We start from the raw sequence: 57671 nt of genomic DNA, 5'->3' as shown, positions 1-57671 counted from the left end.
AAAACGGCGGATGCCGACCCGGTGCTGACCCAAGAGACAGCATTCCACTCCCGCACCAGCGCCTTGACCGGCAGCTTTACCAATTACCGCAACTGTTGGCTGCCGCTGCGCTTCGATGGTTTTGGGGCAATCGACGAGTACTACGGCTGCCGTGAGCGCGTTGCCGTCATGGACCTGACTGCACTGCGCAAATTCGAGATCCTGGGCCCCGACGCCGAGGCGTTGCTGCAGTACTGCCTGACCCGCGACATCAGGCGCCTGGCGGTGGGCCAAGTGGTCTACTCGGCCATGTGCCATGAGCATGGCGGCATGCTCGACGACGGCACACTGCTGCGCCTTGGCCCGGACAATTTCCGCTGGATCTGCGGCGAAGAGTACGCCGGGGTATGGCTACGTGAACAGGCGCAAAAGCTCGGCATGAAAGTCTGGGTCAAGTCCGCCAGCGAGAAGATCCATAACCTGTCGGTGCAAGGCCCGCTGAGCCGTGAGCTGCTTAAACAGATGATCTGGACACCCGCCACTCAACCCGGGCTGGACGCTTTGGGCTGGTTCCGCTTTCTGGTCGGACGCCTGGACGGTTTCGACGGCTGCCCGGTCATGGTTTCCCGTACCGGCTACACCGGCGAACTGGGCTACGAAGTATGGTGCGCACCGCAGGATGCGGAACAAATCTGGGACCGTATCTGGGCCCTGGGCCAACCCCTGGGGATCGTGCCCCTGGGGCTGGAGGCCCTGGACATGCTGCGCATCGAGGCCGGGCTGATTTTTGCGGGCTACGAGTTCACCGATCAAACCGATCCGTTCGAGGCCGGTATCGGTTTCAGTGTGCCACTCAAGAGCAAGACCGATGACTTTATTGGCCGTGAGGCCTTGCTGCGGCGCAGTGCGCATCCCACGCACAAACTGGTCGGGCTGACACTGCAAGGCAATGAAGTGGCTCATCATGGTGATGGCGTGTACCACGGGCGCGCGCAGGTCGGTGTTATCACAAGCGCCTGTCGCTCGCCATTGCTGGCCAGCAATATTGCCCTGTGTCGGGTGGATGTGGCCTACGCGGAGCCTGGCCAAGCGCTGCAGGTGGGTAAAGTCGATGGTTTGCAAAAACGCATCGACGCTACGGTCTGTGCGCCGATCTTCTATGACCCGGACAAGAGCCGCGTGCGTGCCTGACCCGGCACGCTCACCGGAACACCTAGCGACGCCACAAGGTCCATCGCCGCTGGCTAGCCAGCGGCGACTGGCCGCACCTCAAAGATCGCGCCTTCGATACCCAGCACCTCGCCGCCATCGGTGAAAATGCCCGTGCCCTCTTCCTGCACCCACTTGACCGTGCCATTGGCGCAACGGATCTGATACGTCAGCGAATACGGTTCGCGCCGGAGCAATGCGGTTTGTACGCCATACCAGATGTAATCAGCGTACTCCGGCAAGATCAGCCGACCATAGCCGCCGGCGTCCCGGTCCTCGATAGCTTGCGCGCTGAAACCGGTCAGTTGCTCACACCCTCGACTGACGAACTCCATGCTCCACTCACGATTGATCCGGCCGCGATAAATCATGAACGGCAAGTTGTGCAACAGGTCGCTGGCACTGCGATGACTGGCCAGCAATTGAACTTCCTGCTGACGCCGAGAGGTGCGGTCTTGAAACGACAACAGGGCACAGCCGGCCTTGAACCGGCAAGACACCTCACACCAGAGCACCCCGTTGCCCTGATCGATCAGCCGCAGCTCAAGGGATTGCGCTACGGGTTCTGGCGTTTGCCAACGGGCGATGAAGGCCTGCCACAGCGCTTGGTCTTCATGGTGAACCGCATCGCTGAGCAGGCTGCCGACCGTCGGCGTCATACGCTGTGACCAGTGGGCGTTGTGCCCGATGATCCGTGCCTCGCCATCGAGCACCACCAGCGCGACAGGAAAGTCATCCAGCAGGTTGGCCACGCTCGCGAACTCAGTGAACGGCATTCGTCCTCCCTCCGACAAACTGGGTGGCACAGTTCTGGTGAACCCAGGCCGCCAATTCAAGGCGCGAGCGCATCTGCAATTTGCGCATCAGGTTCTTCACGTACACCTTCACCGTCCCCTCGCTGATCCGCAGGTCACGGGCAATGAGTTTGTTGCTCAACCCATGGGCAAGCAGGTTGAGGGTTTGCTTCTCCCGCTCGGTGAGGCCCGCGAACTGGCCATGGGCCGCGCTTGCGGCATCGCTGACGGCTGTGCCGGAAGCATCCGCGAGCAAGGCCACCAGGCTCTCGTTGAGCACCGCCGAGCCTCGGCCACAACAGCGGACATAGTCGAGCAACACCTCAGGATCGGTGTCTTTAAGCAAGAAGCCCTGAGCCCCGAGGCGCAACGCGGTGACCAGTTCCACCCGGTCAAGCGAGGCCGTCAGCACGATCACCTGACATTCACACTTGAGCCGGTTCAACTCCTCAAGCACCTGCAGCCCCGTCATGCCAGGCATGTGCAGGTCGAGCAAGACGCAATCGGGCTTGAGCCCCAGCACCAGGTCGATCCCCAGCAGCCCTTCCGCCGCCTGCCCGACCACTTCATGGTCGCCGCTGTCGGCGAACATTTCCGATAGGCCACGGCGGAACAAGGGATGGTCATCAATCAAGACGATCGATGTGTGATTCATGGGTGACTCCTCATGGAAAATGCGTCTGCTGGGAGCACCAGCGCCAGGCGAGTGCCTCCACCCTGGCGTGCCCCGACCTCAAACCCGGCGCCGATCAGCGCCGCCCGTTCCTGCATGATGGACATGCCAAAATGCCCAACCTCATGTGAAGCCGGTTGCAGCCCGATGCCGTCGTCCTCGACATGCATCAACACCCCGGCGGCATTGTCACGGACAAGGCTGATCCAGACATTGCGCGCCCGCGCATGGCGCAGCGCGTTGACCAGTGCCTCGCGAACAATTTGCAGCAGCTGCAGTTCGACGTCGCCCGACAACAGCCCATCGGGCAATCGGTTGTCCAGATGAAACACCATGTTGCTGCGCCGTGAGAGCTCCTCGACGGCTTCGCCGAGAGACTCACGCAGGGTTTTGCCGTTCATGGTCAGCCGCGCTTCACTGATCAGTTCGCGGACTTGCCGCTGTAACCTCGACAGCCCGCCCTTGAGCACCTCGACGATGGCCAAGGCCTTGTCTGGCTGCTGTATACGACGCTGCAGCCGAGCGGTCTGCAGTGACAGATAGGCCAGCTCCTGAGCGACCCCATCGTGCAATTCCCGGGCAATCATCGACTGCGGTACTGCACGTTGGCCGGGTGATAGCAGGGAGCCTTTGAATGCATGCAGCAACACGCGTTCAATAAAGCGGGCAAGCTCCAGCAGCAGCGTCCGCGCACCCTCGGGAGCGGCCTCCACGACACTCATCGTCAACCGTCCATGCCCCTCTTGGCCGGGCACGTGAACATTGACCGCACGTTCGTCTTCGGGCGCGGCCGGCATGTGCAGGTCCAGGTGCAGGCTCGCGCCCACAAGCAGGCTGGAGGCTTGGGCAACAAAGCCCTCGAGCAGCAGATTGACGTCCTCTTCACCCAGCAGGGCAAACAGCAATTCGGTTTGCAGTAACGCCAACGCCTTCTGGTCGATAGCCGCGTACTCGCTCATTGGACAATCCGTCAAAGACCCTCCTCCTGCATGCCGACAGCGGTGTCATTGCAGGATGAATCAATGAGCAAGTTCCGTACCCCTTTGCATTACCCCTTAAGAGGTACTCCCAATGAGCGAATTGCCAGGTAATTCCCTGTAGGAAACTATATCTACCAACAGGAAAGAGCGCCCTGAGCCATCCGTGCAAGGCGCAGGCGCTGCCCGAGGCGAAACAGCGCGCACCAACAGAAGGCCTGAAGGCCTCGATTGCATCAAAGCGTTGCACGCGACCTTACGACTTGACCCTGCCACTGATGAGCCTATCCCGCCTGGCCAGTCCTTCAGGCTTGCCAGGGTGATCCACCCAGCAGAGAGCGCACATGGCCAACTCAACGGCAAGCCCCCATGCTCCATTCATAAGCGTCCCTTACTACCCGCCCATGGCAATCAATCCCGATGCCCAGTGCCACCTTGTGATCAGCGACGGCAGTGACTTGCCGCGCACACAGGCACTGGTCAGCCGCCTGGCGCAAACCCGACAGGTCGACTGCCTGGTTCTGGGAGCCGCGGACAGCCCTTCGCTGCAGAGCCTGCAGCAGGTCCTGGAGCAGCGCTTTGCACGCCTGCGTGTGGGTGTGCAACTGCATGTGCTCGGCAGCGAAGCCTTCATCTGGGCGATCCATGCACAGGCCATCACGCACGGTTTTTCGAACGACGAAATCAGCCTCTGCGCCCCAACCGAAACCGTGCAACGCCTTGTTTACTGTGTGCACTGCTCCAGCGTGCACAGCCACCCGCTGGCCGACGCGGTGAAATGCCCGGCCTGCGCTGTTGCCTTGGAGGTGCGTGGGCATTTCTCACGACGCTTGGGTGCTTACCTGGGCGTTTGCCTGAATGCAGACGCACCCTACTCGGAGCTGCCAGCATGAATGACGTTATCCAGGTACGCGTGCAGGCTGCCATCAACATCACCCCGGTGATTCGCGAGATCACCTTTGAAGCCGTCGACACCGCCCTGCCCCCTTACTCGGCGGGCAGCCATATCCAGGTACATGTTCCGCTGGCACAACGCACCCTGCGCAATGCCTACTCACTGCTGAACGCACCTGCAGGCCGCACGGCCTATCGCATTGCCGTGCGCTTGCAGGAACACTCACGCGGCGGTTCAAGGTACCTGCACGAAACCCTGAAGGTGGGCGACGTGCTGAACGTCTCTCGCCCCGCCAACCTGTTCCCCATTCATACCCTGGGTCGCCATCACATCCTGATCGCCGGGGGAATCGGCATCACACCGTTTCTGGCCTACAGCGAGCACCTGTTACGCGAAGGCGCCTCATTTGAGCTGCACTACGCCTATCGCAGCGGCCTCACCGATGCCTATGTACAGCCGCTGGCCGCGCGCCTGGGCGACAGGCTGCATGCCTACGACAGCCTTGAGCGGCCACTGAACCTGGCACCGATCCTGAGCAACCAACCGCTGGGCAGCCACCTGTACATCTGCGGGCCGCAGCGACTGCTGGCCAGCGTCCGGGAACAGGCCAGTGCCTTGGGCTGGCCGGACGGACGTATTCACTGGGAAGCCTTCAGCAGCGCCGAACCCGGCGTACCGTTCAGCGTTGAATTGGCACAGAGCGGACGGCGTATCGAGGTCGGCGCTGACGAAAGCCTGCTCGAAGCCCTCGAGGCCAATGCTGTCGAAATTCCCAACCTCTGCCGTGGCGGGGTTTGCGGGCAATGCGTGACCCGCTACGTGAAGGGCGATGTAACCCACCGCGACCACTTCCTTGCCGCTACCGAGCACGCTGACCGCCTGATGCCGTGTGTGTCCCGCGGCTGTGGCAGCTCGCTGGTGCTCGACCTCTGACTTTTGCCTGGAGCCTGGCCATGACACCGACCCTCAAACCCATCGAGACGTACCGCGACGACTTCACCTTTAGCAACAGTGCCCAAGCGATCGCACGTTTTCCATTCCCATTCCCGGAAGACCAGTACATGTACTCGGTCAACATCGAACCGGCCACGCCCCGCGAGCCGGGCTCGGTGTTCGAGCACTGGTTCGACATTGACGAGCACTACCGCTCCGAGATGGCCGAGCGGGCGCGGGTAGTGCAGCAAGACCCGCGCCGCTATCTGGTCATGCCACATATGCAGACGGCTTCCTGGGACGCGCTGCAGATGTTCATGGAACACCTGAGCAATGACTACCCGACGCTGTTCAGCCTCACCCGCACCGGTGACCAATGGCATTGGCAGAACCACGTTCTGGGTATCGATCAGCACTTTACCTTTGGTGATCCCGACACACTGCCCTGCGAACCACTGGAGTTCATTACCCGCCAGGTCCAGGGGGATATCGCCCTGCTCGACCAGCGCGACAACGACCTGTTCATGGATGCGGGCATGGTCACAAGCCCGGCGGACTGGTCACTGGCCTTCGACGCCGGCATGAGTTTCAAGCAATGGCACACCCCAGTGCCCATGGCGCATGAACTGGGCGTGTTTGACCGTGCCTTGAAATACCTGCTGAACATTCAAGTGGACAAGCCGGTACGCCGCTTGAACTGGACGCTGACGATCAATCCGCGCTTGGACACCTCGCCGGAAACCTTCCATGAATGGGGCCACGACCGCAGCACCGTCACCGCAGAAAACGCCGGGGCCTTGGTGCACCTGCGGGTCGAGCTGCAATTCATGGCGCGCCTGCCGCGCAGCAACGGGCTGATGTTCAGTATTCGTACCTACCTGATCAGCCTCAACGAACTCGTCACCAACCCCGCCTGGGCCAAACGCCTGCATCGCGTGCTACGCGACTTGCCCGCCCCCATCGCCGACTACAAGGGCATGACCCGCTACCGCCAGCCATTGCTGGAGTGGCTCAGCCAGTTCGACCCACACGCCTGACTCTCTCAACGACCCGTTAGAAGGAAACGATCAATGGCTCATTCATGGCGCATCAGCGCACTGCGCGACCGACACCTGGCCCTGGGCTCCGCGCTCGAAGACTGGAACGGCATGGGCACCGCCTGGACCTACGCCTCGGACCTGGCCGACCATCACGAGGCGATCCGTACCAAGGCTGGCCTGATGGATGTCTCGGGACTGAAGAAAGTCCACTACGTCGGGCCTCACGCCGAAAGCCTGCTCAGCTACGCCACCACTCGGGATATCAGCAAGGTCTACCCGGGCAAGTCGGTGTATGCCTGCATGCTCAACGAAGACGGGAAGTTCGCCGATGACTGCGTGATCTATCGCACGGGCCCTAACGCCTTCATGGTCGTGCACGGGGCAGGCAACGGCCATGAGATGCTGGTTCGCCAGGCGGCGGGGCGCCAGGTCGCCGTGCTGTTCGATGACGACCTCCACGACCTCTCGCTGCAAGGCCCCTTGGCGGTGGACTTCCTTGCCGAACACGTGCCGGGCATTCGCGACCTGCCCTACTTCCACCATGTCCAGACCACACTCTTCGGTCGCCCGGTGATGATCTCGCGCACCGGCTACACCGGCGAACGCGGCTATGAGATCTTCTGCAAGGCCGCCGATGCCCCCTTGATCTGGGACACCATTCTGGAGAAAGGCCATCCTCTGGGCATCATCCCCTGTGCGTTCCTCGCCCTGGATTGGCTGCGCACCGAAAGCTACCTGCTGTTCTTCCCCTATGACAATTCCGAGATGTACCCGTTTGCGCAGGAAAAAGCCGGGGACACGCTCTGGGAGCTGGGCCTGGACTTCACCGTCTCGCCAGGCAAGCAGGACTTTCGCGGCGCCCACGAGCACTACCGCCTGCAAGGTCAAGAGCGTTTCAAGATCTTCGGCGTACTGATAGACGCCCCACTCGCCGCCGAACCAGGCGATACCTTATGGCAGGACGGCAAGCAGGTCGGCGTTATCACCTGCCCTATGTACTCACGCCTGACACAACGTTCCCTGGCCATCGCCCGAATGGACACCGCCATCGCCGTGCATGGCACGCCACTGGTGGTCAAAGGCAGCCTGGAAGCCAGCGCCATCGCCCATGAAATGCCGTTCGACGACCCCGAGAAGAAAAAACGTACCGCCAAAGGCTAACCCGACACACGGGGCCGCACCCGCGCGCCCCGTGTGCTGTCACCCATTCCCTCCATCGGATCACCCCGCCATGAACCAGTTCGTCTTGAAAATCAGTTGCCCGGCACGCTCGGGTATCGTCGCCGCCGTCACCACCTTCCTTGCGAACCAACAGTGCTACATCAGCGAGCTCTCGCAGTTTGACGACGAAGTCACCTCGCGCTTTTTCATGCGCGCGGTGTTCCGCTTCAACGACGGTTGCGAGCCCGACATCGACCGTGTGCGCAGCGGTTTCGTTGACGTTGCCACGCCACTGGAGATGCAGTGGGAACTGTTTTCCTCCAGCCAGCCGCCCAAAGTGCTGATCATGGTCAGCAAGTTCGACCATTGCCTGGTGGACCTGCTGTACCGCCATCACAAAGGCGAGCTCCACATGGAGATCACCGCTGTTGTCTCCAACCACCTCGACCTGCGGCACATGGCCGAACGCGAGGGTATCCGCTTCATCTACCTGCCGGTGAACAAAGACAACAAGGCCCAGCAGGAAGCCGAACTGATGAAAATCGTCGAGGAGACCGGAACCGACCTGGTGGTGCTTGCGCGCTACATGCAAATTCTGTCCGACGACCTCTGCCGCAAGCTGTCTGGCCGCGCAATCAACATCCACCACTCCTTCCTGCCCGGCTTCAAGGGTGCCAAACCCTACCACCAGGCCTACGCACGTGGCGTTAAACTGATCGGCGCCACCGCCCACTACGTGACCAGCGACCTCGACGAGGGCCCGATCATCGAGCAGGAAGTACAGCGTGTTGACCACGCCCACCAGGCCGATCAGTTGGTGGCAATCGGCCGGGATACCGAGACCATTGCACTCTCCAAAGCACTGAAGTACCACTTGCAGCACCGGGTGTTCATTAACGGCGACAAGACCGTTATCTTCAGCTGAGCCCCACTCGCCAGCCGTTGCCAGAGACGCGGGCCACCGGCAGAGATGTCGGTGGCTCTTGCGCAGCAGGCGCCCTCACCTGCCCCTTCACGGATAGCGCCCTCAGCCCAGCGACGGCAAACTCAGCTCAACCGCTGTCAGCGGTGCGTTTACGACAAAGCCGTTCCACAACTCGCTGAACGTCTGCCCATTGCGCGGATGCCGGCAGGTTGGCGCCAGCTGGGCCAGAGGTTTAAGCACAAAGGCCTGCTCCAGAATCTCTGGCCGTGGCAACTCAAGGTCACCGAACTGTCCAACCTGCTCGCCATACATCAGCAGATCAATGTCCAGGCTGACCTGTTCCGGCGTCTGCCGGCAGCGGCCGAAATACGCCTCCAGCGCCTTGAGCTCAGCAACCAGGGAGGCCAGGGAACGGGTGGTCTGCGCCTGCACGACCATATTGAAAAAGGCCGGTGCTTCTAGCCCGACCGCGCTGCTCTCAAAGACCGGAGAACAACGCAATGGCCCCAGTGACGCCCGCAACGCGATGCACGCCTGACTCAAATGCCATTGCCGGCGCAGGTTGCTACCCAGGCCCAGGTAGATGTCATGGACCTGGATGTCCGTGACCTCGACGGTGCGAATCTGTAGAGCGGTCATAACAACACCCTGAAAAACACCGACCATCAACCGTGATGCAAAGGGGCGACCTGCATCCACAGGTCGCCCCTTTCGCCCACCCTCGAGGCTCAGACCGCGTCGGCGCCAACCTCTGCGGTACGAATCCGGACAACCTGTGACGCCTCGGTGACGAACAGCTTGCCATCGCCGATCTTGCCCGTGCGTGCAGCGTTGATGATGGCTTCCAGCGCTGCCTCGCACAGCGCATCGGTGACAATCGCTTCAAGCTTGATCTTGGGAATCAGGTCGACAACGTATTCAGAGCCCCGATAGATTTCGGAGTGCCCCTTCTGCCGACCGAAGCCCTTGACCTCGGTCACCGTCAACCCTGTCACTCCCACTTCAGCCAAGGCCTCACGTACATCGTCGAGCTTGAAAGGCCTGATGATCGCAGTGATCACTTTCATGAGTGCGCTCCTTAATTCGAGTACTTGTAGCCCACTTCACCGTGAGACGACAGATCCAGACCGTCCACTTCATGTTCTTCGTCGACACGAAGGCCACGGCATAGCACGGCGGCCACCTTGAAGGCGATAAAGCTCGACACCGCCGAGAACAGGATGCTGAACGCCAAGACGCCACCATTGACCAACAACTGATCCAGCACGCCGCGCTCCCCGCTGAAACCCAGCCCGCCCAGAGAGGTCATGGCAAATACCGGGGTCAGCAAACCGCCGACGATACCGCCAACGCCATGCACGCCAAACACATCGAATGCGTCGTCCAGCCCCAGGATCGGCTTGAGTTTTTCCACGGCCCACAAGCAGATCGGCGCAACGATCAAACCCAGCAGGATAGACCCCATTGGGCCTACGAAACCGCAGGCCGGGGTGATCGCGACAAGGCCGGCAATAGCCCCGGACAACGCCCCCAGCATGCTCGGCTTGCCACGATGCTTCCACTCGACGAACAACCACGCCAACGCCCCTGCCGCGCTGGCGAGCATGGTGTTGACCATCACCAGCATGGCAAAACCATTGGCCACCAATGCACAACCGCCACAGAAACCCAGCCAGCCCACCCACAGCATCGAGCCACCGGTCATGGTCATGGTCATGTTATGCGGCGCCAGCGCCGAGGTTCCGTAGCCGCGACGGCGCCCCAGCAGGAAGGCGCCGATCAGCGACGCAATGCCGACATTGACGTGCACCACATTACCGCCCGCGAAGTCCTGAACACCCCGGTCGAACACCCAGCCGCCTCCCCAAGCCATATGCGCCATGGGGAGGTAATTGATCGTCAACCAGATAGCCATGAACACCATGACCGCCGAAAATTTCATCCGCTCAGCGAAACCGCCGCAGATGATGGCCGGGGTAATGGCCGCGAACAGCAGCATGAACAAGAAGTACAGCAACTCAGGAATGGTGCCTTGAAGTGAGTCAGGGCCTACGCCCTTGAGAAACAGTTTATCGAGCCCACCAATAACCGCTTGCCATGAGCCACCTGACGTGAACGTCAGGGAATAGCCGTAAATGGCAAATAGCACCGACATCAACGATGCAACGGAAAACACCTGCATCAGAATCGAGAGCACATTCTTGCTACGTGCCAGGCCACCATAGAACAACGCCAAGCCAGGCAAGGTCATCAACAACACCACCAACGCGCACGTCGTCACAAAGGCGGTGTCACCGCTGTTAAGCGCAAGCGGCTGATCCGCCGCCCACGTAGGGAGCGTCACTGACGTGAGCGCAGCGACCGCCGCCAATCGGCCACCTCTGAAAGAACCGTTCATGTGTATTCCTCAACAGTGATGCAGCATTGCTCTCATAAGTGGCGTGCGATCAATCGCCCGCCCCTAGCCCCAGGTTCGTCAACAAAATTTCCCAAAAAGAAAATTTCATTCCCAAAGGTAAAAGCAATCTATCTGCCAAACTGCCTGCCGTTACCTCCAAGGAGGTAACAAAAACCCGCATGGATCGACAGGAACACCGGAGGAATCGAGGTACAGGGATAAGAATGCGCGTAGCGGTAGGTACGCGCCGCTACGCGCTGGTGCATCACGGCTGTGAACAGAACAAAATCGGGCGTTTTGCCCGACCGCGTCAGGGCTTCACCGCCAGCGCGGTCAACAATGCGCCATCACGCCCGTAAATATCCGGAGCGTAGGACACCTTGCCCTGGCGGTCGGCCTGGGCCGTCCAGTAACTGAGCACAATCGGTACTGGCGTTGCCAGGCGAAATTCATGGGTAAGCCCGGTGCTCAACAGTTGGTCCGTGCGGGCACGCTCGGGCGGGCTCAACAACAGATCGCGCAACTGCAACGCGTGCTCGACCCGCACACAACCCGAGCTGAACGCGCGAGGCCCTTTGTTGAACAGCGCCTGGCTGGGCGTGTCGTGCAGGTACACCGAAAACGGGTTGGGGAAACGAATCGCCATCTGCCCGAGCGGGTTCCTCGGCCCCGCACCCTGACGCAAGAGGATGTTGCCAGGATTCTCCCAATCGATATCCTCCGGCGCCAATAGCTGCCCATCGCTGTCCAGCACCTGCAGGTTCTGACGGCTCAGGAAGGCCTGATCCCGACGGATTTCCGGGAGCTTGTCTTCACGCAGAATGGTTGGCGGCACCGTCCAGGTCGGGTTCAGGGTGAGGCGCGTTACCTGGGACTTCAGCAGCGGGGTCTGGCGCTCGGCACGGCCCACCTGCGTGCGCGTCTGCCATACCGGTACCCCGTTCTGATAGACGATCAACTGGGCCGCCGCGACATTGACCAACAGGCTGGTAGGCTCCATTTCCTGGGCCAGCCAGCGAAAGCGTTCAAGGTTGATGCGCAACTGCTCGCGCCGCGCCGCCGGGCTGACGTTCAACTCGTTCAAGGTTCCCGGCCCGATCACCCCGTCCGCTTGCAGCGAATGGCTGAGCTGGAAATTTTTCACCGCATTGACCAGCGTGGCACTGTAGTGCGAATCGACGGTAACCGGGAGGCTGCTCAAATAGCCCTCGTTCAACAACCGCTGTGCAAGCTGCGGCACCCGCTCATCCTGCATGTCCGGGCGCAGCAACGGGCCGCTGGCAAGCGACTGCCAGTGGGGCAACGGCTGCTGGCGCTGCTGGGCATACACATGACGCAGGTATTGATACTGCTCCAGGCTCGGGCGGGCCTGGGCAAAGGCCCCGGCAATGTTCTGCAGCCCCGGACCGGCGAGCGCCAGCACCTCGGCCTGTCGGTCGCGTTGTACCTCGTTGGCATGCCACAGGGGTTCGAAACGCGCCTGCTGCAAACGGCCATAGTGCAGATCCTGTAGAGCCTGCAGGTACTGTTGGCTGATCTGGATATCAGCACACAGCGCGTCGCCCGCCCCATTGCCAGCCGGCAACGCGTAGTTGGCCGGGTCCAGGCCATCGTCGGCCAAGCGCTGCAACTCAGCCTGCAAGGCCGCCACACGCCCGTTGACCGACCAGACCTGCTGGCCCTGTTGCTGCTGATAGAAGGCCTGCAGCAGCGCCTGCGTCGGCGTGTCCACGTGCTTGGCCAGGCCCGGGCACGCGACCGCCAATTGGGTGAGCGCTAATTGCAGCGGGCTTTGATTCTCGGCAGGCGCCACTTCGGCAAACGCGACCAATGGCGCAGCGAGCAAGCAAATGCTCAAGTAACATGCGGACTTTTTGAACAACTGCTTTACTCCAATCCATGGCCGTCACGGTTGACGGTCAACCTTTGCAGCAGATACGACAAACAATCGGGCCAGTGTACAAGCTAGGCTGCCGAGGGGGACGACACGATGTCAGGAGTCAAAGTGGCAAGGGAGACTCTTCACACATGCTGACCTTTTTGTGCCGACTTTTTCTGGCAACAGCAACCTTGGGCGTGATCTGCACGCCAACGTTCGCCGCCAACACAAACAACCCTGCTTTGTATGACAGCCTCTCGCAGGCTGCTCCAGAACTCAATCCCCAAGCGCTAAAAGGCGCCCTGAGCGCCATGCAATGTGCCGTCAACAATGGCGCCCGGCAAGCACGGCACCTGGCCGTGATCGACTACTCGCAACCCTCCACGGCACGCCGGCTCTGGATCTTCGACCTGAACAAGAAGACCGTAGTGCTGCGCGACCTGGTCGCCCATGGACAAAAGTCCGGGGAAAATTTCGCCACCCAGTTTTCCAATCGCCTAGGCAGCTACCAGTCCAGCCTAGGGCTGTTCCGCACCCAGGAAAGCTATGAGGGCAGCCACGGTTACTCGCTACGCATGGACGGCCTGGAGCCGGGCTTCAACGACCAGGCGCGGGACCGTGCCATCGTGATTCATGCCGCCGACTATGTGAACCCCTTGTGGAGCAAGCGCCAGGGCCGTATCGGCCGCAGCCAGGGTTGCCCGGCTGTTCGACCACAGGTAGCGCGCCAGGTTATCGACAAACTCAAGGGCGGCCAGTTCATGTTTTCCTGGTACCCCGACCAACGCTGGCTGAAATCCTCGGCCTACCTCAACTGCCAACCACGGCAGGTGGCAAGCATCCTGACCGCCAGCGGGGGCTGAAACGCAGCGGCACACTAGCCAGGAATATCGGCGTCCGTCGGCCCATCGACCAGATTGCCGCGCACCTCGATGGCATGGCCGAAGAACAACTCACCGTCCTCATGCCAAAAGGTGAAATCCCCGGCGTCGTCGATCTCGATGGTCAGCAGCTTCATGCGTGACAGGAAGTCCGCAGCAGTACATTGCGCTTCATCCTCGCCAAGCCAGTGTTCATTCTTCAGCGGCAACAGTTGGCTCACCGCAAAATCGCTGATACGACGTTGCCACTGCTGCTGTGCCTGAAACAGGCCCGCAGCCAGCGAGATGACAGCCTGAGGGCTCTCAGGGTCGGCACAACGCAACAGCAGGTTGATCTCTGAACCGTTCCAGAGCGCCGTCCCCTCAAACTGATCGGAGCACTTTTCCCGCTCAAGCACGCCAAATTCCGGGGTATCCAACCGCACAGGGATTTGCAGATCGTCCGCAATGCGCTTCAGCTCGGCATCGGCAACCTGACAAGGCGTGATACTGCGCACCAGGACTGCGCCGCTCGCCGTCCCCCCCTGCACATGGAGGGTATGCTGACTGTAGGCACGAACCTGACGCATCCAATGTTCGACTGCACTCTTCTCTACCGGCATCTCACACCGCTGCCGCTGCCGCTTCAGGGTGCCGTCCTGGCTTTTCCAGGCGGCCAGGTAGAACACCAGCGTCCATTGCTCAGCGTTGCCGATACAACCCGCCCCCGAACCAAAGGCATCGACCAGCCCGATAACCGGTTCATCCGTGTTCAACATGCGCGCGTTTCCTTTGTCTGTAGTTGGGGCGCCTTATTGTCCACGTATCCGCTACTGTGCGCACGCCTCACGCGAGAGCGCCTATTTCTCGTGTGATGGCGGTTGCGCGAGGGGGGCCTTCGGGTGCGCTGGGCTCCTTGAGCCCTGTTCCGAGCCAGAGATGTCTGGGCCATCCGCGCAAGACTTCAGCCTGCTGAGAAGACACGTGATTTGGCGCTATTCAACTTGGCCATCGACAGCAAACTGCGTGCCTGTGACTTAACCAAGCTGCGAGCCCGAGACATAGCCCATGGGGAACATGTGTCGTCACGGGCCATCGTGATGCAGCAGAAAACCCACCCAGTGCAATTTGAAATTACTGAGCAAACCCGCATGGTTCTGGAAGCTTGGAAGCTTCAGGCGAACCTACGCAGCGAGGACTTCTTGTTTCCGAGCCGGCCGCACTCCTCAGATCATCTTTCCACCAGACAATATGCTCGAATAGTTAAAGCATGGGTGACAGCCATTGGCCTTGACCCAACCCTGTACGGTACTCACACGCCACGAAGAACCAAGGCATCATTGATCTATCGCAGGACGAAGAACCTGAGAGCAGCCCAACGTCTGCATGGTCATACGAAGCTTGAAAGCACCGTCAGGTACTTGGGAGTCGAGGTAGATGATGACCTGGAAATGGCGGAACAGACAGAAGTCTGATCATCCATAGTGACGTTCGATGCTAGACCGTCGCTATCCGATCCTTAACTGCCCTTCGTGGAGGGCAGATCACGGCCCATTGCGGACGCTATCGGTGTTCAAGTGGCAATGGCATGAGTGTCCAAGTCAGCGTGGAATCGCTGTTCAAGTGTTCGCGGCTTGGGTGTCCAAATGCTCGTGAATCCCGCATCCCACCCTCAGTAATGGCTCCCTACCACTGAATTACCCTTCCGACCCGCTTTCTCCCGTGATAAAAGCCAATCACACCCACAGAGTGCACGGACTGCCTTGCGCCATCCGGGACAGGCTTTCCAACAGGACGGAGAAGCAAGATGCATTTGAAGCGGATCAGGGCGTCAAATTTTCGGGCGTTTGGCGACGGTTCGGTTGCCCCCTCACTTGATTGGGAGCTTGCCCCCGGACTGAACATCCTTGTTGGGGAAAACGACTCCGGCAAAACCTCTGTAATCGACGCGATTCGCTACGTGCTGTGGACAACCAGCTACGAGTTCATTCGCCTCTTCGAAACTGACTTTCACATCACGGGCACAACACGAGCCCGCTCCCTGTTCATCGAAGCCACTCTTGTGGACCTAGACCCCGCGCAAGAGGCCTCAGTTCTCGAATGGATGACCCACGAAGCAGACGGATCCCATAGCTTAATCGTCTATCTGCAGGCGCGTTGGATACCACCAAAGGCCAACAAGCGTGGACGGGTCGAGGCGATCACCTGCTCGGGCCCGAACGGCACGGGGCCAGAGATTGGCACGGCGGTTCGCGAGCTCATCCGAGCCACCTACTTGCGCCCCCTTCGAGATGCCGAAGCCGAGCTACGTCCCGGTCGCCAGTCTCGGCTGTCCCAAATTTTGAGCGCTCATAAACGCATTGATGGGCAGGAGCAAAATGACTTCGACCTAGCGGCTCCAGCTACCGTCCCCAGCAACCTTGTCGGGCTGATGGCGTTTGCTCAGCACCACCTGGGCGAGCATCAGGTCATCAGGGATGTCCAGGACGACATCAACGATAACTACCTGAACAAGTTCGCGTTTGCCGGCGATGCCCTGTCCTCACGTATCCAGATCGCTCCGGAGCTGGGCCTGCAGCCCATTCTGGAGCGCTTCGAATTGGCGCTGCTGCCATCCTCCACCATCGACCCAAGTGAGCGATGCATTCGCGGACTCGGCTATAACAACGCTCTGTTTATGGCGACCGAACTGGTTCTGCTTCGGGACGGTGATGAACTCGGATTGCTGCTGATCGAGGAACCCGAGGCCCATCTCCATCCGCAACTGCAGGAACGAGTTCAGCAGCTCCTCGAACGCACCTCGAAGGCGGCCGAGCCAGATAGCCGCCCTGTTCAGATCGTCATGACTACCCACAGCCCATCTCTGGCGGCAGGTGCGGACATCGCAAGCCTGACTTTGGTAAACCGTGCTCAGCTATTCAGCTTGGCCCACGGGAAAACCAAGCTGCTGAAAAGCGACTACGAGTTCTTGAGACGCTTTATAGATGCCACCAAAGCGAATCTGTTCTTCGCTCGCGGCGTTGCGATTGTGGAAGGTCCAGCAGAAGCGCTGCTGCTGCCCGCCCTGGCTGCAGCTTCAGGATACTCGTTCAACGAACACGGCATTTCTTGCGTAAATGTCGGCGGAGTTGGGCTCTATCACTACGCCCGAATCTTGCAGCCGATTGATGGCTCGGCGATTCCCATTCCTGTCGCCTGCATCACGGATCGTGACATCGTTCCCAATGAGGCCACCTACATATCTCCTCCCAAGAACAACCGTAAACGATTCGAAAAAGACTACACGCCAGAGGAAGTCGAGGCACTGGTCAAAACGAAGGTCGACCGCGCCCAAGGTGGTAGCACAATTGTCTTCGTCTCCAACAACTGGACGCTGGAATTCGATCTCGCCCTTCATGGATGTGCCCAGTTGATGCATGACGCGATTCACCTAGCGAAGAAAGCAGATTCGAGGGGTGAACGGCTGACGGAGGACGATGAGAAGAAGGCGATCGTCGAGGCAGGCGAGCGTTGGAAAGAACTCTCGAACGCCGGACATTCGCCAGTAGAGCTGGCGTCACTCATCTACCAGCCGCTCGTTGAAAAAGATGCATCAAAAGCGATCACCGCCCAATACGCTGCTCACCTGATTTCAACAGGCGACTATGGGAAAGGCGATGAGCTGTTCAACAAGCTGCCGCCTTACCTACAGCAGGCGTTACGGCATCTGACTGGCAGGGCTGAGCCATGATAGTCCCTGTGATCGATGCTGCCGATCTTGCGGCTCTACTCGAACTGACGCCCGACTTGAACTTCGATGATCAAGAGCGGCGTGCCGTATTACTGGAGAACCAGTCTCGTGACATCAACGCCGCGCCAGGCAGTGGCAAGACCACGGTACTAGCTGCGAAGCTCTTGATGCTGAGTCGCAGATGGACCTCAAGCCGCGCAGGCGTTTGTGTACTCAGTCATACCAATGTCGCCCGGGATGAGATTCAACGCCGGTTAGGTGCAAGCCATGACGGGAGTCGCCTGCTCACGCATCCCCACTTCATCGGGACGATTCACGCCATGGTGAATCAGTTTCTGGCTCTGCCCTACCTGCGAAGTAATGGGATGACTGTCGATGTGATTGACAACGATATCTTTGCTCGCCGGGCATTGGCCTTAGCCCAAGCTAACTTTGGCTTGAAGCTTTACATGCAAAAAAACGCGAGCGTCGCGCCTATGCTAGAGGGTCTGGTCTACAAAGGTGCCTCTCTGGATCTCGCCAGCGAGTTTGGCTCACTTCCTAAACCGGGCGCGAAAACCCTTCCGACAATCGTCAGCATAAAAGAAAAACTTGCCTCTGAAGGGGTTTTCCGGCACGCGGATATGTTCGCGTACGCAGAACGTTTGCTGACCCTTTTCCCTAAGGTTCGCACCCAGCTATCCCGAAGGTTCCCTATCGTCTTCATCGACGAAATGCAGGACACGTCCTGGGAGCAAGAGCGCTTGTTGCAGCTGATGTTCGATGAAACCGTCACCGTTCAGCGCTTCGGCGACATCAACCAACGAATCCTTGGAAGCTCGGAAGGCGCGGAAAACCTGACTTTCCCCCGAGGCGACGTACTTCCGATCTCCTCCAGCAAGCGCTTCGGTCCTCACATCGCTAGATCCGTGTCTAGAACACAGCTGGCAGGTAACGCTGTTACCGGAGAGGGCGAAGACCGTCACGCGTCAATGCTGATCGTATACAGAACCGGGCGAGTACAGGATGTGATCTCGACGTTTGGAGAGCATGTACTAGAACGGTTCAGCGATACCGATCTGACCACAGGGAAAGTCAAAGCCCTTTGCGCTCGCAAACAGGGCGATGCTCCAACACAGGTAGCAGGCCGTACCCTCCTGGACTACTGGCCCGCTTCGGGTGGAGATCAATCACCCGGACTCAAGCTTATGCGATTCTGGGCGCTTCTCGGGGGGGCCAAGCCTGCCATAAACGCATCGTTTTCATCACGATTTGAGGAGATCCGCAGAGCGCTCTTTCTGGTACTGCGCGCGGCCAAGGCAGAGATTGTTGAAGGCTTGAAAACCGATCATCAGTTAATTCGAAAACTGCGTGATGCTGATGTGGATGTTTCAGCCTTCCGGCTACTGATTCGTGATCTGTGCATGAAAAACGTGGGCGATGCGGATGAAGCTAGGCGTATCCGTATCGTGAATTTTTTATACGTGAAGCTGCGCCAGTTGCTCCCAAATCACATGACGCCACAGATATTCGCCGCGCTCCCGGTTTTTGAGCGACCAGAGGCCATGGCTATTCACGGAGCCCACCGGTCCATGTGCTCTATCCAAAAAAATGGTCGCAGCTTAGATATTCATATCGGTACCCTCGCCTCGATGAAAGGCGAAACGCATCTGGCAACCCTCGTCATGGAGTCTCTAGGCCATCCAAGTCGTCGCTTCGACCTGCAGCTGGCATTACCCATCATCGCTGGGATTGCCACTCGCTCCGGGAAAATGCCTGAGACTCAGCTTTCTCAATTTCGAAACCTGTATGTCGGTATGTCGCGACCTACCAACTTTCTATGCTTGGCAGTCAATGCAGAACGGGTTTCGGACGAATGTAAAACGGCATTGGCCGATCAAGGGTGGACCATCAGCCATTTGCTGTAGTCCAAGGGGTGCAGCCTTCGAGAACGCGGGCTTGCTGACAGATTTTGAGTCGTTAGCACTTCACCGTCCAGAGCTGTTCGGACCGTGTGGTGTACGACTGGCTCATCATCGCCCTGCGTAAACCCCAGTCGGGGGCAAGCGGCACGCTGGCAGAGCGCATCGTGCCTCTGCTCCAGCACCCGTTGATCGTGTCCATCACCTGCATGAACCGATCACAGGAAACCGCCTGCCTGGGCGCGAACAGGTCCTCGGAAAAACTCGCCCGGTTGGCGGAGGTCCATCAACTGAAGCTCCGCCTTGACGCCATTCCCTAGCAGCAGGCCATGCATGGAACTCTCGCTTTTGGTGAGTACGCTGCCGATGACAGCCGGTGCCTATGGATGAGGTAGAACGCAGCAGAGCGATAGCATATAGCCGGTTTATGCCCTGTGAATCGTCGCTAGCTTGATAGACATCACTGATGGGAGCGGCTTCTGCCCGGAGGTAATCCATTTGTGAAGGTCGGCAATGGGTCGAACGCGATCAAATGACCGGCTGCTTCCGGCCAAAAGCAGTCATTCGGTTTGTCTACAAAACCCAGGGCAATTCAAATATTCGCGGACAGACTGACAATCCCCTACGGAAATTGCCGGATCCGCCTACTCGTATCCTGAATCTCTGAGCAAAACTCAACGCTGCCAGTAGCTCAAGCCCCGTCCGCCGATGAAATTGGCACTGGCGGCACATGCAGATTTAGTAACAGATGATAGAAAATGACATCCCTACGATCCCGGCGTCGAGTCTCTGTTCCCAACCATATGTGGTCAGTGTCGTGCAGTGATTCAACTTCGTCTGGCGAGCTCACAGCGACGTTGTAGCCTGCGTAATCTTGCTTTGAGACGAGCTGTCTGTACTTGCTCACCAGTCCAGAGAAATCGCTGACATCACAGTACGCAGCAATAAACACGGGACTTAGTGACTCATGGTCATAGCCGGCGACTTTATTCAGATGGTCGAAGATCACCGTAGTGTCCAGCGAAAATAACCGGAACGCTTCAAAAATGGCGATCCGAGTGTTGTCGCCGGCTGTAATGAAACCGTCTATCTCCCCGGGGCCAGCACCAGACGCCGACTGTCCACCGCGTTTCTGATCTCTAAATCCTATTCGCGCCTCGGCCATTCGCTTGTCAAACAACGAGGTGAACCAATCGTTGATCAGATCTTCTTTGGTAATCCGAGAGTTCACCGTCACCTTTTTCGAAATTGACTGCACCTGCAGGTTTTTCTTGCGCAAGACAATCTCCCCCGCCACCTCGAGTACCGCATCCTTAAGATATACATGGGATGGCTGGTCGGGTCTCACAATGCCCACGTAGTCTTCAAAGTCTTTGGACATGATCTGACAGTAGTGCTTTCTCAATTGCACATTTGAACGCTGCGAGCATTCATTCATCAGCTGAATAAGGTCGCTCATTGGCGGGCAGTCCGGTTCGGCTCTGGCGAGCTCGTCCAGCAAACTATCGACTCCGAGCTCCTCAGGTGTCAGCGGGTTAAGGTCACGATAGCGTCCGATGATTTTCCGAGCTGCTGAAGTCTCACCTCGGGCAATCAGAGCCCTACAGTACGGATTTAAAATTTTCGTTCTTGATTGCTGCTCAGGCGTAAGCCTCGACCAGAACGTGTCAATCTCAGGTGCACTGGTAAGCCTATAGGACTCGAGTATCGTTGCGATCCAGTACTCGCGCATCTGCTGAGGCTCGGTTTCTACCAAACTCCCAAGGAAATAGGTCAGCGCGTGCTTGAGACGGGTCGAGTCCTTATCAGTGGCGTGGAGCTTGTAATGTCCATAGAAAAGCAGGTAACCATGATGAACATGCTTGGTTTCCCTATACAGCGCTTCCATGATCCGAATGCACTTGTGAGGCTCAATTTCGCTATACGCGCTTGCAACTATCTGTCGCCTGAAACGCTCGCACTCCTGGTAATGCGTTCGATCGTCGGATTGAGGATTAGCGCCTCGCCACTCATGGGGGATAGGAACCTCATGCGCGGCTTTTTGGAAGCTGTCAGCATCGGATTTGTGGACTAGGCCAAGCTCAAGAAGCTGCCATTTGTACTCGTAGCTTCGCCATACCTTACGAGCTCGCACGATGAGCGGGTTACTGGTATTGGCAAAACGGTCTTGCGCGAGGAAGGCTTTTGCCGAATCCAGCAGTCGGGAAGCGGCCTCACTAAGGCCTGCATCGCAAGCCGATATGAAGGCCTGCTCTAATCCGGTTAACCCAAGGTCTTCTTTCGCAGCAGACTGGCGAATCTCGATCGCCTCCTGAAGCTGTTGAGCTCGAGCAATTACCGCGCAGTTCTCAAGCAGGACAAAGAGATGGTCTAGCGGGATAGAAGGTATGCAACGCTGGACAAATTCTGCATACAGCTCATCCCTAAAAATATTCAAATAGGTGCAAAACTGCTCCCAGAGATCGTATTTGTCTGAAACGATCGAGTCGCCGAAAAGCAATACGAATTTCTCGCGCGGACCAAACCCATACAGACGCACGATCTCTAGCACGCGCGCGGCCACGGCATGTAAGCCCTGTGAAGATGCAGTTGGCCGGCCGAGGTTCATCAAAACTTGAAGATAGTGACGGATTGCAGAGGCGACTACGAAGGGGGCCTGGCTCGTGTAGACAAGCTCTTGCTGCCAGCTGGAACAAGTGTTGGACAAGCTGAGAAGTGGGTTCGGACCGGTTTCTGCAATGAGCTTGTACCACGGTAACGTGGCAAAAAATGAGCTGGCCTCAAGGCTTCGCTGGCCTTTGAGGTTTGCCGAGAACTCCACCTTGTAGTATTCCAGTATGGATGTGCGCAGCGCTCGGCATACCGCGCCAGAAGGGTCGATTCCGGTACTCTCCAGGCGATTGATCAACCAGAAGCCCAGTAAATACCGATGATGTTGCGCAGTTGGGCTATGAGCTGGCTCTACCATTTCCACCGAAAGCTCAGCGAATGCCTGTCCCACCTGTATAACTTGCTGGTGGTTGAGGGCACCTAAAAGGTTGATCAAGAAGCGGTATTCAAAGGATTTGGAGAAGTCAGAGGACTGCATATTGCAGTGATCACCCAAAAAACCAATAACATCGAGTAAGCGAGCGTTGAAATCCGGCTCTTTTTCGATCGAACGAATGTATTCATGGCATACAAGCTGCTGGTACCCGTTCTCCAAACTCTGAATATACGCAGCATGGCCGCCGCGTGAAAACGCGAAGGTGTGCTTTGCGAGATAGTAGAAAGCTACCTCGCATGTTGCAGGCCGAGCCAGCAGCAGCAACAGGTAATTGGAGACTTCGTACTCGGGCAGCAAAATGAACAAAACATATTTAAGGATGGGGCGGCTGTTTGACAGCTCTACCAGCGCTTCGGCTAATCCTGTAGACATGAGTTGCTGACCGTCAACGCGGATACTGGCGTCTATCGCACTATTGATCAGCCAGGAGTAGAACAGGTTGGCCTGACGTCGCACCCTCAGTCCAGTGCGATCAATAACGAATTCAAGGTTACTTGAAGCATGCGCTTTGAGATGGGGGTAAGCGGTCTCCAGCGAGCTCAGTGTGAGCTTTGGAAGCTCCTCATTGTGATGGGAGGATGATCTGTTTCCATCAGCATCAACACTGCTGCTCAGATGAAGCTTCATTGGCCGGATGACGCTTGAAAAGCCGTCTTGATTGATTGACTGTCTCACAAATGCTTTGAAGTCTGAGCCGAGCGCTGCGTCTTTGGCCAGGAAGTTGACCAACTGCTCATTGAAGGCCTTGCGCTCTGGGTATTCCATGCTCTCGAAATGAACCGGCATCGCCCAATCGCAGTTAACGCGAAATCGCATGATCCATTCTGAAAATGTTTCTTCAGGGCTCAAGGTTCTGCGCAGGGCTTGCCACAGATAGGTACTGATCAACGAGCTGAAACGTTCATTGCCTGGCGGCAATCTGAACACACCTGCTTCAAAAGACAGTTCTGGCAGGAGCTGTCCCACCGTCAAATACTCACCGAACTCTGCTGTCAACAGCCCTTTCAACTCGTCCGCTGGACAAGCGTAATACGGCTGTATACATCCATTGCGACCGAAGCGGATATCTTTCAGGTACTCAACAGCTTGAACCAACGGCATCAGGCTTGGATCCACCGCAGCAGGGTCTTCCACTTTGTCGCAGTGTGTAGTGCACCATCCAGCATAAAACGCGACCAGCCCATACTCTTCGAGCAGCGAGAGAGGTATGTCCGAGCCTGCGAAAGGTGCTCCTGACGTCTGCGGCCAAGATTGCTTGCCAGCAAGAACAGCTTCAACCGTCTCCCTATCCAGCTTCGGGGTCGCAAGTTTCGCGTGTGCGAGGAAAATGGAGAGCGCCTTCGCGTGAGTATGGTCTTCATAGGAAAACAACTCCGTCAGGCCCCGATCTCTCGTCGCGTATCCGGCCAGTATTGATCTCAGGTGTCGCCAGTTTTCCGAATAATCGCGCATAGTGTTTGCCGGTCCGTCATAAGGAGGCGGTCATGAAGACTCAATGGCCAGCATTATGTTGGCCCCCCGGCGTGCCGGGCAAGATCATAGAGCGTCGTATTCATTCTACTGGCGCGCCTGGCTTAATCTGGCAGGATGACCGTTTGCGCCCAGCGCCTGGTCCGCGAACCAATCAGAAGCAACCGTTTGATCTAACCACTCTCATTTGCAAAGTTTGGTAGAGGAAGATTAGCAACGGACATAACGGAGGAAGGGCGGAATGCATACAGATCAATTGAGCTTTGCCCCATAAACAATATTGACTGATTGCTGCATGATTTCCTCAAGCACCAGGATTCCATGAAGCGTGGACACATTACTGCTGCTTTAAAATTTCTATCCCTGTCGGGCAACCCAATGAATCGCCCCAGGTTTTGTAATCTATGCGACTGGCTGATTTTGGCCGACTCCAGTCGGTTGGTGGCAGGCGGAAACTGGCCGAAAAGCGCCTCTCGCGAGCTTCAGCTATGGATCGGCTTCTGCCGCTCGCGAATAACTGCTTTGGATTATGCAACCCCTGCCCAAGCGTCAAACCATTACCTCGAACCAGCGACGCATGCCCTTTCAGTTTCCTGTCGCAGTGCAAGCCCGACGCGCAGGCATTGCTCGAAAAAGAAGTGCCAGGCGATGGCATCATCGGCGTGGATGGTGACAGTGGTCGCCTACGCGGGTTAATCCACCAGCAGATCACCTTGCTGATCCGCGAATTTCTGGTGCAGTCATCTGGCTACAAAACGGTCGGCCCAAGCGCAGCTCCTGCACGGCAAGCCTGAAAAACCATTACCTGTCAGTGCCCATCATCATGCCGGCACGCGAACCACATCGTCTGTATGGATGAATAACCGAGGCGGTCGCACTTGTACCATGGTGCCTGGGCACACTCTGGCTCAAGGAGATGGCATGACCTCAATTGATCAATTGGAAACCCGCCTGCGCACGCTTGAAGATGTCGAAGCGATTCGCCAGCTCAAAGCGCGCTATCTGGCGTGTTGCGATCTGAAGGATCCGCAGGGCATGCGCGACTGCTTCGCACCGGGCCCGGTGCTTATCGACTACGGCCGGATCGGTGTGTTCGAAGACCGCGACCAACTCGTGGCGATTTTCCAACAGCTCGGCTGCCATCCGCATGTTGTCGAGATGCACCATGGCGTCAATCCGCAGATCGATGTGCTTGATGACACGCACGCCCGTGGCACCTGGGGTTTGCATTACCAGATGATCGACACGCAATCGCGGGTTATCACCCAGCTTGGCGCGCACTATGACGACGAGTACCGCAAGATCAACGGTCATTGGAAGATCAGCGCCACGCGCTGCGTGGTGACATCCACGCTGATCGCCAGCTATGAGCAGACCGAGCCCGGTGTGCGCTTCGCCGGTGTTCAGGCGAGTGCCACAGAGATGGGAGCACCTGTAGATGAGTAACGATCACAGCCAGTTGGTGGCGGTTGTAACAGGCGCGTCGCGTGGTGCCGGCAAAGGCATTGCTCTGGCACTCGGCGCGGCGGGCGCGACGGTGTATGTGACGGGCCGCTCGCAGAACGAGGGCGATGCGCCGTTGCCAGGCACGATCCACGAGACGGCGCGCCAAATCGATGCGTTAGGCGGCAAGGGCATCGCCGTCGCGTGCGATCACGCCGATGATGAGCAGGTGCGCAGCCTCTTCGAGCAGGTCGAGCGCGAGAGCGGGCGGCTCGACATCCTTGTCAATAACGCGACGTTTCTACACGATCAACTGATAAACCCCGGACCGTTCTGGGAGAAGCCACTCGATCTCGTCAAGATCCTCGACGTCGGTTTACGCTCCGCCTATGTGGTGAGTTGGTACGCGGCTCCGCTGATGGCCAAACGTCGTGGCGGGCTGATCGTGTTCACCTCGTCATTTGGCTCGAACTGCTACATGCACGGCGCGGCCTATGGCGCGCAGAAGGCCGGTGTCGACAAGTTCGCCAAAGACATGGCCGTGGACTTTCGCCCCTACGATGTCGCGGTGGTGTCCATCTGGATGGGTCCGCTGCGCACGGAGCGCACGACACGTGCATTGCAAGACCACCCGCATCGCTACGAGGAATTTTCGTTCGTCATGGAAAGCCCGGAGTTCACCGGCAAGGTCATTCACGCGCTGTATTGCGACCCTGACCGAATGACGCACTCCGGGCAGGTCCTCATCGGGGCAGAAGTCGCGGTGAAGTACGGCATTGTCGACCTGGATGGCCAACAGCCTCCGTCCTATCGCGACATGCTGGGCAGTCCAGTGCAGGCTCATCCGGCGATTGTCGAGTAGCGAGGCAGTCGATAGCAGCTTGAGACAGTAAACGTCGGCTCGACGGGATGCGGAAGAGATAGCCGTCGGTGTAGATCTTTAGCGAGATCGCGGGACCTTCAACCGACTCAGGGTTCGCCATGCATATTTGCAAGGCAAGCTCCAGGGTGCTGGGGTTACGCTGAATGGCCTCGTTCGGAGGCTATGGCGTCGAGGCATGCTCAGGGGCAGCCAGATGAGGAATAGTCTGTCCGTTGGCAATGGCACTGGCTTCAAGCTTCGCACGCTCCGCTTCCAAAAAAACATACGCGGTTTGCAGGGTGGTGATCTTCGCTTGAATTTCGGCCATCTTGCTGGCGACCAAGGCCGCGCCTTGAGCACAATCGATCGTATTGCCCCGCCTGGCAGCGAGGATGTCGCCGATCTCAGCGAGTGAAAACCCTCCGCTCTGAGCACTCTGAATGAATGCCAAATCAACAACGGTCTGATCGCTGTAGCTGCGGTAGTTGTTGGCCTGTCGATGGGCCACGATCAGCCCGAGCTGCTCGTAATAGCGCAATGCATGGCGCCCGAGGCCACTGCGGCGCTCCAACTCCCCAATGTTCACATTAAAAATTCCTTGACTGTAGAGCAGGCTCTACACCTTAGCCTGCGCCAATCGTCCAAACAAGGAGTCAGGCATGAGCGTTGAATGCTTCGTCACAGGCGGCAGTGGGTTTGTGGGTCAACATTTACTGGCCCGTCTTACTGCCACAGGGCACAAGACTTGGGTGCTTATGCGCAGCCCTGAAAACACTGAGCGTCTCAGAGAGCAGGTAGGCCGACTGGGCGGTAACCCTGCGTATATCCATGCCGTTGAGGGCGATATCAGCAGTGAGGGGCTTGGGCTCAGCGAGGCAGACAGGCAGCGCGTGTCTTCGGCCGCTGTGGTTTTCCACCTCGCGGCGCAATTTACCTGGGGGCTTACAATTGAGCGCGCCCGCGCAATCAATGTGCAAGGGGCGCTGAGCGTCGCCAGGCTTGCGGCGAGCCAGCGTATCCGATTGTTGATGGTGGGCGGCTTTATGCTGCAGAACCTTACCCACCTTGCCAGTATCGGGGTTGATAATGAGCACCCTGAAAACACACATTGGCCCGCAGTCTACAGCCGTGTAGGTGGCTACGAAGGCAGCAAGCTCGAGTCCCATTTCGCAGTCATTCGTTACATGCAGGAAGCGGGCGCGGATTACACGATCGTTCATCCTGCTACGGTGTGTGGCCACAGCGAGAGTGGGCACATCCTGGAAGGGCAACCGCTGGCCGAACTCATTCGAAATCTGGCACAAGGCCGGTTCAAAGCTGTCCCCGGTTCCGCCGGGCACTGGTTGCCATTGGTCAGCGTCGATTACCTGGTGACGATGATAACCTGCGCGGCGTTCGACCCTTCGATGGCCAACCGGCAGGTCCTGGCGCTCGATGAGCGCACACCGAACTTACAGGGGATGCTTCAGCAGGTCGCAATAACGCTGAAGGTCAAGGCACCCCGCCGCCATGTAGCGATAGGCGTGCTCAGGTGGCTTTTGACGATTCCCGGACTGGCAGCCCGACTCGCGATCAGCGCCGAGTCACTGAACTTTATTCAGACGCAGCGCTTCGACATGAGCCATAGCAAGCAACTGGAAAGCAAGTATCAGTTAACACATCCCGACCTGGCGCGAACGTTGGAAAAGACAGTGCGCTACGTCGAGGGTTACCTGCCCAATTGAACCAACCACGTCAGGCAATCTTCGATGAGGTAGCAAATTCCTTATGCTGTACTGCGCGCTCCGGCAAGGCGCTGTGGTGCCAGTACCTTCGCAGTGTTTGTATCGCAGGCAAGCCTGCTTGTATGAATCACCCACCGGACTGCAGTCCATCTTGTGGGAGCGGGCTTGCCCGCGATGGTATCGGCGTGGTCTCAGTAAATTCGCGGTGCTTGTATCGCATCCACCGGTTGAATCCGCACACCAAAGCGGCCCTTCGCGGAGGTCAGCTCTCGGCCAGAAATGGCCTTCCTGTCTTGTTCATATCAAGCCCAGCATGAGCAGCCATCGCTCAATGGTGCATACAGTGCCCCCCTTAGCTCAGCAGATGCTTTAATTCATGCCTGTTGCTTCGTGCTATGGCGGTTGTGCGTGGGGCACCTTCGGGTGCGCCGGGACCTGGAGCCCGGTCTGTCAACCCGCGTACAGCTGCCACCCTTATCGGGTATCAAGGACATTCGCATAAGTTCGTACAATTATGCGTTTGAATACACACTTCAGCCCAATTACCCTCTTGCGCATTGCGCCCAATACAGCGGCCGATTTCAGCAGCCCAGCCCTCGTTCAACAGGTGCTTTAATTCTTGCCTGTTGCTTCGTGCTATGGCGGTTGTGCGTGGGGCACCTTCGGGTGCGCCGGGCTCCTTGATCCCTGGTCTGCTAACCCGCGTACAACTGCCACCCTTGATGGGCATCAAGGACATTCGTGTCAGTTCATCCCCACCTGCGCTTGAATCCACACGTCAACCCCGTTAATCTGCTGCGCGTCGCTGACAATCCAGCGATCGGGTTTGGTAGCCCGGTTGGTAATCAAGGCGCACAAGCGGCCTATCCGAATCAGTTGGCACTTTATCTGCGCCAGCTGGTTCGCGTTATGGCGGCTGTGCGCGGGGCGCCTTCGTGCGCGCTGGGTTCCTTGATTCCCGGTCTACCAACCTGCGTACAGCCGCCACCCATTCGTTTGGTAGCGATACGTGGCGGCTCCAACAATCAAGGAGCGTCACCATGACCAAGATAGTCCCCGATCCCCCACCCACCAACATCCTGAAAACCACCGCCTGCGCCACCTTCGGTTCCTGCGAAGACAGCCACGATCCGCTGTTCAGTGTTCGCGCCGGGCTTAACGTCGAAGACGTGCTGATCCACCTCACCATCCTGCTACGTTCCGCCTACGCCACCAATGAACAAGCCTGTCTGGTGGTCGACAGCGAAACCCGGCATCTGCTCTGGTCCACCCGCACGGCCGTTGATATGGCTCAAGGGCTGGCGCAGGCGTTGCTCGGTGGTATGGAGGTTGACCGCTCAAGGCCGGAAACGCGCTAACGGTAAAACGGGCAGTGGCGCTCGCCCTGCCCGCTTTTCAGGCCACGACAGGTTCTGCGTCCAGGCCTTTCTGCACGTACCAGGACAACGGCAGCGTCAGCAACAAGGTGGTGGCCACGATGATCACGGCGAAGGGCACCCCCGTGATATCGCCCAGATGACCAAACACCACTGGCGCCAGCGCACCGCCACCAATCGTGCCGGTGTAGAACACGGCGAAGGCCTGTTCGCGCTTGCCTGGGCCGGCCAGGTCCGGCACGGTGCCATAGAGCACCGACGACGTACCGTTCAGCACCAGCCCCAGCAGCGGCAGGGTCGCCATCAGGCCGTAAAACGGCAGGTACACCGCCAAGATGATCAGCGCAGCGGTAGAGAACTCGGTCAGCCATACGGTCTTCATCATGCCAATGCGTACGCCCAGGTAGCCGCACAGCAACTTGCCGAACGCCCCACCGACGAACAACATCATCAGCGCCAACCCTATGCCTGCCGTCCCGGCCCCTTTGGCTTGCAGCAGGAACGGCAAGAAGGTGAGGAACCCCATCCGCACCGCGCTGTCCAGCGTGCCGGTCAGGACCAGGGCACGCAACCCGCCGACAGAACCCCGCCCGGCGTTTGCCGCGAAGGCTTTACCCTGAGCCGACGCGGGCTGCGCCTGCGCCGGAATCAGCCACCACAGCAGGCCCGCAGCCATCAGGCCGAGCAGGCCCATCAGGGTGACGCTGGCGCGCCAACTGATCAGCATCAGCAGCAGGCCGACAACGCCCGGCAGCAGCGTTTTACCGATGTCCCCAGCGAAGTTGTACTGCGACAACGCTTGCTTGACGCCCCCGCCCGCCTCGTGAGTGTCCGTAATCAACGAAGACGCCAGTGGGTGTTGAGTGCTCGCACCCAATCCCCCCAGCAACAGCGCCATCAACAGCAGGCTCAACCCACCAGCCTGCCCTGCCAACACATAGGCCAGCCCCGCAAGTGCGGTACCGGCCACCAACAGGCGTGCTCTCCCCCAGCGCCTCGCGGCACGGCTTGCCAATAACTGGAAACCGGCCATCATCCCCGAGTAGGCACCACGCAACAGGCCGATCTGGGCATAGCTCAAGGAAAACTGCGCCTGCCAGATCGGCAACAGCACATAGATAACGTCGGTCAGGCCATCATGGACAGCGTGGGCGCCACAACCCGCAATCAACGAGCGGCGACGCACCGTGGCATTAGTAGATTGCACTACAGGCAAAGACGGTCCTTCGTCGTTGAGCGCATTCATCGTGTAGAAATCCCCGCGGGTTGCACGCTGATCACCTCATACAGTCCTGGATGAAGGATACATCGCGACCAAGGGGTTTACAGCCCGTCGAGATCAACCTGCGTCACACACTCAGTACGCCCCTCTCAGGGTCAGCGTAAAACTGCGCGGCTCACCATAGAAGTTGTAGATGTTGGGGGTACCGACTGAGGCGTAGTAGGTGCGGTCCAACAGGTTGTTGATGTGCAGATCGACGCTGTGTTGTTTGTCCAATTGGTAACCGATACGGCCGTTGACCACGGCATAACCACTGTTCACCAGTTCGTCGCGCCAGCCCCGTGAACTCTGTGTGGCACCATTGGCCAGTACCCCAAGGCCGACACTGAACCCCGCCAGGGCGCTCTGCTCATCAAAGCGGTAGTTGCTCCACAGCTTGAGCTGGTCCTTGGGCGTCTGGATCGAGTAGGTTCGCCCCTGGTTCTCCCGGGCTTGCAGGTAGCGCGTCTCCAGGCGGGTATAGCCTGCCGACAGGTCGAGCCCAGCGGCGGGCTTGCCACTGACTTCCAGCTCCCAGCCCTCGCTCTCTACTTCGCCGGCGTTCAGGTAGTAGTTGTCGTTTGGATAAACCGGATCGGCGTAGGCACGGTTCTCGTCGCGCAAATTGAACCAGGCCAGCGTCAGCCCCAGGCGCCCTTCAAGCCATTCGGTTTTGCTGCCGACTTCATACTGGCGCCCTTCACGCGGCTTGAGCACGCTGCCATCCGCCTTCAGTTGGGTCTGCGGTACGAAAATGTCGGTATAGCTGGCGTACAAGGTGATGTTCGGGTTCAACTCATACAGCACACCGCCGTAAGGGCTGATCTGCTGATCGGCTTCAGCGCCGTCTCGCCAGTCCGTGGCATTGGATGGCGCAACGTCGCGGGTACGGCTGCTGAAGGTCGTGGTGCGAGCCCCCAGCACCAGCGTCAACGGATCGGCAAGGCTAATGTTCAGCCGCGAATAGAGACCGTACTGTTCGGTTTCACTCTCTCTGCCCGAGGTGTATGCAATCGTCGGTTCGGGCAGATCATCGAGCCCGTCAAAGGTTGTGCTCCCCCCTACACCACGCCCCGAGCGGCCACGGCTGTTGTACACCTCAGCGTTGGCTCCCAGCAGCAGGTTGTGGGTACGCCCCAGCAACGCGAACGGCCCGTTCAAGAACACGTCCATGCCTTCGCGGGTGTAGTTGTAGGCACCTTGCATGCTGCTGTAACGAAGGGTATCGGTCAGCGGCGCCAGGCCCGATGAGGCATAGGCGTACTTGTAGTTCTGGTACTGTTCCCGCCGGTTGAACGCGCCCTTGAGTACCCATTCGTTGTCGAAGCGATGTTCAAGGCTGGCCGACCACTCATGGGTGTCGTAGCTCAGCCGTCCCCAGTCAGGGGCATGGAAGGTTGAGCGCGACACATCCAGCAACCTGTAGTGCCCCTTGGCGTCCACCAGGTCATACGCCGGTAACCCGGACCAGGGCGCCTGCACCTGCTGCTCTTGAGTGCTGTAGGAAACGTCCAGTGTGGTCTGCGGATTCAGGTCGTAAGCGAGGGCGGCCATCCCCAACCATTTGTCACTGCTGGTTCGATCGTAGAAGTACTGGCGATCCTCGCTCGACAGCACCAGGCGACCGCGCAGGCTGCCGCTGTCATTCAACGGCCCGCTGATATCGCCCTCACGGCGGTAGGTATCCCAGGAACCTGCAGAAAGGGCCCAGTTGGCGGCGAAATGATCCAGGGGCCGCTTCTTGACCAGATTGACCACACCACCCGGCTCACCCGCGCCCTGCAGTAGGCCGGAAGGCCCCCGGAGCACTTCGATGCGCTCGTACAGCGGCAGGTCGAACTGGTTGGACGGGGTCATGCCGTTGTACGAAGGCACACCGTCGTACATCACGCCCAACGCATAACCACGGGACAAATACTGGTAGCTCAAGGTGTCATTGGCGATGAGGGTGACGCCGGTCACTTGCTGCATGGCGTCGGGGACACTGACCATGCCCTGGTCGTCCATCTGCTGACGCGTCACCACACTGACCGACTGAGGAACCTCTCGTGGGCTGAGCGGAGTTTTATTGAATCCACTGACGGTTTCGGCTTTATAGCCGGGCTCCCGTTGGCCGACGACAGTGGTTTCCGGTAAGGCCAGTGGTTGCTCGGCAGCGTTGCTGAACATGCTGACCAATACCAGGGACCAGCCCAGTGGCGCAGGGCCAGGACGTTGTTTTAAAACCATGAGGGTGCTCGCTCGATAATCTGGCGGCAGCCGTCCGGCATGCTCCACAAAGCCCTGATAAAACGCTCTGGATGGCGCCAGCGACTACCCTGTCAACGGACGGCGCGACTCTAGTGCCTCAGGACCTGCGGCTAAAACTGCGACATCCCGCCACGGCCAGGTCATGCCAGGGCCTCCCAGGCAAGCCGCTTTATGGGCGGCTGCCAGGGATGCGGCAGCCTGTCGCACAAAGCTGACAGGCTGGCTCGCCACCGACGTGCCCGGCAAGCGCTACTCAGGGTACCGGCAACCACCTGCGAAACCCCGTGCCGCCCTTGCCCGTCAGTGGGCACCAGGCAAAGTCCCACGGCACCGGTGGAAGTTCTTCCTGCTCCAAATCGGGCGCGAGCATCGGACGAGGCGCCACCTTCCAATCGAAGAGCATCTGCGGTGAACCTTGCCAGGCCAAGACCAACCCGCGCGCCAGGCTGTCATCGGTATTGATCCAACGCGCCGCCGCAGCACTCATGAACGACTCGATGTGCGCGTCGTTGATCCGTGCCCGGTAGCTGGAGCCGAGCAGCCAGCGACACACGCTCAGGTAATACGTCCAGTTCAGTGGCGGATGATTGCGGTACGCCCAGGTCATGAAACCACGAAAGATATTCAGACCATCCGGAGGGTCGAGCTTAAGCAGCGCCGGGCACACATCGAACAACGTGTGCCAGTACGGCAGCAGACGGGCATCCAGGTGCACGAAGCTGCGTGCGTTGCTGGGGTAGTCGGGAAACGGCAGCAGAAAATCCCCTTTTTTCCCCAGTCGGGAAGCCTTGCTGACCAATCGCGAGGCGCCTGACGGAACCGCTAGCGCTCGCATGTCAGCCTCCCCAATGGGCGATTCAAACCTTCAATACCACGCGCCATGTTGCGCTCCTTACCCTGTCACCATTAACCATGGGCACACCCGATTCGGGTGTGCGGAAAAAGCCGGTCATGCGTGACGAGCAGGAGACGCTCGGGGGTTGATCGACGGCCAGCGGGCACGGGGCGACACCCAGAACAATGGCGGTGTGAACGGCCGCGGTGACGCCGCGATAGCACCGATCAGCGCCACCGACGCTGGCGGAATGAATACGGCTTCAAGCGTCTGAGAACAGCAACAATGGACTTGGTCAGCCTTGCCCGCAGAGGATGGCCGCTGTTTGTCGAGCGCAAGCGTGACCTGCTGCACGCTGCCCGCAGAGCAAAAGCTGCCCGTCAGCAACTGCTCAATGCTCAACGCGCCAAAAGCACCGGCCATCGGCAGCGCCATGACCTTGAGCACAATCGCCAGAAACGCCGCGACCCAGACGTTCTGCTGACTGGCGTTACTCATTCCACCCTGCATGCAACACCCTAAGGATGATGACAATCAAACACCCGCCCCCACGCTGTGGCGCATGGGCGACAGCAAGGCGAACAGCGGACGAAGGCCTGCAGCGGTCACCGGCCAATAAGGCCGTCCGCCTGTGAGCGTTAAATCAGAGGGGATGCGCGAGGATTGGCCGAGGGCCAGGAATAACGCGGGGGCGCCTTGCAGCGTTGCTCACGGCCGGGACGTTGTGTTCGCCCCAGCCGTAGCAACCAGCTGAGGCAGAACAGCATGGCAATGCCAAGGCTTAGTGCAGAGCAAATCGGACAAGAAAAACTGGCGCCCCAGCCGCTGGCCGAAGGGCTGCCGAGGTCGGTGCTCGGGCTGGGGGCCTTGCCGCCGAGGGAGGCGCAGAACTGTCCACCCAAGCCATTGAGTTCCAGCCCCATCACCTGCCCGTACCCCAAACCGCAGGCAAACACATTGAACAGAACGCTGAAATACAGCATCCAGGCAATGAGTGAGCGGTCTGAGCGGGCGAGTTTCATGGCGGCGACTTTACCATCGAACCGCAAGAAGGCTGAAGCGCGACTTGGGTCGAACAGACTGGCCAGAAAACCATTGCCGACTATTTTCTATCACGAGCGACATCCCTGTAGGTCTTCGGCAGCTCCCCTGTCCATTGCCGGAACGCCCGAGTGAATGCGGAAGGCTCAGAAAAACCCAGCGCTAGGGAAACAAGACTGATCGACATCGACGTCTGGCTCAAGTAATGGATCGCCATGTCCCGACGCACACCATCCTTGAGCCGTTGAAACTGGCTTCCCTCAGCCGCGAGCTTTCGCCTCAGTGTTCTGTCGGTGAGGTGTAACGCGAGTGCCGCATGCTGAATGGTGGCTTCAGCCAGATTTTCCGAGCGCTCCAGGTAATCCAGCACTCGCCGTGTATAGACGGGGTAATAGGCCGGCCGAGTGAACCAGTCGAATGGCGCTCGCTTCAAATGAACCCTTAGGGCCTCGGGTGTTTGCACCAGCGGTGCCTTGAGTGCCGCCGCATCGAACACCAGGCAGGTCACCGGCTGGTCGAACTTCGCCGGACAGGGAAACATCAAACGGTACTCTGTCAGGTGTTTGGGCGCCGGATGGTCAAACGCGACATGCTTCAGCGAAATCCGCTGGCCAATCAACCAGCTGGGAAAACGATGCCACAACAGCAGTAGAAAACCTCTGAGCAGGTAGTCCGGGTCTTGAGCCGGATCCTTGAGCCGCATCGAAAAAACCGCTTCATCACCGACGACATCAAGCGCCAGGTGCAAGGAGTCATTCACCACATTGTAGAAGTGGCTCAGCTTGTAATACACCGAGTGCAGGTTACGTGAATGAACGACCTGCTTGGCCATGATGGCGAACACGCCCTGCCGACAACGCTGCGCGCCCATGCCCAGAAACTCGTCATCGGCCAAACGCCAGACCGCTCGCATCAAGCGACTGAATTGATCAGGCGTGATCCGCAGATGGGCATTGTCCAGCATGCGTCGATTAAGGCCCGCTTCATTGAGCAGCACCGCCTCGTCAAGCTGAAGACGGCGCCCGGCGTTCATGAGCATTCGGGCGAAATGAATGGAAATGGAATAGCGCTCTATACCCATCGAAGACAGATCCCTGCATCACATCGGCGAAGTCTACCGCCATACCGCTGTCCGTTTATGTCTATTTTTCGACTGGTTTCGTTATTGTCGCCAAGGGCCCTTCCAATGGAAGGTAGCGACCGCCAGCAGAGGCCTGACTGATGCGGGTAAAACGCTGCCATTTCCGACAATTCCCAAGGAACCCGTCCGTGCACGTGCAAGCAGTAAACGTGGTTACAACGCCAGGGACAGCTACTCGTCCGCGCAAGAACCGCAGGCTAAACGTATTGATATACCCGCACCAGGCGACATCCGTTGCGCCCAGCGTGCACACCAACGGCCTGAAGCGCGGCCGATATGCGCCCTCTGCCCTACAGAATTACCGGCTCACACTGCCCCCACTAGCGCGCCTTCATGCGCTGGGCGACGGCTGTGGCCAATGCCAGCGGGCCCATGACAGTCGAGGCGAGCGCCCCATCGCATCTGGCCAATTTGGTCGATTATCGGGCGCAGCTCAACGCAAGGCCTGACGCTTCCAATACCCAATACCCAATACCCATGACACGACCCTGACGTTTGGCCCCAGCAGCGTGAACAGCACGGTCGGCCTGACGCATCGTTTTAAAGAGGATGTCTTAATGAGTGATTACACCCATCCCTATCGCGACAGCGAGTTCGTCCTGCAGCAACTGGTCGAATTTGAAGCCTTGTGTGCATCGGCACATCGGGATGACATCAACGATGAACTGGTGTCCGCGATTCTGGCCGAAGCCGGTCGTCTGGGCTCTGGCGTATTGGCACCGCTCAACAGGATTGGCGACACCCAGGGCGCACGTCTGGGCGAGCACGGCGTTCAGGAAACTCCCGGTTTCGCCGATGCTTATCAGCAGTTCCAGGCCGGCGGCTGGCCTTCGTTGACTGCAGCGGAAATCTGGGGCGGCCAAAACCTGCCGAATGTGATCGGCACTGCCGTCAATGAAATCTGGCATTCGGCCAACATGGCCTTCGCCCTCTGCCCGATGCTGACGCAAGGTGCAATCGAGGCCATCGCCCACCACGGCTCGCCCGCCTTGCGTGATGCCTACCTTGCCCCGTTGGTCAGTGGCGAATGGACCGGCACCATGAACCTCACCGAGCCGGATGCCGGTTCAGACCTGGCCGCGATCAAGAGCCGTGCTATCCCTCAGGGCGACCATTACCTGATCAGCGGGCAGAAAATCTTCATCACTTGGGGCGACCACCAGATGACGGAGAACATCGTCCATCTGGTACTGGCCCGGCTGCCAGATGCACCGGCCGGCGTAAAAGGCATTTCGCTGTTCGTCGTGCCTAAATTCCTGCTTGATGCCCAAGGCAAGCCAGGCGCACTCAACGATGCCCGCTGCATCGCGCTGGAGCACAAGCTGGGCATCCACGGCAGCCCGACCTGTGTCATGAGCTTTGGCGATAACGGTGGCGCCATCGGTTACCTGGTGGGCGAACCACACCAAGGGCTGGCGTGCATGTTCACCATGATGAACCACGCTCGACAAAGCGTTGGCCTGCAAGGCCTGGCCATCTCCGAACGCGCCTACCAACACGCCTTGCAGTACGCCAAGGACCGCCTGCAAGGCACGCGCAAGGACGGTAGCCGCTTCTCGATCATCCACTTCCCGGATGTACGGCGCATGCTGCTTCAGATGAAGGCGTCCATCGAGGCAATGCGAGCCCTGGCACTGGTGGCTGCCGCCGAAGTGGACCGGACCACCTACGCACCTGACGCAGACGCGGCAAAGCTGCATCAAGGTCGCGTCGACCTGCTCACCCCCATCGTCAAGGGGTGGCTGACCGAGATGGCACAAGAGGTGACCTCTCTCGGCGTGCAGATTCATGGTGGCATGGGCTTCATCGAAGAAACCGGCGCCGCCCAGCATTATCGTGACGCCCGTATCCTGACCATCTATGAGGGCACCACCGGCATCCAGGCACTTGACCTGGTCGGGCGCAAGACACTGCTCAACGAAGGCCAGTTGATCAACCGTTTGTTGGACGATATCGGCGAAACCGTCGCTGTGCTGCAACGCTCGACGCACCTCGCCAATCAGGCTGCCGCACTGGAAGGCGCCTTGGGCGCTGGCCGGCAAGCCCTGCGCATTCTCCTCGACAATGCGAAAACCGACGCGCACCTGGCAGGCAGCATCAGCGTGAACTTCATGATGCTGTTCGGCTACCTCTGCGGCGGTTGGCTGATGGCTCGCTCGGCCTTGAGCGCCCAAGCCCTGCTCGACGCCGGCAGCGGCGATCCTCAGTTCCTGAAAGCCAAGCTGGTCACTGCCGACTTCTATGCCGAACAGCTACTGCCGCGCGTGCATGCCCTGCTGACCGCCATTGGCAGCGGCAGCAGAAGCATCATGGCCCTGGACGACGAACAATTTTGACTGCGCGTTCATTGACTAGCCCCCAGTAACGACTGGCACTGCGAACCACTGCGGTGGCCTTTAACGGTCACCGCACGTTTGCAACACACGTTTGCCCCACAACATAGCGATACCCGCCTTGATCGTGTCGGCCTCCCCTTCTGCCCACCCCCAAGAACAATCAGGCGAGCAGCGCTTCGCAACGGCCCTGCTGAGTAAGGACGCGCGTACCCACTGGGCGTTTGATGCCCGGTAGCCCGTCCATTTCTCCCCCTATTTGAGGTTTCCCCCATGCACGCTTCGCGTATTCGACTGGCTTCCCTGCACGACAAGATCATGAGTGCGACGCAGGCAGCACGGCTCATCAAAGACGGCATGACCATCGGCATGAGTGGTTTTGGCGGTGCGGGAGACGCCAAAGCGGTTCCCTTGGCATTGATCGAGCAGGCCAAGCGCACGCCACTGAAAATCAACCTGATTACCGGCGCCAGCCTGGGCGGAGGGCTGGATGGGAAAATGGCCGAAGCCGGCCTGCTGGCACGGCGGATGCCCTTTCAGGGCGATGCGGTACTGCGCAAAGCCATCAACGAAGCGCGCGTCATGTTCATCGACCAACACCTCTCGGAAGTGGTCGAGCAGGTGCGCGATGGTTTCCTGCCCACCCCGGATATTGCGGTCGTCGAAGCGGTGGCCATCACCGAGCAAGGGCATATCGTACCTACGTCCTCCGTGGGCAACTCGGCAAGCCTGGCCCTGGCGGCCAAGCAGGTAATCGTCGAACTCAACCTGGCGAGCAATCCACATTTCGAGGGGTTGCATGACATCTACCTGCCTCAAGATCGCCCTCACCGTGGCCCGATCCCCATTCGTCACTCAAACGAGCGCATCGGTAGCCAGGCGATCGACATCGATCCGTCACGCATCGCCGCCATCGTCATCTGCAACTCGCCCGAGGCGACCGTGACCATGTTGCCGCCTGACAATGACACGCAGGCCATTGCCGACCACCTGGTGCGGTTCTTCGAGCAAGAGGTGGAAATGGGCCGCCTGCCTAGAAACCTGGCGCCGCTGCAAGTGGGCGTGGGTTCCATTGCCAATGCGGTGATGTGTGGCCTGATCAACGCGCCCTTCAACGACTTGGTGCAATACTCCGAAGTCCTGCAGGACTCCACGTTCGACCTGCTTGACGCCGGCAAGCTGAAATTTGCCTCGGGATGCTCCATCACCCTGTCCGGCCCCTGTGGCGAGCGAGTCTTCGGCAACCTGGAAAAGTACGCTGACCGCCTGGTACTGCGCCCCCAGGAAATCTCCAACCACCCGGAAGTCATTCGACGCCTGGGGCTCATCGCAATCAACACCGCGCTGGAGTTTGATCTCTACGGCAACGTGAACTCCACTCACGTCTGCGGCACCCAAATGATGAACGGCATCGGCGGCTCCGGGGACTTTGCCCGCAACGCTCGCCTGTCGATATTCGTGACCAAGTCGATTGCCAAGGACGGGAACATTTCGCGCGTAGTGCCCATGGTCAGCCACGTCGACCACACAGAGCACGACGTGGATATTCTGGTCACTGAGCACGGCTTGGCTGACTTGAGGGGCCTCGCACCTCGAGAGCGGGCCCGGGTGATTATTGATCAATGCGTACACCCAGACTACCGCGCGGCCCTCGATGACTACTTCAGCGCCGCCTGCCTGCTGGGCGGACATACCCCCCACGACCTCAGCCAGGCGTTGAGCTGGCATGTACGTTTGAACAAGACAGGCAGCATGCAGCAACCCAACTGACGCCCTGGCACACCGCTGCAGCGCAAACGCGCGGCACTGCAACTGAACGGCCACCCCCAGGCCGTTCGGTTCTGCGCTAAACCTCGTCACCCGCGCATCACCGCCTACGTGCTGTTCGGTCCCGAACAGCCATTCAGCACTTTGTTCTGTGCAGTGCTTCCAACCTTACCGCTCAATACAGCCAAGCCATTGTTTTAAAAGCACTTTTAAACATGGCATGGTTCTCGCCTTGTTCCTCTCACCCTAGAAATGTGTCGCCCGCTACTGACCGTTAAGTAGCCGGTCGAGCCGTACATGCCTTGAAGAGGAATACGATGAAACTTCTGCACATGCTGTTCTGCACCGCGTTGTTGTTTGGCGCCAACACCTACGCCAGTGACGACGTGCCGTCATTGGCAGGCAAGCGCATCGCCATCAGCATGACCGGCACCAGCCATTACTTCGACGTGAAGGCGTTCCAGGCTCAGGTCGACGAGGTAAAACGCCTGGGCGGTACTCCCATTACGCTGGATGCCGGCCGGAACGACAAAAACCTGGTCACGCAACTGCAAACCGTGGTCACCCAAAAACCTGATGCCGTTATCCAGACGCTGGGTACGCTCAGCGTGATCGACCCCTGGCTCAAACGCATCAAGGCGGCCGGCATTCCCCTGTTCACCATCGATGCGCCCTCGCAGTACAGCATCAACAACACCACCTCGGACAACTACGCAGCGGGCCGTTTGTTGGCGGAGCAACTGGTCAAGGATACCGGTGGCAAGGGCAACATCCTGGTGTTCAACGGTTTCTATGGCGTGCCCGTATGCCGCATCCGCTATGACGAACTGATCAAGGCGCTGGCCGACCATCCTGATCTGAAGGTCATTCAGCCCGAGCTGCGTGACGTCATCCCCAACACCGTGCAAGACGCCCGCTCGCAGGTCGCGGCGTTGCTCAACAAGTACCCAAAAGGTGAGATCGCGGCCATCTGGTCGGCCTGGGACATCCCGCAACTGGGCGCCAGCCAGGCGCTGATTGACGCCGGGCGCACCGAGATCAAGACCTACGGTGTCGATGGCACACCGGAAGTGCTCGACCTGATACAGCGAGACGATTCGCCCATCGGCGCCGTTGTGGCCCAGCAACCCGTCTTGATCGGAAAAACCGCAGTACAGAATGTCGCGCGTTACCTGGCCGGGCAAAAAGACCTGCCTAAGGAAACCCACGTTTCCACCCTGCTGACCACTGCAAACAACCTGGATGAAATGCAACAACTGCGAGGTGACCAATGAGCCAGAAAAGTGATTTCGATATCGGCCGACGCGCCCTGCTGGGCGCTGGCGTTACCCTGGCTGCCGGCCTTGGTCTTTCTTCCCTGGCCCGAGCAGCCAGCCCGAGTGGCGACGCTCCGGTGCCTTCACTGGCGGGCAAACGCATCGCCATCAGCACCGTGGGCACCAGCATCTACTTCGATAGCCGTGCGTTCGCCGCGCAGGTCGAAGAAGTAAAAAGGTTGGGCGGAACGCCCATCACCCTGGACGCGGGGCGCAACGACAAGGCCATGGTCACCCAACTTCAGAACCTGGTCACCCAGAAGCCTGATGCGGTGATCCACACGCTGGGCACCTTGAGCATCATCGACCCCTGGTTCAAGCGTATTGCGGCGGCCGGCATTCCGCTGTTCACCATCGAGGTGCCGTCGCAGTACGCCATCAATACCATCTCGGCGGACAACTGGAGCACCGGCCTGATCCTGGCCAAGAAGCTGGTGGCGGACCTGCGCGGCAAGGGACGCGTGCTGGTGTTCAATGGCTTTTATGGGGTGCCAAGCTGCGGTATTCGTTACGATCAGTTGAAGCTCGTGACCAAGTTCTACCCACAAATCGAGTTCCTCGAGCCGGAGCTGCGTGATGTCATCCCCAACACCGTGCAGGACGCCCGCAGTCAAGTCGCCGCGCTGCTGAACAAATACCCCAAGGGCGAGATCGATGCGATCTGGACGGCCTGGGATTTGCCGCAGTTGGGTGCCAGCCAGGCGCTGATCGACGCAGGGCGCACCGAGATCAAGACCTACGGCGTCGACGGCACACCGGAAGTACTGGACCTGCTTAAACAACCCAATACGCCGGTCGCCGCCGTGGTTTCGCAACAACCGGCACTGATCGGACGCCTGGCGGTGCACAACGTCGCCCGTTACCTGGCAGGTGAACACGACCTGCCCAAGGAAACCTTCGTCGAGACACTGTTGACCACCGCGGACAACGTCGATGACGTTCGCCGCCTCAGGGGTGATGCTTGAACAACATCCCTGCCCTGGAGCTTCGCAACCTGACCAAGCAGTTCGGCGTCACGCGCGCGCTGGACGATGCCAGCCTGCGGGTCCAGCGTGGCAGCGTGCATGGCCTGGTCGGTGAGAACGGTGCTGGAAAATCGACCCTGATCAAGGTACTTGCCGGCATTCATCGCCCGGATGCCGGCAGCCTGTGGGTGGACGGTCAGCAATACACACACTTCACGCCGCGCCAGGTGGCAGGTCTCGGCATTCAGTTCATTCACCAGGAGCGACTGCTGCCCGCCAGTTTCACGGTGAGCGAGGCGCTGTTCTTCGGCCAGGAAATACACCGCGGCCCTTTCGTCGATCGCCGTGCGCAACAGCGGGAAGCCGAACGCCTGCTTGACGCGTATTTCGACCTGAAATTGCCGCCGGATGCATTGATCGGTGAGCTGAGCAGCGCCGAGCAACAGGTGGTGCAGATTACCCGCGCGCTGATCGCCAAACCCAAGGTGCTGGTATTCGATGAGCCCAGCGTCGCGCTGGTGCAACGCGAGGTTGAGCAATTGCTGCGCATCGTCAAGCGATTGCGTGATCAGGGCTTGGCGATCATCTACATCTCTCACTACCTGCAAGAGATCGAACACCTGTGTGACCGGGTGACCGTGTTGCGCAATGGGCGTGATGTCGCCGAGGTCGATCCGCGCAACACGTCGCTGGCAGAAATTACGCGCCTGATGGTCAACCGCGAAGTGGCCGAAATGTACCCCAAGCAGCCGGTCGCATTGGGCGAGCCGCTACTGCAGGTGAGCGGCCTGCAGAAGCGGCATGCCTATCGCGATATCGACCTGCTGGTGCGCCGTGGCGAGATCGTCGGCCTCACCGGGCTGGTGGGCTCCGGCGCCAAGGAGCTGCTGAAAAGCCTGTTCGGCCTGGACCCGGCGCAACAGGGCGAGATTCGCCTGAACGGGCAACTTGTCGAGTTGAACAGTACGCATCAGGCCGTGCGCGAAGGCGTTGCCCTGCTGCCGGAAGAGCGCCGCCGGCAAGGGGTGGCGCTGGACCTGTCCGTTCAGGAGAACAGCACCCTGGCCAGCCTCTCACGCTTCACCCGGTTTGGGCTGCTCTCGGAACGCCGCGAGCAGCAGGAAACCCAAGCCCTGATCGAGCATCTGCTGATCAAGACGTCCGGGCCGCAGGCCAGGGTGCGCCAGCTCAGCGGTGGTAATCAGCAGAAGGTGGCGCTGGCCAAATGGCTGAGCCGGCAGTCGACCCTCTACCTGCTGGACGAACCCAGCGTCGGTATCGACATCGGCGCCAAAGTGGAGATCTACCGTCTGATCGGAAAGCTGGTGGAGCAAGGCGCCGGTGTCTTGCTGCTTTCGTCCGATCTGCCCGAGCTGCTGGGCCTGTGCGACCGCGTCTATGTCATGCACCGAGGGGCCATCGTTGCGCAACGCAAGGCCGCCGAGCTCGACAGCGACACGCTACTGGCGCTTGCGTCCGGCACACATCATCAACAGGAACCCGACTATGTCCACTGATCTCTCCCTGGCCAGCGTGTCGGTCCCACGACGCTCGAACCGCTGGCAATTGAAACTGCTGCGCCATGGCGCCTCGCTGGCGTTCCTGGCGATCTTGCTGGTGTTTGCCAGTACAGCGCAAAACTTCCTTTCACCTACCAACCTCTCGAATGTCTTCGCGCAATCTGCAATCCTCGGCCTACTCGCTTTCGGGCTGACCATCGTGATCATCGGTGGCGGCTCCAACGTGGTATCTGGCGGCCTTGACCTGTCGCTGGCGGCCAATCTCGGGCTGTCGGCCGCCGTCTATGCCACGCTGAACAACGCGGGCGTCAGTGCGGCCAGCAGCATCGCCCTGACCTTGGCATGCGGCCTGGCCATCGGTGCGCTGAACGGCCTGGTGGTGGTCGGCCTGCGCCTGCCGCCACTGCTGGCGACGCTGGCCAGCATGAACCTGATTGCCGGCCTGGAGCTGGTGTTGACTGAAAATACCGTGCTGCCAACCGAGTCAGCGCTACTGGAGCTGCTCAGTTTTGGTCATTGGCTGGGGCAGCCGGCATTGGCCTGGGTGTTCCTCATGGCCGCGCTGCTGTTGACGCTGCTGATCCAGTTCAGTCGTTACGGCCTGCGCCTGTATGCCGTTGGCGAGTACCCGGAAGCAGCGACCGCAGCAGGCCTGCCTGTGGCGGCCTATCAGTTCTCCAGCTACCTGCTCAGTGGTCTGTGCGGGAGCCTGGCGTCGTTTTGTTCGGCCGCCTGGTTCAGTGGAAGCACTACCGGCTCTGGGGAGATGCTGCTGTCGGTTGTAGCCATCGCCTTTCTAGGCAGCGTGTTCTCCCGCCGCCTGCGCCCGAGCATCAGCGGTACATTGCTGGCCACGTTGCTGGTGGGTTTTCTGGTCAATGGTTTCCAACTGCTGAACATCTCCAGCTTCTGGGTCAACGGTGTACAGGGTGTATTGATTCTACTGGTCGTCGCCAGTTCAAGCCTGCTGCGTGGGAGATCGTGACATGAACCAATCAACCACAGTGCTACCCAGCACCGCCTCGGTATCAATCAGTCGTCAATGGCTGCGCCTGGTCTTGCCCGTCTTGTTCCTGGTGCTGCTGGTATTTTTCGCGGTCAATGCACCCGGTTTTCTCAGTGTGGGCAACCTCAGCAGTGTATTGCTCAACAATTTCGCCCTCCTGGCCATCGTCGCCATCGGCATGACGCTGGCAATCAGCGCTGGCGGTATCGACCTTTCGGTGAGCGTAGCGTTGGATCTGGCTGCACTGACGTTCGTCGTATCGCTCAATGCTGGCTTTGGGCTGTTTCCGGCAATCGTGTCCGCGATACTGGTGGGCGGCCTGACCGGCGTATTCAACGCAGTGTTGATCAGCGGGCTGCGTATTTCGCCATTCCTGGCGACGCTCGGTACGCTCTTTATCGGCACCAGCGTGCAGCAGTTGCTCTCCGACGGCGGCCAGCCGATCTACCTGGCTGCACAGGCACGCCCTGCCCTGGCCAGCATCGTCGTGCTCGGCATTCCGCTGCCGCTACTGATCGTTGCAATTTTGGCGGCGGGTTACGGTGTAGCGCTCGCCAAAGGCCGCTTCGGCCGTCAGGTGCTGGCCATCGGCGAACAACCGGAGGTCGCGCGCTACAGCGGTGTGCCGGTGCAGCGCATCACCGCCCGGGTGTTCATCGCGTGCGCCCTGGCCTGCTCAGTCGCGGGTATTTTGCTGAGCAGCACAGTGAATGCCTACGTACCGATGTCGGGTAACGCCTTTCTGATCAATGCCATCGGCGCCGTATTTATCGGCACCACCCTCAACCGCCATGGGCGGGCCAACGTACCGGGTACACTGCTGGGCGTACTGTTCCTGAACATCACCGCCAATGGCCTGCTGCTGATCGGCTGGAACTTCTACTGGCAACAGGTGGCCACGGGCGCACTGATTCTGCTGGTGCTGTCGTTCAGCTACCTTGGTCGCCGCGTATTCAAGGACCCGTCCTGACCACCCCTGTAGGAGTTGGCTTGCCAACGATGCAGACGCCACGGTCTCGCTGGCACTTCGCCGACGCCATCGCAGGCAAGCCAGCTCCTACAGGAAATGCAGTGTTCTGTGTGGATCGTTGTGAGCGTTGGCTTGCCAACGATGCAGACGCCTCGGACTTGCTGACACTGCGCTGAAGCAATCGCACAGTCCATCCCTGTAGGAGCCGGGCTTGCCCGCGATGCAGGCGCCGCGAAGGCACTGACACCCCGCGGATACCATTGCAGGCAAGCCTGCTCAGGTGAAACCAGCCGGTGGTGCCGCTGCAGGGAATGGATATGTTCACAAGGCGAATGACACACCTGCCATGCCGATCCCTCGGGATGGCAGGTGTGTTTTGCTCAGGTCAGTGCCACACCGTTAAGGTAGTGGTCGCCCAAGCGACGGCGCAGTTGCGACAACGGTACGGCATCGCCCTCAATCGACGGGCGCGGCGTTTGCCTTCCGGTCAGTTCGACCTGCAGTTCACTCGCCCGTTGTGCCGCTTCTGCGGCAGCCAAGCGTGCGGTGGCGGCCTCGACCGACGAGCGCCCGGCCTGCGCCAGCAACGCATCAGCGGCAGCAATACGCACCTCCAGGTCACCAATACTTGCGATGGTCAGGGTATCGTCCTTCAACGGGCTGCCTTGCAAGTGTTCGACCAGCGCACGTTGAACATTTTGCGCGAACCCCAGGTCGGCCAGTGTATGAGCGTGAGACATAAGCAGGTCCTCAGTTCCAGGAGTGACGTTGTGGATTGACGCCGTTCAGGCGCTGGTTGCCGATCAGGTGGTATTTCCAGCGCACCGGATCGTGCAGCGTATGCGTGCGCGCGTTACGCCAGAAACGGTCCAGCCCCTGGCTGGCAGACACACTGCGCGTGCCACCCAGCTCCAGCAGCCGGGTCGACGCCAACAAAGCGATCTCGGTAGACAGGACTTTGGCCTGGCCGACAACCACCGAGGCGTGGGCGACGCTCGCCTCGGTAGGCTCCGCAAGCGCAAGGTCCACGGCCTGGGCGGACGCCTGGAGGATCGCTTCGGCAGCGTGCAGGCGCCAGGCCAGATCGCCAATAGCAGCCTGGCTCAGCGGGTCTTGCCATCCGTGCTGCAAACCACTGTCGACCCACGGGCGCGCCTCTCGCGCCACACGCAGGGTTTCGGCAAACGCGCCTCGGGCAATGCCGGTGTCCACTGCAGCCTGAATGATCTGCGACACCGGCCCATCGGCGGTGGGTCGGTCATAGGCTTTCCAGGCCGGAATCACGGCGCTGAGCGGCACGCGTACGCGGTCAATCAATGCCTTGCCACTGGCGGTGGTGCGCTGCCCAAAGCCATCCCAGTTATCGACAATGCTCAGCCCTTGCGCATCCCGTGGCACAAACGCAATGAACGGCCGGTTCTGCTCATCCACCGCCGCCGTCGGGACGATGTGAGCGAACAGCGCGCCGGTGCAATAGAACTTCTCGCCCTCCAGCACCGCGGTGTCGCCCTCAAAATGAATGCGTGTTTCAAACGCAGTGACGGTTTTGCTCTTGGCTTCAGAGAAGGCATTGCCGAACCGATAGCCGGCAAGCACCTTGGCAAAATAGTGATGTTGCTGTGCCTCGCTCCCGGTCAACAACAGGTTATTGATCACACCGTAGTGATTCTGCGGCAACTGCCCCAGCGAGGAGTCCGCCGCTGAAACGGTTGCCACGACCTCGGTCAGCGTGGCGTAGGACACACCAGCACCACCATGGGCCTTGGGAACGGTAATGGCCCACAGGCCACTCTCGGAAAAGCGGTCCAGCTCCGCCCACGGCAGACGTCGCTCGCGATCACGCGCAACGGCTTCTTGGGCAAAATCCTGGGCCAGGCGCTGGGCCACCTCAATGGCTTCGGCATCACTACGAATAATATGGGCCGGACGCCGAGGCGCTGAAACGGCCTGCTCGGGCAGGCGGGTATGCAGTCTATCGGTCATGCGTGACTACTCCATGCGGTACAGGTAAGAAAGGGCTACAGCACAGGCTTACAAGCGGAAATCCAGCGGGTACTCGACGATGAAACGCACTTCGTCAACGTTGGACTCGGCCACGTGATCGCCGCCGACACGGTGCGTGGCCTGCATCAGGTTGAATGAGAGGTCCTTGGCCGGCCCGCTCTGCACCACATACTTGATCCAGACGTTGCGCTCCCAGTGGCTGCCATCCTTGATGCCGCTGTAGTAGCTGTAGGCACCCCCGGCGCGGCTGCCATCGATGTCGGTACCGCGCACGTAACGCGTGGTCAGGGTGAGGCCCGGCACACCGAGGCCAACGAAGTTGTAGTCATAACGCGCCTCCCAGGCACGCTCGTTGGGGTTGTTGAAGTCCGATATCTGGGATGCGGCATCCAACTCAAGGTCGTAGGTGTTCCAGACATAGTCGAACGGCGTGTCACCGTCGATCCGCGTGTAGCTCAACTTGAAGGCATGGGCGCCATAACCCAGCCCGGCATGGGCGCTCCAGGAGTCGTTGTCGATCTTGCCGGCCAACGCCTTGCCGCTGTCGCGGGTGCGGTAGTAGTTCAGGCCGGTGTTGACGCTCAGGGCCTCGTTGATCGGCTGCACAAAATCGAAGCGGGCAAATGACTGGTTCCAGATGTCGTCAAGTCGGCTGGTGTGCAACTTGAAGCTCAGTTGGTCGTTGAACACATAGTCACCGCCCAGGTAGATCACATCGTTGGCGCCCTTGAAGAGCCCTGCGTACACCGTGCCGAGGTCGCCACGGTGGTTGCTGGCGTTGCGATCGCTGCTCGACTCAAGCTTGCCGCCCTGCAGGGTCAGGCCCTCCACGGAGGTGTTACGAAACACCAGGCCACGCAAGGTCTGGGGCAACAGGCGGATATCGCTGGCATAGAGTACCGGGCTGGTCGGGCGCACATCGCCGTAGCGCACTTCGGTGTCGAAGGCCCGCACCTTCAGCGCCGCGCCGACCTTGCTGTACTCATCCTTGGGTTCGCCATCGAAGTTGGCGCCAGAGCGAGAAACGATGCCAGGCACCCCCACACCGTTGCCGACCACACCATTACCGCCATCAAGCTTGAGGCCCAATACGCCCTGCACATCCAGGCCAAAGCCGACCGTGCCCTGAGTGAAACCGGATTGCACATCGGCAATCACACCGTGCCCCCATTCGCGGTGCTGGCTCTGCCGTTCACCGGTATTGGGGTTGCGGGCGAAATCGCCGTTGCGGTAGTCCTGGCTGAAGAAGTAGTTGCGATTGAGCACATGTACCTGAGTGCCCTCAAGGAAGCCTTCGCTTTCTTCGCTGGCGGCAAAGGCCGGGCTGGCCAGGGCAAGGGTCAATGAAAGGGCTGTTCGATGGTTGTTTCCAAAACGCATGGCAAGGTCCTAGTAGTTGCGTATGTAACGCCCGTGCAGGCGCTGTTCACTCAACTATTTCAACAACCATGCCAATTAATTAATCGTTATATATCAACAACTTAAAATACAAACCTGAGAAACGTGAATTTTACCAACGGGCAAACTGACCGATCAGTGTTGCGTGCCACACAGCACATTCGAAGGTCGACACCCGAATACCGTCAGGCACAGCCGAACACCATCCACCGCAGGCGGATTCGCACGCGGAAAGTCATGTTGTATGTGGGCTGGAAAAGGAGAGATCAGTTGCGGGGTACGGTAGAAAACCGCACCGATGGGCGCACAGGCACCCATCGGGAGAGGAGGAAAACGAGTGCCTGAGGTGCCTCAGTCGGCCTTGCCACCGAGGTAGAAATGCTGGATGTCTTCGCGGGCGGCCAACTCACTGGCGGCGCCCTCACCCACCACCCGGCCGTTCTCCAGAATGTAGGCATAACTGGCGTGACGCAGCGCAACATTGATGTTCTGTTCGGCCACCAGAAAGCTCACGCCTTCCTGAGCATTGAGCTGGGCAACGATATCGAAAATTTCCTCGACGATGATCGGTGCCAGCCCCATGGACGGCTCATCAAGCAACACCAGGGAGGGCCGGGTCATCAGCGCACGCCCAATGGCCAGCATCTGCTGTTCGCCGCCCGAGGTCAGCCCCGCCTGGGTCTTGCGCTTGGTCTTCAACCGCGGAAACCAGGTGTAGATCCGCTCCAGGTCCTGCTCCAGCTCACGCCTGGAGGGGTTGCGCAAAAAGCCGCCACTGCGCAGGTTTTCCTCGATGGTGAGATGGGCAAACACATGACGCCCTTCCAGCACATGGACAATGCCCTGGCGTGCCAGCACGTTGGCCGCGACCCCGGCGGTGTCCTGCCCGCGAAAGTGGATCTGGCCGCGGGTAACCCGCGCCCGGTCGGCCTGGACCAGGCCGGAGATAGCCTTGAGCGTGGTGCTTTTACCTGCACCGTTGGCCCCCAGCAGGGCGACAATACCGCCCTCCTCGATGCGCAGGGAAACGCCGACAACCGCGAGGATGGCGCCGTCATAGACCACTTCGATGTCCTCGACGGCGAGCAGTTCGGCACGCTCGACATCAGGACGGGTTACTGTATTCATCTATACGCACCTTCTACTAAGCTCAGGGCGCACCGTTCAGGATCGCGGTACGCAGGGCAGGCATCACTTACTGCTCAGCCGCGCAATCGCGTGCTTGAACACCTTTTTCTTTGGCGTACTCGGCAGACTTGGCATCGATCAGTGGGCGCAAGGTCGTACGGTCGGCCTGAACCCAGTCGGTGATCAGGTTCCACTGCTTGCCGTCCCACTGCTGTACCTTGGCTGCACCGCCGCCCTCATGGTCATCACACGACAGTTTGAGCGGCTGCATCAGGCCCAGAAACCCGATCTCCTTGAGGCGTGCATCGTCGAGGTTCAAGTGCTCCAGGCCCCAGCGTCCCTCTTCACCGTTGAGTGGACGGTTGCCGAATTTTTTCTGCCCGGCGCGTATCGCCTCTACCGCGATGGCCGCATTCACCAGCCCGGAGTTGTAGTACACGCTGCCAAAACTCTTGGGGTCCTTGAGGTCACTTTTGCCCTTGTCGAGAATGTGCTGCTTGATGCGCTGGTGAATATCGAAGGTGGCACCGCCTGGGTATGGCGTCAGCGCCAGGTAGCCTTTGCCCGCCTCGCCCGCGGGCAGTACGTCCTCATTCGAGCTGGCCCAAATGTCGCCGACAATGTGGTCTACCGGATAACCGAAGCGCGCCGCCGTCTTAATCGCCACCGGCGTGGACACGCCCCAGGTACGCAGGAATACCCAGTCCGGCTGGAGTTGGCGCACCTTACGCCACTGCGAAGCCTGCTCGTTCCCAGGATCGGCCACCGGGATCTGGATGTTCTCGAAACCATACTTTTCTGCCAGCAGCTGCAGCGGCCCCTGGGTTTCACGGCCGTAGGCGGAGTCGTGATAGACGGTGGCAATCTTCTTGCCCTTGAGCTTGTCCAGGCCCCCCTCGCGCGCTGCTACGTAATTGATGAATGCCGAGGCCTCGCTGTAGAAGGTCAACATGGCTGGGAAGTTGTACGGGAACACACTGCCGTCGGTGGCCTCGGTGCGGCCATAGCCGAGCGTGATCAGCGCAATCCTGTCAGCGGCAGCCTTGTCGGCCAGGGCGTACGCAGCGGGTGCTCCGTTGGGCTGATAGAGGGCCACGGGGGCTCCATTGAGGCCGTTCTTGAAGCGCTCATAGCACTCGATGCCCTTCTCCGCCGTCCATTCGGTCTCGCATTCCTGCCACACCAACTTGACGCCGTTGATGCCGCCTTCCACTTCATTGATGTAACGCAGGTAGTCGATCATCCCGGCCCACACCGGAATACCACTGGAGGCATAAGCGCCGACGCGGTAGGTGGCCAGGGGAAAGAATTGTTCTGTGGCGGCGGCCTGTGCTGGCTGTGGCAATGCCGAGTAGAGGCCTAGCGCCAGGGCGAGCGCGGTGGCGCTGTATTTGAGGGTTGCATTCAGGATCATGGGTTCTCTCTCGTCCTTTCGCCGCGCGGCAACCCAAGGGGTGCCGCGGGCAGGTGCTTTCATGAGGCAGACAGGCTTACTGTTCGGCCGCGCAATCACGTGGGGTGATGCCCTTTTCCTTGGCGTAGGCGGCGGACTTGGCCTCGATCAGCGGCCGCAGCGTGTCGCGGTCGGCTTGCAGCCAGCCCGTCACCAACTGCCACTTTTCCCCGTCCCATTGCTGCACGCGGGCGGCACCACCGCCCTCGTGATCAGCACACGACAGTTTCAAGGGCGGGAGCAAGCCCTCGAAGCCGCTGGCCTTGAGGCGCGCCGCATCGATGTTCAAGTGTTCAAAGCCCCAGCGTGCTTCCTCGCCATTCAACGGGCGATGGCCGAACTTGGTTTGCGCAGTGCGCAGTGCCTCAACCGCGATGGCCGCGTTGATCAAGCCGACGTTGTAGTACACCTTGCCGAAGTAGGCTGGGTCCTTGAGATCGCTCTTGCCGGTGTCGAGGATGTACTGCTTGAGGCGTTTGTGAATCTCGAACTCCGCGCCGCCAGGGAACGGTGCCAGCGCCTGGTAGCCCTTGGCCGCGGTGCCGGCCGGAATCACATCAGCCTCGGAGCCGGCCCAGACGTCACCGATGATGCGATCGACCGCAATGCCAAAGCGTGCTGCGGTCTTGATACCGACCGGCGTGGACACGCCCCAGGTACGCAGAAACACCCAGTCCGGCTTGATCTGGCGCACCTGGCGCCACTGCGCGGACTGCTCGTTACCCGGATCGGCCACCGGGATCTGGATGTTTTCAAAGCCGTACTTCTGCGCCAGCAACGCCATCGGCGCCTGGGTCTCGCGGCCATAGGCAGAGTCGTGGTACACGGTCACGATCTTCTTGCCCTTGAGTTTGTCGAACCCGCCTTCGCGCTGGGCGATGTAGTTGATACCCACCGACGCCTGGCCGTAGTAATTGAGCAACAACGGGAACGCGTAGGGGAACACGCTACCGTCGGTGGACTCGGTACGCCCGCCCGCACCATCGATCAGCGGGATCCGGTCAGCTGCGCCCTTCTCCATCAACGCATACGAGCCCGGCGTACTGTGGGTGAAGAAGAACGCGGTCGGTGCGCCGTTCAAGCCACCCTTGTAGCGCTCGTAGCACTCGACGATGCGATCAACGCTCCACTCGGTCTCGCACTCCTGCCAGACCAGCTTGACGCCATTGATGCCGCCCTCGACTTCGTTGATGTAGCGAAAATAGTCAATCTCGCCAGCCCACCAAGGGATGCCACTGGAGGCATAGGCGCCGACCCGGTAGGTGGCCATGGGCACAAACTGTTCATTGCTGGCGGCCTGCGCCACCGCGGGCAGCAGGGACTGGAAGCCAAGCGCAAACAAGGCGCTGATGAGGGTACGCTGGAGGGGGTTACGCATGTCGTTCACTTCTTTGAGATGGAGTGTGGTTCGTCCCCTCCCGTGGTCGGGTCAAGGTGCATGGAAATCTTGATCGCGCTAGAAGCGCAGTGGCCAGGTCCTGAGCCGGTCGCGCAGGTTGCCGAACAGGCGTACCAGGCCTTCCGGTTCCTTGATCAGGAACACGATGATCAGCGTGCCAAAGATGATTTTCTGCAGGTTCTGTAACTGACCGGCATCGACATTGCCGCCGAACAACCACTGCCCGGCATGGTTGAGAAAGATAGGCATCAGGCTGATGAACGCGGCACCGACGAAGTTGCCGGCAATGCTGCCCATGCCGCCGATAATGATGATGAACAGGATCTGGAACGAGCGGTTGATATCAAAGCTGCCGGCGCTGGCCGTCCCCAGGTAGGCGAACGCCCAGAGCGCACCGGCAATGCCCAGGTAGAACGAACTGACCGCAAACGCCAGACGCTTGTAGCGATCCACCGGGATGCCGATCACTGCCGCGGCCGTGTCCATATCGCGGATCGCCATCCAGTTGCGGCCGATCTGGCTGCGCACCAGGTTCACCGCAACCCAGGTCAGCAGCACCACACAGCTCAAGGTCAGCAGGTAGCGGCCGACCGGTGAGGCCAGGCTGTAGCCGAACAGTTCCAGGCGTGGCGCACTGATGGTGCCGGACGACGCATAGTTGTAGAACCAGGGAAACTTGGCAAACACCCACTCAATGAAAAACTGTGCGGCAAGTGTGGTGACCATCAGGTAGAAGCCTTTGATTCTTGCGCTGGGGATACCGAACAGCATGCCGAGGAACGCGGCAATCAACCCGCCGCCCACCAACGCCAACGGCAGCGGGATACCCGGCACTCGCAGCAACAGGCCATAGGTGGCAAAGGCGCCGACCGCCATGAAACCCGCAGCGCCAACCGACGTCTGGCCGGTGTAGCCGGTCAACAGGTTCAAGCCCAGGCCGGCCAGCGACAGCACCAGAAACGGGATCAGGATTGCATTGAGCCAGTAGTCATCGCCCAGCAGCGGCAAGGCCACGAAGGCCACCAGCAGCAGGAGCGCCAGGCCCAGGGGCCAGCGCCGACGTACCAGGATCAGGGGCGCATCGTCAAAGCTGGTGGTGAGGCGCGCAGTAGTCGTGGTCATACGATCACACTCGTTCGATGGCACGGTCGCCAAACAGGCCGGCCGGGCGGATATAGAGGAATACCAAGGCGAGGAAGTAGGCGAACCAAGGGGTGATGCCACCGCCAATCAGCGGGCCGATATAGGCCTCGGCGAGGTTCTCGGCAGCACCGACAATCAGCCCGCCGACGATGGCTCCGCCAATCGAGGTGAAACCGCCGATGATCAGTACCGGCAGGGCCTTGAGGACCACCAGTGACAGCGAGAACTGCACCCCCTGACGCGCGCCCCACAACAAGCCGGCCACCAGCCCGACCATCCCGGCCACGGCCCAGACAATCTGCCAGATGCGGTTGAGGTTGATGCCAATGGACAAGGCCGCACGGGTATCGTCCGCCACCGCACGCAGGGCTATACCGATTCGCGTGCGGTTGAACAGCAATGCCAGCAGCGCGACCAGTACTGCGGCAACCGCGGCAGCAACCAGGTCGAACTGGCTGATCATGACCTCGCCCACGAACAACGGGATATCCTCGATGCCCAGGTCCAGCGCCCGTACCTGGGCGCCCATCAGCCCTTGCGCCAGCCCTTCGACGATGAAGGACAGGCCGAGGGTGGCCATGAACAGGGTGATCTGCGAGCGGTTGACCAAGGGCCGCAATACCAGGCGTTCGATCAGCAGGGCGCCGATGATCATCACTACCAGGGTCAGGGCCAGCGCCAGCACGAAGGGCACGCCCTGCTCGTGCAGGCTGACAAAGGTCAACGCAGCAAACAGCAGCATCGCACCCTGGGCGAAGTTGAACACGCCACTGGCCTTGTAGATCAGCACAAAACCGATCGCTACCAACGAGTACATGGTGCCGGCGAGCAAGCCACCGATCAGGGTTTCCAAGAAGAAATTCATCAGTGCACGGTCCCCAGGTAGGCAGCGATTACGTCAGGATTGGCCTGCACCTCAGCGGGCGTGCCATCACCGACTTTGCGCCCGTAGTCGAGCACCACGACGTGGGCGCAGAGGTCCATGACCACCTTGATGTCATGCTCAATCAGAATCACCGTGGTGCCCAGGTCGCGGTTGATGTCGGCAATAAAGCGGCTCATTTCCTGTTTTTCCTCGGCATTCATGCCGGCCATGGGTTCGTCGAGCAGTAATAGCGTTGGCTGGGCAATCAGGGCGCGGCCCAGCTCAACGCGCTTTTGCAGGCCATATGCCAGGCTGCCCACCGCGACGTCGCGCCAGGGCTGCAACTCCAGGAACTCCAACACCTGCTCGGCACGTTCGGCGAACACCCGCGCCTCGCGCCGGGCCCGTGGCAAGCCCAGCGCCTGCTCGAGAAAAAAGCTGCGCTGGAAACGCGACAGGCCAGTGAGCAGGTTGTCCAGCACGCTCATGTTCTTGAACAGCGCGTTGTTCTGGAACGTGCGGCCGATGCCCAAGCGCGCTGCCGTCAGGGGATGCGGGCGCTGCAGCCGCTCGGCATCGAACACCAGCTCGCCTGCATCGGCACGGTAGACACCGTTGAGGATGTTCAACAGCGAGCTCTTGCCCGCGCCGTTGGGGCCGATCAACGCGCAGATTTCGCCACGACGCACGGCGAACGACAGGTCGTTGATGGCCTTCACGCCTTTGAACGACAGGGAGATGTTGCGGACTTCAAGAAGCGTACTCATGCGACACGCTCCAGGTCCTCGTGCAGCCACAACAGCCGGCCAGGCGCACGCTCGGCATTGGCCGGGTGTTCAATGTGGGCCACCCGCTGGAAACCGAGCAAATGGCGCACCCGCGACTTGATCCAGCGGCGCAAGCCACGCCGAGGATTCGCCAGGGTCCAGTCGCACAAGCGGCGGCGCCAACTGCCTTGAGGTGCCAGCCGTGCCTCGATTTCCTCAGCCAGTGTCTGTGCACGCTGAGCAGATAACAGCAGTGCAGTCGGGGCGATTTCACGGCGGTCGCGGCGCGCCGTTTCACGGGTTTCCGGAAAGGCAAAACCTTCGCCACGTTCCAGCCAGCGGCTTAGCACATGAGCCAGGCCCTGGGCCCACTCCGTGCCTTCATCAACCCAGACCACCGCATCACGAGCGGCCTGAGCCCACCCCTGACGAGCGTGATACAACGGTTCACCGCTAAACAGTGTCGCCAAGGGCAATACCTGGAACGCGCCGTGCGGTGCGGTGCTGGCCTGGGCGCAGAACAGTCGCAGTGGCGCCAGCGAGTCAAGCCCAGCCAGACGCCAGTGAGCAACGGTCTCGCGGCGCTGCACGAAGGCAAAATCCGCTCGCAGCAGACGCAACTGCCGCTGCAACACCTCGCCACGGCTCTGCGGGCTGATGACTGCGCTGTATCCACCCAGGCTGTGGGCCGCGATTGCCAGGATCAGCAGGGACGGCTCAATCGCACCGCACAACACCAGCCGCGCTTCAGGCACAAAACCCTGCTGACGCAGGCCGGCAGCGCACCGTTCAACTTCACGCAACACATCGATCCAGCGCCAGGCCTTCCAAGTGCCTTGGCGACGGTGACGCAGGGCGATCTGCAACGGTTTTTCCCTGGCCCAGCGACGCAGCGCCGACAGGGCAAAGTCCGGCACCACGTCAAGCGGCCGGGTGTTCAGCTCATGGACCTTCATAGGCAACTCCTGGAAGGCCCAGACCGCTCATCTCAACGATGCTCAACTGCATTTCACGTGGCACTGGGCTGCTCCTGTCTACTCAGCTTCGCACCACTGTCCGGTGCGTTTGAAAGCTATGTAACAGGATCCGTGCCAACAGATAATTTATGTTTATTTTCAAATACTTAGATTAAAAATAATGCCACCGACTCGTGCCTGCGTGGCGACAGCCTGTTGATCAACTGTTCGTGCATGGACAGTTGATCAACGCCCTACCCTGCCAGAAGAACGCACCCGACCACCTGAGCGGGCAATCAGCGCCGCGCGACCTTGAGCACGGGTGCCATCCCTGTGCGTTATCCCGTTTCCCCTTCCCCAAGTAGTCCGAAACTCCCAGCGCGCCTAGGAGTATCGGCCAATGCGCAATCACCGGCGCTTTTACATAGTTGTGGCATGTAGCAGAAAGGGGCTGCGGTCAGGTCTCGAAGACTGAAAACTGTCTGGAGAAAGTCATGACTATTTACAAAAAAAGCTCATCCCTGAAGAACGACCTAGCCAGTTATACCGGTGCAGATCTTTCGCCCTTCACTCAAGGTTTCAAAGCGAGCGACAGCACGACGTTTACATTCCTGAGCAATCCCGCCGCCCTGACTGCACCGACGGTCACCACCGACCTGAAAGACTACGCTCCTGGCAGCACAGCCGTCATTACGGCCAGCGGGTTCGCCGCCGGCAGTACCGTGAAACTCGAAGTGGATCATGTCACCGACGCTGGCGCAGACAGCGTGTGGGGCACGCCTGACGATGTACTCAAGACCGATACTGGCGAGGGGCACGACCCCTGGTATGTGACCGACGGTGGTACCGGCGATCTCGACGGCCAGGTCAACGGCAGC

Annotated in this window: 49 protein-coding genes and 1 pseudogene (1 of these 50 running past the window's edge); 23 read left to right on the top strand and 27 right to left on the bottom strand. The window is 59.7% G+C overall.

The genetic code is table 11. From position 1 onward, the window contains the following. A protein-coding gene (locus tag UIA24_RS19805; RefSeq protein WP_330523653.1) for a DUF1989 domain-containing protein crosses the window boundary here: on the top strand, nucleotides 1-1170 show its 3' end. 1173 nt of this gene lie to the left of the window's left edge; only the last 1170 of its 2343 coding nucleotides appear in the window; the start codon falls outside the window, past its left edge; its stop codon occupies nucleotides 1168-1170. Between the two features lie 53 nt (nucleotides 1171-1223). Here UIA24_RS19805 and UIA24_RS19800 read toward each other — a convergent pair whose 3' ends face one another. From UIA24_RS19800 to UIA24_RS19790, 3 genes are read right to left on the bottom strand one after another with little or no spacing between them, the layout of a single operon-like run. Then, nucleotides 1224-1964 (bottom strand): PAS domain-containing protein, encoded by a 741-nt coding sequence (locus tag UIA24_RS19800; RefSeq protein ID WP_330523652.1) that lies wholly within the window; start codon nucleotides 1962-1964, stop codon nucleotides 1224-1226. After that, nucleotides 1951-2637, bottom strand: a complete 687-nt coding sequence (locus tag UIA24_RS19795; protein ID WP_099774309.1) for a response regulator — start codon at nucleotides 2635-2637, stop codon at nucleotides 1951-1953. The genes UIA24_RS19800 and UIA24_RS19795 overlap by 14 nt, the downstream gene beginning before the upstream one ends. After that, nucleotides 2634-3614: an ATP-binding protein gene (locus tag UIA24_RS19790; protein ID WP_330523651.1), complete on the bottom strand. Its 981-nt coding sequence runs from the start codon at nucleotides 3612-3614 to the stop codon at nucleotides 2634-2636. Before UIA24_RS19790 ends, UIA24_RS19795 begins: the two co-directional genes overlap by 4 nt. A 362-nt stretch (nucleotides 3615-3976) precedes the next feature. On the opposite strand from UIA24_RS19790, the gene UIA24_RS19785 reads away from it, so the two are divergent. The 5 genes from UIA24_RS19785 (at nucleotide 3977) to purU (ending at nucleotide 8586) form a co-directional block, all read left to right on the top strand. Then, nucleotides 3977-4525 (top strand): dimethylamine monooxygenase subunit DmmA family protein, encoded by a 549-nt coding sequence (locus UIA24_RS19785; RefSeq protein WP_330523650.1) that lies wholly within the window; start codon nucleotides 3977-3979, stop codon nucleotides 4523-4525. Beyond that, nucleotides 4522-5460, top strand: coding sequence for a PDR/VanB family oxidoreductase (locus UIA24_RS19780; protein ID WP_330523649.1), 939 nt, complete (start codon nucleotides 4522-4524; stop codon nucleotides 5458-5460). The genes UIA24_RS19785 and UIA24_RS19780 overlap by 4 nt, the downstream gene beginning before the upstream one ends. Before the next feature lie 20 nt (nucleotides 5461-5480). Continuing rightward, nucleotides 5481-6497, top strand: a complete 1017-nt coding sequence (locus UIA24_RS19775) for a heme-dependent oxidative N-demethylase family protein (RefSeq protein ID WP_330523648.1) — start codon at nucleotides 5481-5483, stop codon at nucleotides 6495-6497. A 33-nt stretch (nucleotides 6498-6530) separates the two neighbouring features. Further along, entirely contained in the window at nucleotides 6531-7661 is a 1131-nt protein-coding gene (locus tag UIA24_RS19770; protein ID WP_065757738.1) for an aminomethyltransferase family protein, read from the top strand. A 70-nt stretch (nucleotides 7662-7731) separates the two neighbouring features. Then, complete coding sequence (gene purU, locus UIA24_RS19765) at nucleotides 7732-8586, top strand: formyltetrahydrofolate deformylase (protein WP_330523647.1); 855 nt, start codon at nucleotides 7732-7734, stop codon at nucleotides 8584-8586. A 102-nt stretch (nucleotides 8587-8688) separates the two neighbouring features. Here the strand turns inward: purU and folK are convergent, their stop codons facing one another. From folK to UIA24_RS19745, 4 genes are all read right to left on the bottom strand, one after another. Next, entirely contained in the window at nucleotides 8689-9225 is a 537-nt protein-coding gene (gene folK, locus UIA24_RS19760; RefSeq protein WP_330523646.1) for a 2-amino-4-hydroxy-6-hydroxymethyldihydropteridine diphosphokinase, read from the bottom strand. Between the two features lie 89 nt (nucleotides 9226-9314). Continuing rightward, nucleotides 9315-9653 (bottom strand): P-II family nitrogen regulator, encoded by a 339-nt coding sequence (locus UIA24_RS19755; RefSeq protein WP_065757735.1) that lies wholly within the window; start codon nucleotides 9651-9653, stop codon nucleotides 9315-9317. Between the two features lie 11 nt (nucleotides 9654-9664). Further along, nucleotides 9665-10984, bottom strand: a complete 1320-nt coding sequence (locus UIA24_RS19750; protein WP_330523644.1) for an ammonium transporter — start codon at nucleotides 10982-10984, stop codon at nucleotides 9665-9667. Nucleotides 10985-11294: 310 nt separating this feature from the next. Next, nucleotides 11295-12866, bottom strand: coding sequence for a L,D-transpeptidase family protein (locus UIA24_RS19745; RefSeq protein WP_330523643.1), 1572 nt, complete (start codon nucleotides 12864-12866; stop codon nucleotides 11295-11297). A 146-nt stretch (nucleotides 12867-13012) separates the two neighbouring features. On the opposite strand from UIA24_RS19745, the gene UIA24_RS19740 reads away from it, so the two are divergent. Next, complete coding sequence (locus UIA24_RS19740; protein WP_330523642.1) at nucleotides 13013-13726, top strand: murein L,D-transpeptidase catalytic domain family protein; 714 nt, start codon at nucleotides 13013-13015, stop codon at nucleotides 13724-13726. A 14-nt stretch (nucleotides 13727-13740) separates the two neighbouring features. Here the strand turns inward: UIA24_RS19740 and UIA24_RS19735 are convergent, their stop codons facing one another. Then, nucleotides 13741-14502, bottom strand: a complete 762-nt coding sequence (locus UIA24_RS19735) for a DUF2262 domain-containing protein (protein ID WP_330523641.1) — start codon at nucleotides 14500-14502, stop codon at nucleotides 13741-13743. 144 nt (nucleotides 14503-14646) lie between these two features. Between UIA24_RS19735 and UIA24_RS19730 the strand changes: the two genes are divergently transcribed. From UIA24_RS19730 to UIA24_RS19720, 3 genes are all read left to right on the top strand, one after another. After that, a complete protein-coding gene (locus tag UIA24_RS19730) occupies nucleotides 14647-15198 on the top strand; it encodes a tyrosine-type recombinase/integrase (RefSeq protein ID WP_330523703.1) in 552 nt (183 codons plus the stop codon). A 332-nt stretch (nucleotides 15199-15530) separates the two neighbouring features. After that, entirely contained in the window at nucleotides 15531-17453 is a 1923-nt protein-coding gene (locus tag UIA24_RS19725; RefSeq protein ID WP_330523640.1) for an ATP-dependent nuclease, read from the top strand. Between the two features lie 8 nt (nucleotides 17454-17461). Further along, entirely contained in the window at nucleotides 17462-19360 is a 1899-nt protein-coding gene (locus UIA24_RS19720; protein WP_330523639.1) for a UvrD-helicase domain-containing protein, read from the top strand. A gap of 52 nt (nucleotides 19361-19412) precedes the next feature. On the opposite strand, the pseudogene UIA24_RS19715 reads toward UIA24_RS19720, so the two are convergent. Both UIA24_RS19715 and UIA24_RS19710 read right to left on the bottom strand, forming a co-directional pair. Further along, nucleotides 19413-19659 (bottom strand): annotated as a pseudogene (locus UIA24_RS19715) (DUF4113 domain-containing protein); the annotation flags it as partial. 386 nt (nucleotides 19660-20045) lie between these two features. Further along, complete coding sequence (locus tag UIA24_RS19710) at nucleotides 20046-23852, bottom strand: hypothetical protein (RefSeq protein WP_330523638.1); 3807 nt, start codon at nucleotides 23850-23852, stop codon at nucleotides 20046-20048. A gap of 506 nt (nucleotides 23853-24358) precedes the next feature. Here UIA24_RS19710 and UIA24_RS19705 point away from each other — a divergent pair. The 3 genes from UIA24_RS19705 to UIA24_RS19695 all read left to right on the top strand — a co-directional run bounded on the left by UIA24_RS19705 (nucleotide 24359) and on the right by UIA24_RS19695 (nucleotide 26175). Further along, nucleotides 24359-24664, top strand: a complete 306-nt coding sequence (locus UIA24_RS19705) for a hypothetical protein (RefSeq protein ID WP_442963052.1) — start codon at nucleotides 24359-24361, stop codon at nucleotides 24662-24664. Between the two features lie 127 nt (nucleotides 24665-24791). After that, nucleotides 24792-25316, top strand: coding sequence for a nuclear transport factor 2 family protein (locus UIA24_RS19700; RefSeq protein ID WP_330523637.1), 525 nt, complete (start codon nucleotides 24792-24794; stop codon nucleotides 25314-25316). Further along, nucleotides 25309-26175 carry an SDR family NAD(P)-dependent oxidoreductase gene (locus tag UIA24_RS19695; protein WP_330523636.1) on the top strand — a complete coding sequence of 289 codons (867 nt, stop codon included), beginning with the start codon at nucleotides 25309-25311 and terminating at the stop codon, nucleotides 26173-26175. Before UIA24_RS19700 ends, UIA24_RS19695 begins: the two co-directional genes overlap by 8 nt. Before the next feature lie 181 nt (nucleotides 26176-26356). Here the strand turns inward: UIA24_RS19695 and UIA24_RS19690 are convergent, their stop codons facing one another. Then, nucleotides 26357-26761, bottom strand: coding sequence for a MerR family transcriptional regulator (locus UIA24_RS19690; RefSeq protein WP_330523635.1), 405 nt, complete (start codon nucleotides 26759-26761; stop codon nucleotides 26357-26359). Between the two features lie 73 nt (nucleotides 26762-26834). On the opposite strand from UIA24_RS19690, the gene UIA24_RS19685 reads away from it, so the two are divergent. Together UIA24_RS19685 and UIA24_RS19680 are read left to right on the top strand one after the other, a co-directional pair. Beyond that, nucleotides 26835-27899 carry an SDR family oxidoreductase gene (locus tag UIA24_RS19685; protein WP_330523634.1) on the top strand — a complete coding sequence of 355 codons (1065 nt, stop codon included), beginning with the start codon at nucleotides 26835-26837 and terminating at the stop codon, nucleotides 27897-27899. A 1040-nt stretch (nucleotides 27900-28939) separates the two neighbouring features. Continuing rightward, nucleotides 28940-29257 carry a DUF3077 domain-containing protein gene (locus UIA24_RS19680; protein WP_330523633.1) on the top strand — a complete coding sequence of 106 codons (318 nt, stop codon included), beginning with the start codon at nucleotides 28940-28942 and terminating at the stop codon, nucleotides 29255-29257. A 37-nt stretch (nucleotides 29258-29294) separates the two neighbouring features. Here UIA24_RS19680 and UIA24_RS19675 read toward each other — a convergent pair whose 3' ends face one another. The 6 genes from UIA24_RS19675 to UIA24_RS19650 all read right to left on the bottom strand — a co-directional run bounded on the left by UIA24_RS19675 (nucleotide 29295) and on the right by UIA24_RS19650 (nucleotide 35743). Beyond that, nucleotides 29295-30521, bottom strand: a complete 1227-nt coding sequence (locus UIA24_RS19675) for an MFS transporter (RefSeq protein WP_330523632.1) — start codon at nucleotides 30519-30521, stop codon at nucleotides 29295-29297. Nucleotides 30522-30632: 111 nt separating this feature from the next. After that, on the bottom strand, nucleotides 30633-32765 hold the full coding sequence (locus UIA24_RS19670; RefSeq protein WP_330523631.1) for a TonB-dependent siderophore receptor: 2133 nt from the start codon (nucleotides 32763-32765) through the stop codon (nucleotides 30633-30635). A 274-nt stretch (nucleotides 32766-33039) separates the two neighbouring features. Next, entirely contained in the window at nucleotides 33040-33621 is a 582-nt protein-coding gene (locus UIA24_RS19665; protein WP_330523630.1) for a putative natural product biosynthesis protein, read from the bottom strand. A gap of 114 nt (nucleotides 33622-33735) precedes the next feature. Beyond that, complete coding sequence (locus UIA24_RS19660; protein ID WP_330523629.1) at nucleotides 33736-34119, bottom strand: DUF2946 family protein; 384 nt, start codon at nucleotides 34117-34119, stop codon at nucleotides 33736-33738. Between the two features lie 140 nt (nucleotides 34120-34259). Further along, nucleotides 34260-34643, bottom strand: coding sequence for a DUF2946 domain-containing protein (locus UIA24_RS19655; RefSeq protein ID WP_330523628.1), 384 nt, complete (start codon nucleotides 34641-34643; stop codon nucleotides 34260-34262). 80 nt (nucleotides 34644-34723) lie between these two features. Further along, nucleotides 34724-35743: an AraC family transcriptional regulator gene (locus tag UIA24_RS19650; RefSeq protein ID WP_330523627.1), complete on the bottom strand. Its 1020-nt coding sequence runs from the start codon at nucleotides 35741-35743 to the stop codon at nucleotides 34724-34726. A gap of 617 nt (nucleotides 35744-36360) precedes the next feature. On the opposite strand from UIA24_RS19650, the gene UIA24_RS19645 reads away from it, so the two are divergent. From UIA24_RS19645 to UIA24_RS19615, 7 genes are all read left to right on the top strand, one after another. Next, entirely contained in the window at nucleotides 36361-38139 is a 1779-nt protein-coding gene (locus UIA24_RS19645; protein WP_330523625.1) for an acyl-CoA dehydrogenase, read from the top strand. Between the two features lie 270 nt (nucleotides 38140-38409). Next, on the top strand, nucleotides 38410-39906 hold the full coding sequence (locus UIA24_RS19640) for an acetyl-CoA hydrolase/transferase family protein (RefSeq protein WP_330523624.1): 1497 nt from the start codon (nucleotides 38410-38412) through the stop codon (nucleotides 39904-39906). 314 nt (nucleotides 39907-40220) lie between these two features. Further along, entirely contained in the window at nucleotides 40221-41177 is a 957-nt protein-coding gene (locus UIA24_RS19635; RefSeq protein ID WP_102052024.1) for a sugar ABC transporter substrate-binding protein, read from the top strand. Continuing rightward, nucleotides 41174-42184 (top strand): sugar ABC transporter substrate-binding protein, encoded by a 1011-nt coding sequence (locus UIA24_RS19630; protein ID WP_330523623.1) that lies wholly within the window; start codon nucleotides 41174-41176, stop codon nucleotides 42182-42184. The genes UIA24_RS19635 and UIA24_RS19630 overlap by 4 nt, the downstream gene beginning before the upstream one ends. 5 nt (nucleotides 42185-42189) lie before the next feature. Then, the gene (locus UIA24_RS19625) at nucleotides 42190-43701 is read left to right on the top strand and encodes a sugar ABC transporter ATP-binding protein (RefSeq protein WP_330523701.1); all 1512 of its coding nucleotides are present in this window, start codon (nucleotides 42190-42192) and stop codon (nucleotides 43699-43701) included. Beyond that, complete coding sequence (locus tag UIA24_RS19620) at nucleotides 43691-44689, top strand: ABC transporter permease (RefSeq protein ID WP_330523622.1); 999 nt, start codon at nucleotides 43691-43693, stop codon at nucleotides 44687-44689. The genes UIA24_RS19625 and UIA24_RS19620 overlap by 11 nt, the downstream gene beginning before the upstream one ends. 1 nt (nucleotide 44690) lies before the next feature. Next, nucleotides 44691-45680: an ABC transporter permease gene (locus UIA24_RS19615; RefSeq protein WP_330523621.1), complete on the top strand. Its 990-nt coding sequence runs from the start codon at nucleotides 44691-44693 to the stop codon at nucleotides 45678-45680. A 380-nt stretch (nucleotides 45681-46060) separates the two neighbouring features. Here the strand turns inward: UIA24_RS19615 and UIA24_RS19610 are convergent, their stop codons facing one another. The 10 genes from UIA24_RS19610 to UIA24_RS19565 form a co-directional block, all read right to left on the bottom strand. Continuing rightward, nucleotides 46061-46420 carry a hypothetical protein gene (locus tag UIA24_RS19610; RefSeq protein WP_099774288.1) on the bottom strand — a complete coding sequence of 120 codons (360 nt, stop codon included), beginning with the start codon at nucleotides 46418-46420 and terminating at the stop codon, nucleotides 46061-46063. 10 nt (nucleotides 46421-46430) lie between these two features. Beyond that, nucleotides 46431-47663, bottom strand: coding sequence for an SfnB family sulfur acquisition oxidoreductase (locus UIA24_RS19605; RefSeq protein ID WP_330523620.1), 1233 nt, complete (start codon nucleotides 47661-47663; stop codon nucleotides 46431-46433). Nucleotides 47664-47711: 48 nt separating this feature from the next. After that, nucleotides 47712-49064: an OprD family porin gene (locus tag UIA24_RS19600; protein ID WP_330523619.1), complete on the bottom strand. Its 1353-nt coding sequence runs from the start codon at nucleotides 49062-49064 to the stop codon at nucleotides 47712-47714. 369 nt (nucleotides 49065-49433) lie between these two features. Further along, the gene (locus UIA24_RS19595) at nucleotides 49434-50210 is read right to left on the bottom strand and encodes an ABC transporter ATP-binding protein (protein WP_099774285.1); all 777 of its coding nucleotides are present in this window, start codon (nucleotides 50208-50210) and stop codon (nucleotides 49434-49436) included. A gap of 67 nt (nucleotides 50211-50277) precedes the next feature. After that, nucleotides 50278-51618, bottom strand: coding sequence for an ABC transporter substrate-binding protein (locus UIA24_RS19590; protein ID WP_102052141.1), 1341 nt, complete (start codon nucleotides 51616-51618; stop codon nucleotides 50278-50280). Between the two features lie 82 nt (nucleotides 51619-51700). Next, nucleotides 51701-53041: an ABC transporter substrate-binding protein gene (locus UIA24_RS19585; RefSeq protein ID WP_099774284.1), complete on the bottom strand. Its 1341-nt coding sequence runs from the start codon at nucleotides 53039-53041 to the stop codon at nucleotides 51701-51703. 78 nt (nucleotides 53042-53119) lie between these two features. Further along, entirely contained in the window at nucleotides 53120-54184 is a 1065-nt protein-coding gene (locus tag UIA24_RS19580) for a branched-chain amino acid ABC transporter permease (RefSeq protein WP_102052016.1), read from the bottom strand. A gap of 4 nt (nucleotides 54185-54188) precedes the next feature. Further along, entirely contained in the window at nucleotides 54189-55070 is an 882-nt protein-coding gene (locus UIA24_RS19575) for a branched-chain amino acid ABC transporter permease (protein WP_099774282.1), read from the bottom strand. Then, the gene (locus UIA24_RS19570) at nucleotides 55070-55837 is read right to left on the bottom strand and encodes an ABC transporter ATP-binding protein (RefSeq protein WP_099774281.1); all 768 of its coding nucleotides are present in this window, start codon (nucleotides 55835-55837) and stop codon (nucleotides 55070-55072) included. The genes UIA24_RS19575 and UIA24_RS19570 overlap by 1 nt, the downstream gene beginning before the upstream one ends. Continuing rightward, the gene (locus tag UIA24_RS19565; RefSeq protein WP_330523618.1) at nucleotides 55834-56793 is read right to left on the bottom strand and encodes an AMP-binding protein; all 960 of its coding nucleotides are present in this window, start codon (nucleotides 56791-56793) and stop codon (nucleotides 55834-55836) included. The genes UIA24_RS19570 and UIA24_RS19565 overlap by 4 nt, the downstream gene beginning before the upstream one ends. Before the next feature lie 494 nt (nucleotides 56794-57287). On the opposite strand from UIA24_RS19565, the gene UIA24_RS19560 reads away from it, so the two are divergent. Then, nucleotides 57288-57671, top strand: a 384-nt coding sequence (locus UIA24_RS19560) for a hypothetical protein (protein WP_330523617.1), incomplete at its 3' end; no start/stop codon positions are given.

The sequence above is a fragment of the Pseudomonas sp. AL 58 genome (assembly GCF_036348395.1).
GTDB classification, from domain to species: Bacteria; Pseudomonadota; Gammaproteobacteria; order Pseudomonadales; family Pseudomonadaceae; genus Aquipseudomonas; species Aquipseudomonas defluvii.
The sequence above is the reverse complement of the archived record's forward strand: the minus strand, read 5'-3'. Positions and strand labels throughout refer to the sequence as shown.

What these genes read in the sequence shown, in the direction of transcription:
- UIA24_RS19800 (WP_330523652.1), bottom strand. Translation starts at nt 1,964, where the DNA reads ATGCCGTTCACTGAGTTCGCGAGCGTGGCCAACCTGCTGGATGACTTT.
- UIA24_RS19795 (WP_099774309.1), bottom strand. Translation starts at nt 2,637, where the DNA reads ATGAATCACACATCGATCGTCTTGATTGATGACCATCCCTTGTTCCGC.
- UIA24_RS19790 (WP_330523651.1), bottom strand. Translation starts at nt 3,614, where the DNA reads ATGAGCGAGTACGCGGCTATCGACCAGAAGGCGTTGGCGTTACTGCAA.
- UIA24_RS19785 (WP_330523650.1), top strand. Translation starts at nt 3,977, where the DNA reads ATGGCCAACTCAACGGCAAGCCCCCATGCTCCATTCATAAGCGTCCCT.
- UIA24_RS19780 (WP_330523649.1), top strand. Translation starts at nt 4,522, where the DNA reads ATGAATGACGTTATCCAGGTACGCGTGCAGGCTGCCATCAACATCACC.
- UIA24_RS19775 (WP_330523648.1), top strand. Translation starts at nt 5,481, where the DNA reads ATGACACCGACCCTCAAACCCATCGAGACGTACCGCGACGACTTCACC.
- UIA24_RS19770 (WP_065757738.1), top strand. Translation starts at nt 6,531, where the DNA reads ATGGCTCATTCATGGCGCATCAGCGCACTGCGCGACCGACACCTGGCC.
- purU (WP_330523647.1), top strand. Translation starts at nt 7,732, where the DNA reads ATGAACCAGTTCGTCTTGAAAATCAGTTGCCCGGCACGCTCGGGTATC.
- folK (WP_330523646.1), bottom strand. Translation starts at nt 9,225, where the DNA reads ATGACCGCTCTACAGATTCGCACCGTCGAGGTCACGGACATCCAGGTC.
- UIA24_RS19755 (WP_065757735.1), bottom strand. Translation starts at nt 9,653, where the DNA reads ATGAAAGTGATCACTGCGATCATCAGGCCTTTCAAGCTCGACGATGTA.
- UIA24_RS19750 (WP_330523644.1), bottom strand. Translation starts at nt 10,984, where the DNA reads ATGAACGGTTCTTTCAGAGGTGGCCGATTGGCGGCGGTCGCTGCGCTC.
- UIA24_RS19740 (WP_330523642.1), top strand. Translation starts at nt 13,013, where the DNA reads ATGCTGACCTTTTTGTGCCGACTTTTTCTGGCAACAGCAACCTTGGGC.
- UIA24_RS19735 (WP_330523641.1), bottom strand. Translation starts at nt 14,502, where the DNA reads ATGTTGAACACGGATGAACCGGTTATCGGGCTGGTCGATGCCTTTGGT.
- UIA24_RS19725 (WP_330523640.1), top strand. Translation starts at nt 15,531, where the DNA reads ATGCATTTGAAGCGGATCAGGGCGTCAAATTTTCGGGCGTTTGGCGAC.
- UIA24_RS19710 (WP_330523638.1), bottom strand. Translation starts at nt 23,852, where the DNA reads ATGCGCGATTATTCGGAAAACTGGCGACACCTGAGATCAATACTGGCC.
- UIA24_RS19705 (WP_442963052.1), top strand. Translation starts at nt 24,359, where the DNA reads ATGGATCGGCTTCTGCCGCTCGCGAATAACTGCTTTGGATTATGCAAC.
- UIA24_RS19700 (WP_330523637.1), top strand. Translation starts at nt 24,792, where the DNA reads ATGACCTCAATTGATCAATTGGAAACCCGCCTGCGCACGCTTGAAGAT.
- UIA24_RS19695 (WP_330523636.1), top strand. Translation starts at nt 25,309, where the DNA reads ATGAGTAACGATCACAGCCAGTTGGTGGCGGTTGTAACAGGCGCGTCG.
- UIA24_RS19685 (WP_330523634.1), top strand. Translation starts at nt 26,835, where the DNA reads ATGAGCGTTGAATGCTTCGTCACAGGCGGCAGTGGGTTTGTGGGTCAA.
- UIA24_RS19680 (WP_330523633.1), top strand. Translation starts at nt 28,940, where the DNA reads ATGACCAAGATAGTCCCCGATCCCCCACCCACCAACATCCTGAAAACC.
- UIA24_RS19675 (WP_330523632.1), bottom strand. Translation starts at nt 30,521, where the DNA reads ATGAATGCGCTCAACGACGAAGGACCGTCTTTGCCTGTAGTGCAATCT.
- UIA24_RS19670 (WP_330523631.1), bottom strand. Translation starts at nt 32,765, where the DNA reads ATGGTTTTAAAACAACGTCCTGGCCCTGCGCCACTGGGCTGGTCCCTG.
- UIA24_RS19665 (WP_330523630.1), bottom strand. Translation starts at nt 33,621, where the DNA reads ATGCGAGCGCTAGCGGTTCCGTCAGGCGCCTCGCGATTGGTCAGCAAG.
- UIA24_RS19660 (WP_330523629.1), bottom strand. Translation starts at nt 34,119, where the DNA reads ATGAGTAACGCCAGTCAGCAGAACGTCTGGGTCGCGGCGTTTCTGGCG.
- UIA24_RS19655 (WP_330523628.1), bottom strand. Translation starts at nt 34,643, where the DNA reads ATGAAACTCGCCCGCTCAGACCGCTCACTCATTGCCTGGATGCTGTAT.
- UIA24_RS19650 (WP_330523627.1), bottom strand. Translation starts at nt 35,743, where the DNA reads ATGGGTATAGAGCGCTATTCCATTTCCATTCATTTCGCCCGAATGCTC.
- UIA24_RS19645 (WP_330523625.1), top strand. Translation starts at nt 36,361, where the DNA reads ATGAGTGATTACACCCATCCCTATCGCGACAGCGAGTTCGTCCTGCAG.
- UIA24_RS19640 (WP_330523624.1), top strand. Translation starts at nt 38,410, where the DNA reads ATGCACGCTTCGCGTATTCGACTGGCTTCCCTGCACGACAAGATCATG.
- UIA24_RS19635 (WP_102052024.1), top strand. Translation starts at nt 40,221, where the DNA reads ATGAAACTTCTGCACATGCTGTTCTGCACCGCGTTGTTGTTTGGCGCC.
- UIA24_RS19630 (WP_330523623.1), top strand. Translation starts at nt 41,174, where the DNA reads ATGAGCCAGAAAAGTGATTTCGATATCGGCCGACGCGCCCTGCTGGGC.
- UIA24_RS19620 (WP_330523622.1), top strand. Translation starts at nt 43,691, where the DNA reads ATGTCCACTGATCTCTCCCTGGCCAGCGTGTCGGTCCCACGACGCTCG.
- UIA24_RS19615 (WP_330523621.1), top strand. Translation starts at nt 44,691, where the DNA reads ATGAACCAATCAACCACAGTGCTACCCAGCACCGCCTCGGTATCAATC.
- UIA24_RS19610 (WP_099774288.1), bottom strand. Translation starts at nt 46,420, where the DNA reads ATGTCTCACGCTCATACACTGGCCGACCTGGGGTTCGCGCAAAATGTT.
- UIA24_RS19605 (WP_330523620.1), bottom strand. Translation starts at nt 47,663, where the DNA reads ATGACCGATAGACTGCATACCCGCCTGCCCGAGCAGGCCGTTTCAGCG.
- UIA24_RS19600 (WP_330523619.1), bottom strand. Translation starts at nt 49,064, where the DNA reads ATGCGTTTTGGAAACAACCATCGAACAGCCCTTTCATTGACCCTTGCC.
- UIA24_RS19595 (WP_099774285.1), bottom strand. Translation starts at nt 50,210, where the DNA reads ATGAATACAGTAACCCGTCCTGATGTCGAGCGTGCCGAACTGCTCGCC.
- UIA24_RS19585 (WP_099774284.1), bottom strand. Translation starts at nt 53,041, where the DNA reads ATGCGTAACCCCCTCCAGCGTACCCTCATCAGCGCCTTGTTTGCGCTT.
- UIA24_RS19580 (WP_102052016.1), bottom strand. Translation starts at nt 54,184, where the DNA reads ATGACCACGACTACTGCGCGCCTCACCACCAGCTTTGACGATGCGCCC.
- UIA24_RS19575 (WP_099774282.1), bottom strand. Translation starts at nt 55,070, where the DNA reads ATGAATTTCTTCTTGGAAACCCTGATCGGTGGCTTGCTCGCCGGCACC.
- UIA24_RS19570 (WP_099774281.1), bottom strand. Translation starts at nt 55,837, where the DNA reads ATGAGTACGCTTCTTGAAGTCCGCAACATCTCCCTGTCGTTCAAAGGC.
- UIA24_RS19565 (WP_330523618.1), bottom strand. Translation starts at nt 56,793, where the DNA reads ATGAAGGTCCATGAGCTGAACACCCGGCCGCTTGACGTGGTGCCGGAC.